This is a genomic window from Desulfovermiculus halophilus DSM 18834 (assembly GCF_000620765.1).
Classification (GTDB): domain Bacteria; phylum Desulfobacterota; class Desulfovibrionia; order Desulfovibrionales; family Desulfothermaceae; genus Desulfovermiculus; species Desulfovermiculus halophilus.
In genome coordinates this window covers 1-57,503 of the sequence record NZ_JIAK01000013.1, presented here as the reverse complement: position 1 = coordinate 57,503, position 57,503 = coordinate 1, and the positions used below count along the sequence as shown (strand labels likewise).

Here is a 57,503-nt window from a genome sequence, read left to right as displayed (position 1 = left end):
AGTGGTCACCGGTATGGCCTTCAGCCCGAAGCGGCTCATCTTGATCGCCGCCTGGCTGATGCTCTGGTTCTGGTCAATGACCACGGCCGGGCTGGACATCAGGGACCGGACCGTGATCTGGGGATTGATATGCGAATAGAGCAGGCCGAAGATCTCGTCCTGGACCTGGGCCAAGGTCTTCTCCTTGATAGTAGCCGAAGCCGCGTAGCTGTGCCCCCCTCCGCCCAGGGATGAGCAAATGGTCCCGGCATTGACCTCGGTCACCCGGCTTCGGGCCACGACCTGGATCCGGTCGTGCATCCGGGCCAGGGCAAACAGGACCTTGATGTTTTCGATCTCCATCATCTTGTGGACCAGAAGGGCGAAGTCCCGGACATACCGGTCCATGCTGATGCTGGTGATGCAGACCTCGATCCCGTTGATGGTGTGCCTGGTGGCGGCCTCCAGGAGGGTGTTCAGGATGCCCACCTGTTCGGCGCTGAGCTCCCGGTTCAGAAAATCGGCGATGAAGCCGATGTCCATTCCCTGGGTCTTCAGCCACCACAGGGCAAAAAGATCATGCTCCGTGGTCGAGGTGAAGGTGAAGCAGCCGGTATCTTCGTACAGGCCAAGGCCCATGATGGTGGCTTCATCCCTGCTCAATGCGATGCCCCGCTCCTTGATGGTCTGGACCAGAATGGCCACAGTCGAGCCCCAGAGCCGGACGTCTTCGAAATCGGCCGTGAGGTCTTCGGCCGTGTCCGGATGATGATCAAAGGCGTGGACCACGATGCCTTCCCTCTGGAGCAGGGAGCGCAGGTGCCCCAGCCTGGACGGCTGCCTGGTGTCGCAGACCACCAGGGTGTGCACGCTGTCCGGGTCGATATCCTTCATGGAATAGAAGTTGAAAAGATATGTCGCGCTCTGAATAAAGAAGTCGCGAAGGCTCTGCTCCTGGGACCCGGGAAAGACCAGGACTCCATCAGGATAGAGCTTCTGGGCCGCGACCATGGAGGACAGGCAGTCGAAATCAGCGTTGGTGTGGGCGGTGATAACGACAGGAGCATTGATCTTGGTGCTCATGACTGCTTGGACCTGGATCTGGGGTGATAGCGTTGATGGATCTCCCTGAGCCGGGAGATGTCCACATGGGTGTAGATCTGGGTGGTGCCGATGTCGGCGTGACCCAGAAGGAGCTGGACGCTGCGCAGGTCAGCCCCTCCGGCCAGGAGGTGGGTGGCGTAGGTGTGCCGGATGGTGTGGGGGGAAATATGGCCCTGGATTCTGGCTTGAGCGGCCCGTTTGGCGATCATCTTCCACAGTCCCTGTCTGGACAGACCGGTGCCGGAGCGGTTCAGGAACATGGCCTCGGTTTTGGGGGAGAACAGGGGGCGCCAGGAGGCCAGATACGTGCTCAGCTGGGTTTGGGCCGCGGCGTGGACCGGGAGGATGCGTTCCTTGTGCCCTTTGCCCATGACCCGCAGATACCCGGCCTGGGAATCGAAGTCCAGGGGGCGGAGGGTGCACACCTCGGAGACCCGAAGGCCGGCGGCGTACATGAGCTCCAGAATGGTCCGGTCCCGGGCTCCGAGCTTGGTGTTCGGGTCCGGGCGGGCCAGCAGTGCGGCGGCCTCGGGCTCGGTCAGGACCCGGGGCAGGAGCTGGGGAAGCTTGGGGCTGTCCAGGAGACGGGCCGGGTTGTCCTGGATCTGCCCCTCCTGGCGCAAAAAGTCGTAAAAGCTGCGCAGGCTGGAGAGCCGTCTGGCCACGGATCGGTTCCCGAGGCCCTGCCGGCGGAGAAAGATGAGATAGAGGACAAGGGAGTCTTCCGACACCTGATCCAGGCCGGCGCTGTGCTGGGTCAAAAAGGAGGCGAAATCCCGCAAGTCGTGGGCATAGGCCGCAACGGTGTTTTCGGACAGGCCGCTGATGCTGACCAGGTGGTGCAGATATTTTTCGGTCCAGGGGTGCTCTTCATGTGGGGGGGTGGGGGATGATGCCGGGTGAAAGTCCACTGCCGCCTCGCCTTGCCTTTTAAAAAAAGATGTGCTTCATTCCCTCAGGTAACCCGCGCAGCTGAAGATCAAAGGGGTGAAACGTGAACGAAGTGCCGAAAATACCGGTATATATCGGTCTGGGATCCAATCAGGGCCGGCCGGAGGAGAACCTGGCCAAGGCCAGAAAGCATATCCAATCCATTACCGGGGTCTTTTCCCCTCTGTCCTCGCAAGTCTACTACACTGAACCGCAGGGGGTCAAAGAGCAGCCGTGGTTCGCCAATCAAGTCATCCGGGTTCTGTGCCATCCGGCCTGGACCCCCGAGCTGCTGATGCGCCACCTGCTCAATATCGAACAGATGCTGGGCCGAAAGCGGACCGCTCACTGGGGGCCAAGGCGCATCGACTGTGATCTGCTCCTTTTTGGCCGGCAGGTTGTGGATACCCCTGAGCTGACCCTGCCTCATCCCGGAATTTTGCACCGGGCCTTTGTCTTGGTCCCTCTTGTGGAGCTGACCCCTGACTTGTGCCTGCCGGATGGGACGCAGGTCGCCGACCGTCTGCACTGTCTGGCCTATCGAAGACAAGGGCTGCGGATATGGCAGGATGATACCCACGGTGAAGAGCCGGGGGCAGACCCGGATGCAGGGCCCCGGACCGTCGGATCTGCTGTGTCCGCCACCTCCGGAGGAACCTATGTTTAAGCTGCTGATCTTTGCGGCCGCCGGATTCATTCTCTACAAGCTGATCATGGGGGATCAGAAAAAAAAGAACCTGAACCGGGAGAAAAAGAAACAGGACCTGATTGATTCCGGGGAGATGGTCAAGGATCCGGTTTGCGGAACCTATGTGAGCACTGAGACCGGAATCCGGGTCAAGGACGACGATCAGGTGCATTATTTCTGCAGCTACCAATGCCGGGACGCCTTTCTGAAAAACAAAGAGGAAGAAACCGAGAACTAGCTCTGGTGGATACCTGCCCTCTCCCGGCACTCGTTTACCGGAGAAAGTCAGGAGCCGGAGAATGTGATCCCGCCCTCGCGTTCATCTTGCCTTTGCGTACAAACAGAGTATGATGGAACCTGAAAGTCTCAAATACCTGCTCTCTCCAGTCATATGCGCCTTTATCGGGTGGATGACCAATTATCTGGCCATCCGCATGCTGTTTCATCCCCGGCAGCCGGTGCACATCCTGGGCTGGACCTGGCAGGGGCTTTTCCCCAAACGCCAGGCCGAGCTGGCCTGGCGGCTTGGAGAGCTGGTTGAGACCGAGCTTCTCAATCATCAGGATATTCGGGAAATCATCGACCGGCCCGAGTTTCAGACCCGCTTGCGGTCCATGGTCCAGGACTCGGTGCACCGTTTTGTGCAGAGGAAGCTGACCTCCCTGCATCCTCTGCTGAATACCCTGCTTCGGGGAGCTGTGGCCCATAGGGCTGCGGAAATGATCGTCGATGAGGTGGAGCGCTTTCTTCCGGGTCTCGTGGAGCAGGCTGCATCCGAGCTGGAATCCCAGGTCCAGGTGCAGCGAATTGTCCGGGAAAAGATCGAGGCCTTTTCCCCGGCTCGTCTGGAAGGCCTGCTCTTCTCCATGTTGCGCAAAGAGTTCTGGTTCATTGAAATCATCGGCGGGGTTTTGGGACTTGTGGTTGGTTCAGCTCAGGCCCTGATTTTTGTCCTCTGGTAACCCCTCAGCCGGGGCTTGATATCAGGCACTGCAGCAAGGGATGTATTTGCTCAGGGGGCCTTATCCCGCGAGGGGCTGAAGGGCTTCTGATTCCGGCTGGTTGATTGTTTTTCGTATCAGTCCCAACACGGGGCTCAACGCCAACTGTGAGCTACATGGCTGGTCACCGCCTCACTGGGCAAGGACCCCCTGAACTTTGGGAAGGGAGTCTGAACGATTACCAAAAGATCCGGGCAGGCAGCTGACGGTAACCAGCGAATCGCCTTGGAACAGGAGGTGGGTATGTCTGATCTGCAATCCTGCCTGGGGACAACCTATCTGCACCAGACAGAGTACGATCGGGAGCAGATAGCCACCATGTCCCGGCCGCACATTCGACCGGCCCCGTTGTATAAGGTCTACCCCCAAGCCCCAACCGTGTCTTTGCCCCAGCCCGTTGATCCAGGGGGCCAGCTGTGGGAGGCCCTGTCCTCGCGGCGATCCCGGCGGCGGTACGCACATCACGATGTGAGTCTGGAGGCCCTGTCCGCTCTGCTGTGGGCCTCTCAGGGCATCAGCGGACAGGCCGGACGGCTGTCCCTGCGCACAGCCCCCTCTGCCGGAGCCCTGTACCCGGTGGAGACCTATGTGCAGGTGAACAAAGTCCAGGGGCTGGAGCCAGGGCTGTATCATCTGAACATCAAGGATTGGTGCCTGGAAACCCTGGACAGCGGATCATTCGGGCCGCAGCTGGCCCAGATCTGCCTGGACCAGCGGTTCATGGCCCAGGCGGCTGTGAATGTCTGCTGGTCTGCTGTGCTCCGCCGGAATATGGCCAAGTACGGCCATCGGGGGATGCGTTATATCTTCATGGATCTGGGGCATATCTGCCAGAACCTCCTGTTGGCCGCCGAAGGCTTCGGGCTGTCCGCCTGCCCGGTGGGGGCCTATTTCGACGGGGAGGCCAACGAGCTCTTTGGACTGGACGGCAAGGAAGAGAGCATGCTCTATTTTGCCAGTGTGGGCCATCCGGACGATGGAGGAAGGGGCTGCGAAGCCGCGAAGCGGTGAAAACAGGCGCAAAGAGGCGCCAATCTGGCAAGATCTGAATCCGATCAAGCGGGGAGATGGGATGGATTTGCGAAACTCGCTGGTCGCACGCAGGTATTTTTCCCTGCTGGACCGATCGGTTGTGGCCTGGATGCAGAAGAGGGAGGTGCGGCCGAATACCGTCACCTCCTGGGGCCTGGCGGCAGCCTGTCTGGTTCCGGTGGGCTTTGGGTTTTCTCCTTGGGCCGGTTTTGTGTTTCTGGTGCTCTCCGGGGTGGCCGACACATTGGACGGTTTTTTGGCCCGGGCCACCAAACAGCAGTCCAGGTTCGGCTCCTTCTGGGACTCAACCCTGGATCGGGCTGCTGACTGCGCCTATCTCCTGGGGTTTCTGATCATGTTCTGGTCCTTTCCCCACTGGCGTCTGGAAGCGGCCGTGGTCATGTTCGTGGCCCTTTTGGCTACCATGCTGATCAGCTACATCAAGGCCAAGGTCGAGAGTCTGGGCCAAACCTGCAAAACCGGGGTTATGAGCCGCCCGGTGCGGGTCATCTATCTCCTGGTCTGGGCCTTGCTGCTGGCTTTGTTCTCCGGGGTGCGGCTGGAGGTGCTCTGGGTGGGGCTCGGGGTGTATCTGGCCCTGACAGCGGTTACTGTGGGCCAGAGGATCAATGAAGCCAGGCGGGTTCTGGCCTGAGCATGGCCTGCATCCTTCCCGGAGGCCCCTGTGGATTCCGGAGCATGGACAGGCCTGTTCCCTTGGATGCGAACAGCAAAGCCCGGGAGAATTTCTCCCGGGCTTTGTCCTTTAGTCCCAGCTGCGCTTGTCTTCGATGGCCTTGACCTGTGGCGGCAGGGTGCCCGGGGCCAGGACCTGCAATACGGGGCGGATCTTGATCTTTTCTCTGAAGGTGTGCAGGAGCTCTTCAGAGCGTTTGAAGTTGGTGGCCTCGACGTACAGGGTGGCCTCGTCGATTCCTCCGGGGTTGGTCACTTCCAGCTGCCAGCGCTTGATTTCCTCGTATCTGGAGATGACCTGCTCGATCTGATGGGGGTAGACGAAGAGCCCTTTGATCCTGGCAGTGGTGTCCACCCGGCCGATGATGCCGCCCAGCCTGGGGGATGTCCGTCCGCAGGGGCAGGGAGCGCGCTCGATGTAGGACAGGTCGCCGGTGGCCAGACGGATCAGGGGATAGGTCTTGTTGAAGGCCGTGACCACCACTTCCCCCACCTCGCCGTCCTTGAGGGGAATCCCGGTGTCCGGATGGCAGATCTCGACAAAGGCCCGGTTGGCCAGGTGCAGCCCGTTCTTGTGGTAGCATTCGTATCCGATGCAGCCGACGTCCGCGGTCCCGTACCCTTGGCGCATGACCAGATCAAACTTCTTTTCCAGGGTGTTGCGCACCTTTTCCGGGACCTTTTCCGCAGTCACAAAGGCTACTTCCAAAAAAAGGTCCTTGCGCAGATTGAGCCCGGCGTCCTCGGCCTTCTGCCCCAGGTGCATAAGGTAGCTGGCTGTGCCCACATATCCGGTGATGCGCAGCTTCTGCATGATCTCCAGCTGGGTGTTGGTGTTGCCCGGTCCGGAGGGAACCACGGCGCACTCCAGGTTGCGCAGGGGCTCCTCAAACATCAGCCCGGCCGGATTGAGGTGGTAGTTGAAGCAGTTCTGAACCACGTCTCCAGACCTGAAGCCGGCGGCATAGAATCCCTCGGTCCATCCCCAGTAATCCGTGATCCTGTCCTCGGGATCGAAGATGGGGCCGGGGGAGAGGAAGATGCGGCGCATCTTGCCCATGTCCTTGGTCAGCAGCCCGCCCAGGCGGGGCCCCATGGACTGGAGAAAGATGAGCTCCTTCTTCTTCAGGATGGGGATGTGCTTGATGTCGGTTATGTCCTTGAACTTGTTGACGTCAAATTGGGCCCGATCGAACCGCTTTTTGACTTCTTCGGAATAGCGGTAGGCGTATTTGAGCATGTCTTTGAGCTGGATGCGGTAGAACTGTTCCCGTTCTGAGGCATCCAACACTTCCAGCCGGTTGTAGATTCCTTCTGTACGGTCTTTTCGGGTCATATTCCGTGTTTACCTCGTGGTCTGGGGTCCGTTCCGGGATAAGCATACATTATAAAAGCAAAATTCCAGGTGTCAAGTTTTATTGAAAAAATAACTGTAAAATCAAGGCGTTAATGGGAGGATTTTGGCTCTCAGCACACAGACAGAATAGACGGCGAACTCCATAGCTCCACAGGCTAGGACGCAGAACCAATGTGCCTTCAGGCCTCCACCGGGCCGGATGCAGTGGTTGGGGCCGGCTTGTAGACCTTGGCGAATATCAAGTACCCGGTATGGGCCACCATCCGGTCCTGGGGCCTGAATCTGTCCGGGACCGGCTTGTAGTGGCGGACCAGGATCTCCACCACCTCGGTTTCGGTAAAGGCCGTATCCTGCATGGCCTGCAGGAGGGCGGTGACCTGGTTCATGGTGGGCAGCAAAAATCCGACCGGGTGGCCGTTTTTGACTCCGGCGGCGATTTGGTCCAGGTAGTCCCAGGGGGTGCGGAGATCAATAAAAACGGCATCGGCTTCAGGCTGGCCGAATCCTTGCTCCACGTCCTGTTCCCTGATGTCCACCCGGTCCAGGAGCCCGACCTTGGACAGGTTCTTGGCGCACAGGCCGGCGAACTCGGGCCGGCGTTCCAGGGAGACGACCTTTCCCTGGAAACCGACGAACCAGGCCAGGGCCAAGGTCAGGCTCCCCGAACCGCACCCGGCCTCGACGACCCGCGCCCCGGGGCCAATGCTCAGCTTGAACAGGATGTATCCGATATCCTTGGGGTAGATTATCTGGGTCTGGCGCTCGATCTTTTTGACCAGCTCGTACAGGGTGGGTTTGAACAGCCGGTACTCCCGGTCCAGATGGGTGCGAATGCATTGACCATAGTCAAGATCGCAGATACTCTTCAAATCCAGTTTTCCGTCATGGGTGTGCAGTTCGTCTTCCGCCCCGGCCACCCGCAGGTAGCGTTTGCCTTTGGGGCTGACCAGCTGAACAAGGTCCCCGGGTTGAATCATGTGCTCTCCTTGCCCCAGGGGGGCGAATGTATTGTCTGTGCCTCCGACAGCGGCTCCAACCATGATGTGCACGTCGACGAATGACGCCTCGGCCTTTTTTGTGCCGAATTCCCGCTGTCTCAGGCCTTGTGGCCCATCCGGCTGCCGGATGTCAAGCTGAGGTGCGCCCCGCGGACATCCGCCGTGCGCAAGCGGTGGGCAAAAACATTTTGAACCAGAATAGAGTGCTATGGCTGAAAAAAAGCGAAGAAAGATGTTCATCAGTGTCCTGCCCGGTGAACAGATCGAGGTCGTGTTGACCAAAGACGGCACGGTGCAGGAATACTACGTGGAGATGTTGCAGCAAGCCAAGACCAAGCGAAACATCTATAAGGCCCAGATTCACAATATTGACCCGGCCCTGCAGGCCGCATTCGTCAATTACGGAAGTCAACGCAACGGCTTTCTGCAGATCGACGAGGTCCATCCGGAGTACTACCAGGCTGACATCAAGCCCGGGAAAGGGCAGCGGTTCCCGCCCATTCAGCGGGTCCTCAAGCCGGGGCAGCAGCTTTTGGTCCAGGTGGTCAAGGAGCCAACCGGGAACAAAGGTGCATTTTTGACCACCTACCTCAGCCTGCCCGGCCGCTATTTTGTCCTTACTCCCGGCCGGGAACAGCTCGGGGTGTCCAGGAAGATCGAGGACGAAAAAGAACGGACCAGGCTGAAATCCCTCATGGAGGAGCTGAACCTGGATCCGGGCATCGGGGTTATCCTGCGGACGGTGAGTTCGGACCAGAACAAGACCAACCTGTCCCGGGACCTGCAATTTTTGAAGAGGCTGTGGAAAGAGGTGCGCAAGAAAGGTGTGGGGGAGACCTCGCCGGCCCTGATTTATGAGGAGAAGGACCTGGCCTTTCGAGCGGTCCGGGACTATTTGACCGCTGACGTCAGCGAGATCTGGGTGGACGACGCAGAAACGGCCAATCAGGTCCAGGAAGTGGCCGCCCTGGTCTTTCCCCGCCGGAAGCGGATGGTCAAGCGGCACCTGGATTCGGATAAGTACCTCTTTGACCGCTTCAATCTGAGCAAGCAGCTGGAAACCGTGTACAGCCGCAAGGTGACCCTGCCCAGCGGGGGGGAGCTGGTCTTTGACCAGACTGAGGCCCTGATGGCTGTGGACATCAACTCCGGAAAGATCGGCGGGGAGAACAACTTCAAGGAGATGGCCCTGAAGACCAATCTGGAGGCGGCCCAGGAGATTGCCCAGCAGCTGCGCCTGCGGGATGTGGGCGGACAGGTGGTCATCGATTTCATCGAGATGAAAGAGCACAAGCACTGCCGGGAGGTGGAAAAGTCCCTGCGCAATGCACTCAAGGAGGACAAGGCCAGGACCACGGTGGGCAAGATATCCAGGTTCGGCCTCTTGGAGATGGTTCGCCAGCGCATGGGGTCCTCCGCCTTGTCCACGACCTGGCAGGACTGCCCGGCATGCCAGGGCTCAGGCTATGTTCGCAGCCTGGAGTGGCAGGCCCTGCAGGCCCTGAAGGATATCGCCCGCCAGATGCAGAGCAAAAAAGGCCCCAACCCGGTAGAGTACACGGTGGACCGTGAGCTGGGGGCGTATCTGCTCAACTGCAAGCGGAGGAAGATCTGCGAAATGGAAGACAGCTACGCAACCCAGGTTCTGATCAAGAGCGAATAATGGCCTTTCCCCGGGTGCTTCTGCATATCTGCTGCGGTCCATGCGCCCTGTATCCGGTGCAGGATCTTCGTGCTGCTGGCTATGAGGTGGTCGGACTCTTCTACAACCCCAATATCCACCCCCTGCAGGAATACCTGCGCCGCAGGGAAGGAGCGGCCCAAGCCGCTGAGCATTTGGACCTGAAGATGATCTGGAAGGACGATGAGTACGATCCGGGCCGCTTTATGCGCCAGGTGGTCTTTCGGGAGTTAAGGCGCTGCTTTTTCTGCTACCAGATGCGGCTGGAACGGACCATGTCCATAGCCGAACGGGGCAAGTTCGATGCCTTCAGCTCCACCCTGCTGTACAGCATCCATCAACAGCATGAGCAGATAGCCGGGCTGGGCCGGGATATGGCCGGAAACAAAAGTCTCCGGTTTGTGGACCGTGATTTTCGTCCGGGGTGGAAAGCAGGGATCGAACAAAGCCAGGCTCTGGGCATGTACAGACAGAACTACTGCGGGTGCCTGTACAGCGAGGCGGAGCGCTTCTCTTCTCAGCTCGCGGCCTTGATTTCCTGACCAGTCTGAACGCAGGGAGGCGCTCACCCCCTGAACGAATCCGAACCCAGGGGTCCGCGGGCAGACGTCATGCACCTCTATCTCCACGTTCCCTTCTGCCGGTCAAAATGTGCGTATTGCGCTTTTGCCTCGGCTCCGCCGGGTCCGGGTGAGATAAAGGCCTATGTCCGGGCCGTGATCCGGGAGATGCAAACGAGGGCTCCGCAGGCTGCTGCATGCAAGGTGCAGACCCTGTACCTGGGCGGGGGAACCCCCAGTCTTCTCCCCTGTGCCGATCTGGAGCGCCTGCTCCGCGCAGCAGGGGAGACATTCTCCTGGAGAGATGAACCGGAGATCACCCTGGAGGCCAACCCGGATTCGGTGCACAGTCTGGGGCAGGTCCAAAGCTGGCAAGAGCTGGGGGTGACCAGAGTCAGCCTGGGGATCCAAAGCCTGGATCCGGCGATTCTGGAGTTTTTGGGCCGCACCCACACTTTGAAGCAGTCCGAAGCGGCTGTGGACCGCCTGCGGCGGGCTGGAATGGACAACTTCGGCCTGGACCTGATCTGGGGCATTCCGGGACAGGGGGTCAGAGGGTGGAGGGACAGCGTATCCAGGGCGGCAGCCTGGGGGCCCGCACATCTGTCCCTGTACAGCTTAAGCGTCGAGCCTAACACCCAACTTGCTGACATGATCGAGGCGCGGGGCGAGGGAGGATCCCAGGGGGAGCGGAAGCCAGAATGGCCGGAGGAAGAGGTCTGGACCGAGATGTTTCTGCAGGGTCGCGAGATTTTGCTCCGGTCCGGATTTGAGCACTACGAGATCTCCAATTTCGCCCTCCCGGGCAGACGCTGCCAGCACAACAGCGGTATCTGGCGGGGAGAGGCATATCTTGGATTCGGCCCGGCGGCGGTGTCTTCTCTGCATTGCGTGCGGCGGAAGAATCCAGAGCGCTTGGGAGACTACCTGCAAATGATCGCCCATGGCCGGCCGGGGCCCGAGGAGGAGATCCTGGACCCAGGTATTGTGCACTGGGAGAAGGCCATGCTTTCCCTGCGCACATCCCAGGGGATGGAGTGGACGGCTATCCAGGGCTGGGGGAAAGAGGCCCTTGCGGCTCAGCTGGAACAGGCCGGTCTGCTTAAGATCAAAGGCGGGCGTGTGTCTCTGACCCCGCAGGGGATGCTGGTCAGCAACGAGATCCTGGCCAGGCTGCTGGAGTGATGCGCACATTCATTCCCGCGAAAGAAGGTCATTTCGGACCCCGGATCCAAGTCCGGGGCAGACCACGATCCGGGACCAGGATCCAGGATTTTTTGGGCTCTTCGACACAGGAAGTGGAGTTGCACGCATAAGAGATGGCAAACTCCAAAAATCCACAGGCTACGTCGAAGAACCATTTTTTGTCTCCCAAAGGAAGTGAGGCTTTGACCTGGACTGGCAGCACCCCGGCAAACCATCTTGGAGGGCATGCGTGCAGACTTATCGGCTCCTGCTCGACGTGGGGAATACGAATACCAAGCTGGGCGTATCCAAGGGCCACGTCATCCTCAATTCCTTTGTACTGCCCACCCATGCCAGAGACACCGCGGATACCTTCGGTCTGCGGGTGATGCAGATCTTCGATCACCTGCGCATTTCCCCCCGGCAGGTCCAGGCCTGGGTGGTTTCCTCCGTGGTCCCGGAACACAACACCATGATCCGCAAGGCCGGAGAAAAATACTCCACCTGTCCGGTGCTCTTTGTGCCCGACGATCTGCCCCTTCCCCTGCATAACCGCTACGCAAACCCCCAGGAGGTGGGGGCCGACCGGCTGGTGACTGCATTTGCAGCCCGCAGACTTTTGTCCACTTCAGGGCTGATCGTTATTGATTTCGGAACGGCAACCACAGTAGAGTGCATTCAGGGTCACGATTATCTGGGGGGCCTTATCTGTCCGGGCGTGTTTTCTTCCCTGGGGGCTCTGGCCGGACATACGGCCAAGCTGCCCAGGATCAGCCTGGAGCACAGTTCGTCCGGGCTGGAGATCGGCAGGAGCACGGCCGAGAGCATGAATCAAGGCTTTCTGTACGGGTTTGCCAGCATGATCCAGGGGCTGTGCCAACAGCTGCGCGGTTTTTTGACCCCGGAGGTCACGGTGGTGGCCACCGGGGGATTCGCCGGGGCAATCACCCCCCTGTGTTCATGTCTGGATACTGTTCGCGAGGATCTCTTGCTGCAGGGGCTGCTCATGGCTCATCAGAAGACAGAGGACAGATGACAGGAGACAGAAGACAGAGGACAGAGGGCAAACTCCAAAAATCCACAGGCTACGTTGAAGAACCAGGATTTTTTGCCTGTCTTGTGGCAAAAGAAGCAGAGTTGCCGGAGGCGAAGCTGAAACAGGAGGTAGAGAGATATGAGCGTTATTGCCCAGTTAGGAGCCAGAGAGATATTGGATTCCCGGGGAAATCCAACTGTGGAGGTTGAGGTGGAGCTGGAATCCGGGGTCTGGGAGCGGGCGGCCGTGCCCTCGGGTGCTTCCACCGGGTCCAGAGAGGCCTTGGAGCTCAGGGACAAGGACGCCAACCGTTATGGGGGCAAGGGGGTGCAGACTGCGGTGAGCAATGTGCTGCACACCATCGCCCCCACCCTGGTGGGTATGGACGCCCTGCGGCAGTTGGAAGTGGACAGCGTGCTCCTGGAGCTGGACGGAACAGAGAACAAGAGCAGCCTGGGAGCCAATGCCCTTCTCGGGGTGTCCATGGCTGTGGCCAGGGCGGCCGCCGCCTATCTCAATCTGCCGCTCTATCAATACCTGGGAGGGGTGGGGGCCCGCGTTCTTCCCGTCCCTCAGATGAACATCCTGAACGGCGGGGCTCATGCCCCGAACAATCTGGATATCCAGGAGTTCATGATTCTGCCCCTGGGAGCCTCGAGCTTTGCCCAGGCCCTGCGCATGGGATCGGAGACCTTTCAGGCCTTGAAGGCCATTCTGGCCGAAGGGGGGCACATCACCTCGGTGGGGGACGAAGGGGGATTTGCTCCCAACCTGGACAGCCATGAGCAGGCCCTGGAACGCATTGTCCAGGCCATCGAGAAGGCCGGCTACACCCCTGGCGCGGACATCGCCCTGGGGCTGGATGCGGCGGCCTCCGAGTTCTTTTCCCAAGGTGCCTACAACCTGCGGGGGGAGAACAAAGTCCTGGATGCCTCCGGAATGGTGGACTACTACCTGGATCTGTGCCGGCGCTTTCCCATAGTATCCATTGAAGACGGCCTGGCTGAGCAGGACTGGGACGGCTGGAAGATCCTGACCGAGCGCATGGGACATATGATTCAGCTGGTGGGCGACGATATCTTTGTCACCAACCCGGCCATCCTGGCCGAAGGGATTTCCAAAGGCGTGGCCAACTCCATATTGATTAAGCTGAATCAGATCGGCACCCTGAGCGAGACCCTGGAGACCATCGAGCTGGCCAGGAAAAACGGCTATACTTCGGTGGTTTCGCATCGTTCCGGGGAAACCGAGGATCATTTCATTGCCGATCTGGCGGTCGCGGTCAACGGAGGACAGATCAAGGCCGGTTCATTGAGCCGCAGCGACCGGCTGGCCAAATACAACCAGCTCCTGCGCATCGAGGATGATCTGGGCGGACAGGCCCGCTTTGCCGGGCCGGACCTGGTGCAGGAATGGGGGCAAAAACACAAACCGGCTTGACAAGCACGGAAGACATACCTTAGCAAGGATAGCAAACCGTTGAGAATGATAGGTTTGTGAACTTGAGGGGGCTGGAGCAGGGCATTTCCGCTCCGGTTGATTGGATCCAACTATTGCAAAGGAGACGGGGTATGAGTGCACAATTGATCAAGGGCACGGACATCCGGGAAGAGATTTTGGAGGAGCTGGCCAAAGAAGTGCAGGACATCAAGGACAAGCACGGAAAGGTCCCGGGACTGGTGACCATCCTGGTCGGGGAAAATCCCGCCTCCCAGTCCTACGTCTCCCTGAAGATCAAGACCGCCCATCGGTTGGGCTTTAATGAGGTTCAGGACACTCAGCCGGACACCATCTCTGAGGAAGAGCTTTTGGGTCTGATCGACAAGTACAACAAGGACGAGTCGATACACGGGATACTTGTCCAGCTTCCCCTGCCCAAGCATATTGACGAGAAAAAGGTGCTCAACGCCATCGATCCGGACAAGGATGTGGACGGCTTTCATCCGGTCAATGTGGGCCGGCTGATGATCGGCGGGAACGAGGTCAAGTTCCCTCCCTGCACCCCGGCCGGAATTCAGGAGATGATCATCCGGGCAGGAGTGGAAACCGAAGGTGCGGAGGTCGTGGTCGTCGGCCGGTCCAACATCGTGGGCAAGCCCATTGCGAACATGATGGTTCAGAAAGGCAAAGGGGCCAATTCCACTGTGACCGTTGTGCATACCCGGACCAAGGATATGGAGTCCCACTGCAAGCGGGCGGACATCCTGATCGTAGCCGCCGGGGTGCCCGGACTGGTCAAGCCGGAATGGATCAAGCCCGGGGCCTGTGTCATTGATGTGGGCGTAAACCGCGTGGGCGAGAAGCCGAGCAAAAAGGACCCGAACAAGATGGTCCCCATCCTGCGCGGGGATGTGGATTTTGATACGGCCAAGGACATCGCCGGGTACATCACGCCGGTGCCCGGGGGGGTGGGACCGATGACCATCACCATGCTCATGCGCAACACCGTCCGCTCCCTGAAGTACCATCTGGGCATCGCCTAGCCCGGGACCGTCAATAAGCGGACGTCGTCGTGTGCCCCGGCAGGCCTTGTGGAGGCCGGCCGGGGCTTTTTCATGTTCACACATACATCGTCAGGCGGGGGAGATACGATATGTGTCTTATGGTCATGGCCGTGCGGGTGCATCCCGACTTTCCGCTTATCCTGGCCGCCAACCGGGATGAGTTCGACAGCCGCGGATCCAGGCCGGCCCAGTTCTGGCCCGAGGCTCCCCAAGTCTTGGCCGGCCGGGATCACAACGGAGGCGGGACCTGGCTGGGAGTGAATACCAGGGGGCGGCTGGCCATGGTCACGAACGTCCGGGATCCAAAGACCTTTCGCCCCCATCGTCCGTCCAGGGGCAAGCTGCCTGTGGACTACCTGCTGCACACACAGGACGAGACCCGGTTTTGGTCCCGGCTGTCCAGAACGGGCTCGGAGTACAACGGGTTCAACCTTGTCTTTGGCTCCGGATCCGAGCTGCACTGGTTCAGCAACGCCGGGGGCGGGGCGCGGCCCATTCCCTCCGGAATTCACGGCTTGAGCAACGCCGGGCTGAATACGCCCTGGCCCAAGGTGATCCGGGCCAGGGCCGGCCTGTGGGCCTTACTGCACAGCGGGCGCAGGCCAGGCCCGGAAGAGCTGTTTGCCCTGCTGGCCGACACTACCCGGGTGCCGGACAGGGATCTTCCGGATACCGGGGTGGGGCTGGACATGGAGCGTATCCTGGCCCCGATCTGTGTGCACAGCCCGGGCTACGGGACCCAGGTGTCCACCCTGGTCTTTGTCCACCGCAGTGGGCGGATCGATTTCTGGGAGAAGGATGTCCGGACCGGAAATGAGGTGGGGGGTAATGCTGTGCGGCGGTTTAGGATTAAAGGCAAGCAGTGAATGCAGACCGAACGTGTTGCTGGGATATAATGAGGGCAAAAAGTTGCCAACTTTTTGCGGTTCTTCGACGTAGCCTGTGGATTTTTGGAGTTTGCCATCTCTTCTGTGTGCCCACTTTCGGCCCGGTATTTTCTAAGCCCCGCCAAAGGGGGATCCCTGCCCCCTCCCGGCTACTCACGTTCAGGTCACTGCTTTCTGTGTGCCTGAGCGTATCATACACGTGAGTGCCGGGTGGCGGGACCAAGAAAATGTGCGGGCCTGCCGCTCACGGCACACAGAAGAGACGGCAAACTCTTATGCAGGCAATTCCACTTTCTGTGTCGAAGAGCTCTTTTTGTCCTCATTGGTATGAAGCTCCTCTTCCCGAAGGCCAAGAGGCAGCAGACTTCAGCCCTGCTCCTCCACTGGGGCAAAGACCTTCCGGTCCTTGTACTCGGCCCGCTTGCCCTTGTTCCATAAGGTCACCGGCCGGTAGTAGCCCACCACCCTGGTGTAGACCTCGGTTTCCGCTCCGCAGTGGGGGCAGGAGAAGTGCTCTCCGTTGATATACCCGTGGGCCTTGCAGACGGAGAAGGTGGGGGTGATGGAGATGTAGGGCAGCTTGGTCTTGGACATAGCCTTGATCATGAATGCCTTCAAGGCCTGGGTGTCGGCCACGGCCTCGCCCAGGAAGGTGTGAAAGACAGTGCCCCCGGTGTACTTGGGCTGGAGCATGTTCTGATGCTCCAAGGCGGCAAAGACGTCGCTGGTCGCATCCACGGGCAGGGCGGTGGAGTTGGTGTAGTAGGGGACATCGTCTCCCGAGGTCTCAATGTCCTGGTACAGGTTCTTGTCGATCTTGGCCAGACGGTAGCTGGTGCCTTCGGCCGGGGTGGCCTCCAGGTTGTACAGATGCCCGGTTTCTTCCTGAAAGGCGGAGGTCAGCTCCCGCAGGTGCTCCAGGGTGCGCTGCATGAGCCGGATGCCGGCCGGGGACTCGATGCCTTTGCCCAAAAGGTTCTGGCAGGCCTCGTGCCCTCCGATGAGCCCAATGGTGCTGAAGTGGTTGATCAGTCCGTTCTTCAGGTAGCGGGCGGAAAAGGGGTACATCCCCCGGTCCATGTTGTCGCTGACCCATTTCCGCTTGAACTCCAGAGAGTCCTTGGCCAGGGTTGCGTACTCAGCCACCAGGTCCAGGAAGTCCTCCTCGTCCTGAGCCAGATAGCCCAGCTTGGGCAGGTTCAAGGTGACCACGCCGATGGAGCCGGTCAGGTCCCCGGCGCCGAAGAGCCCGCCGGTGCGCTTCTTCAGCTCCCGGATGTCCATCTGCAGCCGGCAGCACATGGAGCGGACGTCCTCAGGCTTCAAATCCGAATTGATGAAGTTCTGGAAATAGGGCACGCCGTATTTCGCAGTCAGTCTGAGCAGGAGCTCTCCGACCTCTGAATCCCAGGGGAAGTCTTCGCCGACATTGTAGGTGGGGATGGGAAAGCTGAAGATTCGTCCGTGGTAATCGCCTTCAAGCATGACCTCCAGAAATGCCCGGTTGATGAGCTCCATCTCCGGGGCGTAGTCATCATAGCATTCATCCTGGAGCTCACCGCCGATGATTACCGCTTCCTGCCCGATGTGCTTGGGCGGGACCAGGTCGAAGGTCAGGTTGGTGAATGGGCTCTGTCCCCCCCAGCGGGAGGTGGTGTTCACATTGAACACAAACTTCTGGATGCTCTGCTTGACCCGGGGAAAATCGAACCCATCGGCCCGCACAAAAGGGGCCAGGTAGGTGTCCACGTTGTTGAAGGCCTGGGCTCCGGCCCACTCGTTCTGCAGGGTCCCCAGGAAGTTGACCATCTGGCCCAGGGCCGAGTCCAGATGCTTGGCCGGGCCGGAGGAGCATCTGCCTTCCAGGTTAAAGCCTTCCAAAAGCAGGTCCCGCAGGCTCCATCCGGCGCAGTAGCCGGCCAGACCGAAGGAAAGATCGTGGATGTGGAAATATCCGTGCTCGTGGGCCATGCGGACCTCTTCCGGGTATTTCTCCAAGGCGTATCTGGCCTGCACGGATCCGGAAAGATGAAGCATAAGCCCTTGAAAGGAGTGGGACATGTTCGCGTTTTCCGCCACCCGCCAGTCTTGCTTGTGCACGTAGTTGTCGATGGTCTTGCCGATGTCCAGAAAGGCCTCCTGCTGGCTGCGCAGCTGCCTGCGCTGCTCGCGGTACAGGATGTAGCGCTTGGCCACCGGAAACAGGCGGCTCTCCATGAGCACCTGCTCCACCATGTCCTGGACCTGTTCCTGCTCCGGGATCTGGACCCCGGACAGCTTTTTTTCCACCTTGCCGGCCAGGCGCCGGGCGAGCAGGGGGTCGCGGATTCCGCTGGCCTGGAGGGCCTTGAGGATGGCCTGGGCAATATGATCAACGGCCCAGGTCTCCAGGCGGCCGTCGCGCTTGCGGATATGCTCTGGCGCGGTGTGCGGGGACTTGCTCCCCATGATCCGTTCTTCAACTTCAGTCATGAACATGTACACGCTCCTCCTCATGGGCACAGGCCCGGGTGCAACCCGTGGCCCAGGCCTTATACGCCGGGCTTCTCCGGCGGAATATAGGTTTGGATGGACAGGGTAGATCCGGATGGCACGAGCCTTTTGGTTTCCTCCAGGTCCTCGGGGCTCAGCTCCGGGACAGCGGTACAGCGGAAGAAAAAGAGTTCCGGGGCCTTTTGGGCCAAGCCAAAGATGGATTCCAGTGCGCGCTGGGCCCGGGCCGGGGAGCACCGGTCGCCGGTGAGTCGGGGATACTTGGCCCATGGTCCCTTGACGTCGACGGCAACGGCCTGAACCAGGTCCTGCTCCAGAAGTTCGCGGACCGTCTCCGGGTGCAGCCCGTTGGTATCCAGCTTGATCGAGAGTCCGAGGGCGGAGAGCTCCCGCAGCAGGATATCGATGCCCGGTACGCAGGTTGGTTCACCGCCGGAGACAACCAATCCGTCCAGCCACCCAGCCCTGGTCCGGACAAACCGGTGCACGGCGGCTTTGGAAACCGGGGGGCATTGGGCAGGGGTCCAGGCCAGACGGGCGTTGTGACAGGTCGGACAGCGCAGGTTGCACCCGCCCAGAAAAAGGACTGCACTGACTCGTCCCGGCCAGTCGCATAGGCTGCCCGGCTGGAGCCCGCGGACAGCTCCCCATGGATCGGGTGTCTTTGCGGAGGCATGCCGTACAGAGTCCTTGCATTCTTTCCCGGGGGCCGCGGATTGGATGTTTGTCATGGCGGTTTGGGGCTGTCGCGGATCAAGCCGCGGTTGAAAGTTCGGGGTCCTGTTTTAGGTAAAAAATGTAAAAAACAGGGTGTTATATGTATGTTTCGGGGGTTGGATGCCGGCTCAAGCAGACAATTGAAACGTAGCAACAAGTTGGAAACGGAGCAATCCTTGACAAGGAAAGAAGAGGGTCCAAAGCATATATTTTATGCTTAACATTTTTTATTTTTTGGACAAAGCGGAGCTGGAGCGCAAAGAGGTCTTGTGTTCTCTGCCCACCCAAGGAAGGGAATTGAAATGGAAAGAATGTTTCGGGTTCTTCGATGTAGCCTGTGGAATTTTGGAGTTTGCCATCTCTTCTGTGTGCCTTGAGCGGCAGACCCGCACATTTTCTTGGTCCCGCCCAAAGGGAGCACACAGAAGAGATGGCAAACTCTTATCACGACAGCGACACTTTGATATGGCCTTGCCGGAGATTGGTCCGTGGCCACGATTTTGGTCGACGTATCCACGACTCGTTCCGGGCGGTCGGCCCTCACTGCATTATGACCGCGGCTGACTGTTTGTTTGGGGGCTCTTGAAATTGTGAGGACCGACCGCTTATCCTCCACTTCGCCAGGAAACGTTACCGGCCGGAAATCGAAAAGCCACGGACCAATCCCCGGCTTCGACCAAGGACACTGTGAGTTCAGTAAAATGTCGCTGTAGAGTTATGCATGCAAATCCACTTCCTGTGTCGAAGAGCCATATTTCGCTTCCCTTGGTAAGCCCGGACAGGGCCTGTACCTGCGGGATGCCCCGGTCTTGGGTCAGTGGTGATAGGGATGGTTGTGCATAATGGCCGTCGCCCGGTAGAGCTGCTCCAAAAGAACTATCCTGGCCAGTTCATGGGGCAGGGTCATGGGGCCGAAGCTCAGGAGCATAGTGCTCCGGGCGGTCAACTCCTTAGCCAGCCCGTAGGCCCCGCCCAGAATAAAGCATGGAATCCGTCCCGGTTCCTCCAGCCAGGACTGAAGCTTTGAGGCCAGGCTGGGGGAGGACAGGGGCTTGCCTGCGCTATCCAAGCAGATGAGCATGTCCTGTGCCGATGTCTTGGCCAGGATGGACCGGGCCTCTGCCTGCATACGGTCCTGGGGGGACAGATGCCCGGGACCGTCCTTGAGCTCAAAAAGAGTCAGGGAAAAGAACGAGTCCAGACGGCGAATGTATGCAGCTGCGGCATCCTGCCAGTACGACTTCTTGAGTTTTCCGATGCAAATGATCTTGATCTGCATGACTGCTTGCGGGTGTCCAAGGTCAAGGTTGGGGACGATCAGCACCTGATTCCAGGGCCCAAGCTTGACGGGAGTTGATGAAATTTGCAACTCTTATCCGGTATTTCGGCCGGGAATGAACCTATGCCACTGAGCTGGCTCCGTCATCAGAGAATCTCCACGTGCATATGCTGTCATGTGAATATATTGCGGGCTGTATCCTGGGGCTTGCCCTTGTCCTGCTCTGGACCGTATCCGCGGGAGCACAGCAGCTGGCCTTGGAAGGTCTGGTCCTGGATAATGTTGGAGAGCGCATACAGCTCAGATTCGGGGTCCAGGCCAAAGACGTCGATGCCTTGGAACAGATCCTGGAAAAAGGAGGACAGCTGCAGATGCAGTGCGACATACGGCTTCGGCGCAGGCGGGGCTGGTGGCCGGACAGCACCGTGGTCGAGAAGCGGAGACGCTATCATCTAAAAACACACCCCTTGACCCAGACCTACAGATTGATCAATCAGCACACAAACAGTACTGCCCGGGACGACAGCCTGCAGGATCTGATGCACAGGCAATGGAAAGAGATTATTTTGGATCTGGGGGCATGGAAGATGCTGGATGCCGGAGCAGACTACATCCTGGAGCTCACCCTGCAGTTCACCCGTCCAAATGTTCCCCAATGGCTGAAGACAACTCTGTTTTTCTGGTCCTGGGACGTGGTGACCTCCCAGACCTTCCGCATGCATTTCACCTATTAGCCCCTTATGAACACTGAGTTCATCACGGCCCACGCCTCCCGGGACGCAAAGCGCAGAAGACGCCGAGAGCTCCTGCTTGCTCTGGGCGCATTCGGGCTGATAATCCTGTTCAGCTGGATTGAGCTCCATTTTTTCGGGGTCAACTCCTACCTCTTCCTCATCGTTTTCAACCTCAATCTCATCCTGCTCCTGCTTATCCTTTTCCTGGTCCTGCGCAACATGGTCAAGCTTTTCCTGGAGCGCAGGCGAAAGGCTCCAGGGGCCCTGTTGAGAACCAAGCTGGTCATCGTCTTCATCCTTCTTTCACTTATTCCGACTGTGCTCATGTTTCTGGTCTCGGTCAAGTTTGTCCAGACCTCGGTGGACTACTGGTTCCGGAGCCAAGTGGACCGCTCCCTGCAGCAGGCGGTGGAAGCGGGGAAGAACTTTTACGACCAGGTCCAGAAACGCCTGCAGGTCAGAGGGGAATTCATTGTCGAGCATATTAGAGAGCAGGAGTTTTTGTGGGGCGGGCCTGGAATGGATGACTATCTGGAGCAGAAGGCCGCTGAATATGGATTGAACCTGATTGGGGTTGTGGCTCCCAATCTGCAGGAGCAGAACTGGCATGCTCAGGACCCGTGGCCGGAGAAATGGCCGCAGGTGCAGGAGGAGATCGGGTGGGACAAGCTGCGCCGGAAACCGGAGGTCTGGTCCACCCTGCTTACTGCCGAAGATCAGGACCTGGTCCTGACCGTCATCCCGGTGGATGAAGGGACAACCGGGTTTCTGGTCCTGGGCGCCGGAGTGGGCAAGGGAGTCGTAGACAAGCTGGATCAAGTGGTGGAGGGCATTGAAGAGTACAAGAAGCTGGAGGTATTAAAAGGGCCGCTGAAGATCGCCTTTTACCTCCTGCTCGGGGTGATGGCCCTGCTCATCCTGTTCGGGGCGATCTGGTTCGGCTTTCGACTGGCCAAGGAGATTTCGGCCCCGATCCAGGCCTTGTCTGAAGGGACCCAGCGCATTGCCCACGGCGACCTGTCGGTCCGGCTTGAGGACCAGTCCACTGATGAACTGGGGCAGCTGGTGCAGTCGTTTAATGTCATGGCTGAGGATTTGGAGCGCAGTCAGGAGCGGCTGAACCAGGCCAACCAGGACCTCGGAACTCAGAATATCGAGCTTGAACAGCGGCGCAGGTACATGGAGGTGGTCCTGAATACGATCACTTCCGGGGTCATTTCCCTGGACCCCGAAGGCCGGGTCACGACCGTGAATCAGGCGGCTCTGACCATTCTGGACATGGAGCAGGATCAGCTCCTGGGCAGGTTTCCGATGCAGATGATCGCAGAGAGGCATCAGGAGCTCCTGGCGGAGGCCATGGACCAGGTGGCCAGGACTCCAAGCAGCACATGGCAGCGGCAGCTGGACATTCAACTGGGAAAGTCCGAGCGCAAGCTTCTGGTCAATGCCGTTGGGCTGCGGCCCAGCCAGGGCGAGGATATGGGCACGGTTCTGGTCTTCGAGGACATCACTGAGCTGGACAAGATGCAGCGGATGGCCGCATGGCGGGAGGTGGCCAGGCGCATTGCCCACGAAATAAAAAATCCCCTGACCCCGATCAAGCTGTCGGCCCAGCGTCTGGAACGCAAATACGCCTCCATTGCTCCGGATGAGAGCTTTGAGGAATGCACCCGGTTGATAGTCCGTCAGGTGGAGCATCTGCAGCAGATGGTCAAGGAGTTCTCAGCCTTTGCCAAGTTGCCCGATGTCCAGCCCGAACGGGACGACCTGCAGGCCCTGCTGACGGAAGTGGTCAGTCTGTTTCAGAACAGCCATTCTTTTATTCATTGGTCCCTGAATGTCCAGTCCGATCTTGTCTTCCGGTTTGACCGCTCGGCCATGAAGCAGGTGATGATCAATCTGCTGACCAATGGGGCGGAGGCCCTCAAGGACTGCCCGGATCCAAGGGTTGAGGTCTCGGCCGGCATGGACACACAGCAGCGCTGGGTGCGCCTGGAGATCAGGGACAATGGTCCGGGGATTGACGACCAGGAGCTGAACCGGCTTTTCGAGCCCTATTTTTCCCGGAAAAAAGGGAACACCGGTCTGGGCTTGACTATCGTCAAGTCCATAGTCAATGATCACCATGGGTATATCCGGGTCGCGCCGAACAGTCCGCAGGGGACAGTGTTCATTATTGAGCTGCCCGCGGCGTGATATTTGCGTCTTTATTTTGACCGAAAAAGAGCCGGCATGAGCAAAGGAAAAGTCTTAATCGTGGATGATGAACAGGATATCCTGCTCTCCCTGAGCGGCATCCTTGAAGATGAAGGGTATGAGGTCCGGACCTCGGAAAGCGGGGAAGAGGCCTGGACCATCCTGCAGAACGAGGATGTGGATCTCCTGTTTTTGGATATCTGGCTCCCCGGAGAGGACGGGATCTCGATTCTGGGAAAGGTCAGCCGGGACTATGCCAATCTTCCGGTGATCATGATCTCCGGACATGGAAACATCGAGACCGCTGTGGACAGCATAAAGAAAGGGGCATTCGACTTCATTGAAAAGCCCCTGTCCCTGGAGAAGGTCATGGTCACCGCGGCCAAGGCCCTGGAGTTCCGGGACCTGCAGCAGGAGAATCAGAATCTGCGGGCCAGGGTCAAGGCAGACTATGTCCAGGACCTCTCCGGACAGAGCCGCAAGATTCAGGAGCTGCGCACTCAGATAGACAGGGTGGCCCCCACCGACGCTTGGGTCCTGATAACCGGAGACAACGGGACGGGGAAAGAGATTGTGGCCCGCAGCATTCACAAAAAAAGCAGACGGGCCAAGAAATCGATGATCGCAGTGAACTGTGCAGCCATTCCTGAAGAGCTGATAGAAAGCGAGCTCTTCGGCCACGAAAAGGGGGCATTCACCGGCGCCGGGTCGACCCATGCAGGCAAGTTCGAGCTGGCCCACAAGGGGACCCTGTTTTTGGATGAGATCGGAGACATGAGTTTGAAGACCCAGGCCAAGATCCTGCGCATTCTGCAGGAACAGCGCTTTGAACGGGTCGGCGGTGGACGGAGCATCAGCGTGGATGTGCGGGTGATCGTGGCCACCAACAAGGATCTGGCCCAGGAGATTGCCGCCGGCCGCTTCAGGGAGGACCTGTTTTATCGCCTGAACGTCTTCCCCCTCCACGTCCCGGCCCTGAAAGAGCGCAGGGAGGACATCCCGGTCTTGATCCAGGAGTTCACTCAGGCCTTCTGTCAGGAAAACGGATTTCGGCCCCTGGACTTTGCAGACGAGGTATACGCCATACTCAAGGCCTATCCCTGGCCGGGAAATGTCCGGGAGCTGAAGAACTTCATCGAACGGATGCTGATTATGTACGCCGGACAGAAAATCACAGCCGATGATCTTCCTCCGGAGTTCCGGGGCCGGCCCAGGCAAGCGGAGCCCCTATCCACAAACGATTCGGACGATGATATGGATTTTAAGAATGCCCGGGCCGAATTCGAACGCAGATTCCTGCTCCAGAAGTTCAATGAATGCGAGGGCAATGTCTCCAGGCTGGCGGAGACGGTGGGGCTGGAGCGCAGCTATTTGCACCGCAAGCTTAGATCCTACGGGATTCATTGAGGCTCAATGGACACAAGGGAGGATCCGGCCCCAGGAGGCAGCCTGCGGATTCCGGAAAGGGCTGCCGGCAGGCGGCTTGACGATGCCCTCAGCCTGCTCTTGCCCCGGGCCGGCCGGCGCTCAAGGCAGCGGCTGATACAAGCCGGGGCAGTCACGGTGGACGGAAAGCGGCAGCCGAAAGGGTACCGGGTGGCACCGGGCCAGGAACTTCGGGTTGTGGAGCTGGAAGACAAGGACATCCAAACGCTGGGAGACGACTGGAAGCGGATTGCAGTTGTCCAGGAGACAGAGGCCTATGCAGCTGTGTGCAAACCTGGAGGGATGCATACCCAGCTCCAGGCGGCCAGCTCCCATACTGCTCTGGAAGCGGCCCTGCCCCGGCTGTTCCCGGGCCGGGATCCTGTCTTGGTGAACAGGCTGGACAGGGATACGTCAGGCCTGGTCCTGGCAGCCTTCTCCCCTGAGGCGGCCGCTGCCTACGCCCGGATGCAGGAGGCAGGCGAAACGGCCAAGACCTATCTGGCCCTGGTGCACGGCCGGGTGGAAACCGAAATATGTCTTGGCTGGGCCCTGGACAGCGCCAAACGAAAAAAGGTGCGGATTCTGACCCATATCGATTCCGATCCGCTGCGGTGGACCACGGTCCGGCCCCTGGCCTGCTCTGGGCAGCATCAGGTGAGCCTGGTCCAGGCCGAGATCAGCAAGGGAAGACGGCACCAGATTAGAGCCCATGCCGCGGCCATGGGACATCCGGTGGTGGGGGACACACTGTACGGAAGCGATTTTCAGGGCCCTATGTATCTGCATCACTGGCGGGTCAGTTTCCCCGGCTTCGAGGCCCGGGCTGTTCCGGATTGGGATACAGGGGGGTGGGGGATGGATCTGAGCACGTATATGCACTTTTAGCTTGGGCCAGATTTTCCGGCCAGGCCCGGGAGAGACTATGAAGATTCAGATTCGCTGCTATGCAACACTGGCTCGGTATCAGCCCAGCTCTGGGGAGGAGCTGCAGGTGCAGCCGGGGGTGACCGGGACTGATGTGGCTGCCCGGCTGGGGATTGGCCTTGAGGAGATCAAGGTCGCCTTTGTCAACGGCAGGCATGCGCCCCTGGAGACCGAGCTTCAGGATGGGGACCGGGTGGCCCTGTTCCCGGCTGTGGGCGGGGGGTGACCTTGACTTTTGGCGGTATTTGAGCCAAGTGGACAGTATGGCGGTACACACGAAGTCTGATCCCCTCCGGCGCATTCGGCTCAAGCGGCCCAGGCGAATGCGCATCTTCCTTCCCCTGCTCCTGGGGTTTATAGTTCTGGTCTTGGCCGCTGTCTCTGCCGGCAGGCACTGGATCGATCATCCCGAAGTAACGCAGACCGTGGGTGCGGACCAGGAGGTCCAGGCCCCGCCTGCTCCGGATCAGGCATCCGCAGAAGGGCGGGACGGTGATCCGGCTAACCAGGGGACGGGGCCAGAAGCGCCGGAAGCGGAAAGAGGGTCTGATGCCCCCGCCCAGGAACAGATCCATGTGGTGGAGAAGAAGGTCCAGCCCGGAGAGACCATTACATCCATGCTGTCCGACTTTCTGCAGCCGGTGGATGTCTATGCCCTGAACCGACAGGCCAAGGACGTCTTTCCCCTGCGCAGGATCAAGGCCGGGCAACCTTACAGGCTCAAGCTTGATTCCCAGGACTGTCTGCAGGGCTTTGAATACGAAATCAATGATCAGAAAAAGCTCTGTGTCTCCACAGCCGGGGGCGGATTTGATATCCGGACCGAACCAATCGAATACGATGTGCAGACCGCGGTTGTTGATGGGCAGATAGAGACCAGCCTGTTTGAGGCAGTCACCTCTGAAGGGGAGTCCGCCGTCCTGGCAGTCAAGCTGGCGGATATCTTTGCCTGGGACGTGGACTTCATCCGGGATATCCGCAAGGGAGACTCCTTTCGCCTGGTGGTGGAAAAGCGGTACCGGAAAGGTGAATTCAGCGGATACGGTCCCATCGTGGGAGCAAAGTTTACAAATCAGGGCCAGACCTATCAGGCCTTTCTGTTCACCACCAAGGACGGGCGGAGCGAGTACTTCAATCCCCAGGGCCAGGCCATGCGCAAGACCTTTCTCAAGGCCCCCCTGAACTTTACCCGGATCTCCTCCGGCTACACCCATCGGCGCAAGCATCCGATCCTGAATGTGGTCCGGCCCCATCTGGGGATCGACTACGCAGCACCCAGGGGGACGCCGGTCAAGAGCGTCGCGGACGGGGTGGTTATAGCCCGGGCCTATGAGCGGGGCGGGGGAAACTACCTGAAGATTCGACATACCAACGGATATATGACCCTGTACATGCACCTGTCCAAGTTTGCTTCCGGGGTGCGGAAAGGGGTCAGGGTGGAGCAGGGCCAGACCGTGGCCTACGTGGGCAGCACCGGCCTGTCCACCGGCCCTCATCTGGACTTCCGGGTCAAAAAGAACGGGTCCTACATCAATCCTTTGAAGATCGATTCCGAACCGGCCAGACCGGTGCCGGAGAGCGAGATGGCCAGGTTTCGGCGGGCCATCTCTCCCCTGCAGGCCTTACTGGAAGGGAAGAACCCCCTCTATGCCCAGACCGAGAACTCCTCCGAGTCCGATCCATCCGGTAGTTTCTGATTGGAGCCCAAACCTCCCCGCATGGTTGTAACCCTGATTTTTGAAAGGAATTCGTGTGGCTGAGATCACCTTGATACTCGGCGGCTGCCGCAGCGGCAAAAGCCGGTACGCCCTGGAGCATGCAGAAGCCCGGGGGGAAAGACGCAAAATATTCCTGGCCACCTGCCAGGCCTTTGACCCGGAGATGGAAAACCGGATTGCCGCCCATCAGCGGGAACGGGGCCCGGGGTGGGTCACTGTGGAAGAGCCCGTTGACCTGCCCGGCGCCCTTCAGCGGGAAAGCCGGGACTCTTCCCTGATCGTCCTCGACTGTCTGACCTTGTGGGTGTCCAATCTCCTGCAGGAGGGCAGGAGCGAGGAGCGGATCATGGAGGGGTTTCAGGAGCTGGCTGAAGCCCTGCGGGATGCAGCTGGAAACATCCTGGTGGTCTCCAATGAAGTGGGGCAGGGGATTGTCCCGGACAATCCTATGTCCAGACAGTTTCGGGACCTTGTGGGCTGGCTCAACCAGCGGATAGCGGCCACGGCTGATCGGGTGGTGTGGACCGTGGCCGGCATTCCGGTCACAGTCAAAGGATAAGGAGCCGGCAGTGGGCGGATGGTGGAACGACTTTCGGGGCGCACTGGGGTTTTTGACTGTCGTCCCGGTGGGAGCCGGTTGCGCCTTTCGTCCGGAGCGGATGGCCGGGTTCTTCCCTCTGGTCGGGCTGTTTGTGGGCCTGATCGTGGCCGGCGTGGACTGGATGGCCCGTCTTTTGTGGCCTGATCCGCTGGCCGCGGCGATTGTGGTCCTGACCCTTGTTGCGATCACCGGGGCCCTGCATGTTGATGGGCTGGCCGATGCTGGCGACGGACTCTTTTCCCACCGTTCCCGGGAACAGGTCCTGGCCATCATGAAGGATAGCCGGGTGGGGGTCATGGGCGTGGTCTGCCTGATCGGGGTCTTTGCTTTGAAGTGGGGGGCTGTGCAGGCCCTGTCCGCAGATAGGTTTCTGGCTCTGGCCCTGGTTCCAGCCTATTCCCGCCTGGGCATGCTGGCCGGGATGCGCTGGCTGCCCTACGGGCGCCCTGAAGGCGGGACGGGAGCCGCCTTTTGCGGCTCTGCCGCATCGCTCCGCATGTTCTGGTCCGCCGGGCTTTTGCTCCCAGTGTCTATGCTTCTCGGCTGGCAGGGGCTGGTCTTGAATCTGGTCTTTGTATCCGCCTGCGCCGGGATCCTTTTTTTCTACTCCCGGATCATCGGCTGTATTACCGGGGACACGCTGGGGGCCATGAACGAGGTCCTGGAGGCTGTGCTGTGGCTCTTTCTGGCGGTCCAGGTCCTGTAGCCGGCCGCCCCGGGCCGTGAGGCCGATCATGCAGAAGGGTATTCGTTCAGGGGGTCTTTCCCGGCCAGGAGGTCAAGGCCTAAGCTCGGCTGTTTGGTTATTTTTCGTATCAGTCCCAATACCGGTCTTATCGCCAACTGCATGAGCTGACCACCGCCTAGCTGGCAAAGGCCATGAATCCTGGCAAGGAGGTCTGAACGTTAGGCGGAAGGCCTTTTATTCAGCCGTTTCCCGCCGGCGCCGGTGCCACCAGATATAGACACCGATCATGATCAGGCAGGCCGGGATGAGGATGAACATGATCTGGTGCAGCTTGTCCATGAGCAGGTCCTGGTTGCGGCCGAAAAAATAGCCTAACAGGGCCAGGATCACCACCCATATCCCCGCTCCAAGACTGGTGAACAGGCAGAAAAGCCCTAGGTGCATGCGGGCCAAGCCAGCGGGCAGGGAGATGTACTGCCTGATCCCCGGGACCAGACGGCCGATAAAGGTGCTGATGTGTCCGTGGCGGGCAAAGAAGGTCTCTGCCTTGGTCAAGGTTTTTTCGGAGATGAAAAAGTAGCGGCCATAGGTGAGCAGAAAGGACCTGCCCACGGTCAGGGCCAGCCAGTAGTTGAAAATGCCGCCGAGGAGGCTGCCCAGGGTGCCGCAGGCGATGACCACTCCCAGGCGCATGGACCCCTGAGAGGCCAGGTAGCCGGCCGGTGGGACCACTACCTCGCTGGGAAAGGGGAAAAAGGAGGATTCCAGGAACATGAGGATGGTGATTCCCGGGTAGCCCCACTGGCCGATGGTGGATACCAGCCAGGTGACAAAGGATTCGAACATGGGCGCTCCTGATTGCAAAAAATATACAGCTCGGATCAAGCCCCGCCGGCTGGAGGAGAATTCCATACAATGCCTGAAATGGCAAGGTTTCCTCCCAGCCAGGGCAACGAGGTGAGGTTCCAGTGGTCAGGCTGGGAAAACCCCGCTTTCGGTTTGACTCACCGAAGCGGGCCTGAACAGGATATACGAGGTTCTTGCTATGGGTACCAGGTGTTTTGTCGCCCTGCCCCTGCCGGAGGAGTACCAGCAGGCTCTGCCCAAGATCGCCGCAGAATGGAAACCCCGACTACGCTCCAAAGTGTCCTGGACCAAGGAAGGGAACTGGCATCTGACCCTCAAGTTTCTGGGGGAGCTGGAGCCCGGCATCTTGGACCAGGTGCACAAGGCCCTGCGCAGGGTCACTGTGCACCAGTTCGAGGTTCAGGCCTCGGGGGGAGGCTTTTTTCCTCCCGGGAGAAATCCAAAGGTGGTTTGGGTCGGGCTGAGCCGGGGGGCGGATGCCTGTACCCGCCTGGCCGCGGATATCGATCAGGCCCTGCAGCCTTTGGGGATTCCCTCCGACACGCGCCCCTTCCGGCCCCATCTGACCGTCGCCAGGATCAAGAGATCCGGGCCCGACGATTGGTCCCAGTTGCTCTCGGGTCTGCATGCCTGGACCTGGCCGAGCTTTTGGGCGCAAAGGTTTGTCCTCTACGCCAGCCGACTCACCCCGCAGGGACCGGTGTACACTGAGCTGGAGTCCTGCCCGCTCGGCGAGACACAGTCATGATCAGGGGACATGACGGGTTTGGGTCGGAGGTGCACGCCGTTGTTCAGGGCGAGGTGTTCATTTATCCTACAGAGACCCTGTACGCCCTGGGGTGCAGTGCCCTGGACCCGGATGCAGCCGAGGAGGTTGTGCGCATCAAGGGGAGGGAGAGGCACAAGCCTCTGCCCCTGATAGTTGGATGCGTAGACCAGCTGGATATCGCCGTTTGCGGCCTTTCCCCGGATGTTCACGCCTTGGCCCGGGGCTTCTGGCCCGGACCCCTGTCCATTGTCCTCCCGGGACGGGAGGCGCTGAGTCCCCGGGTCAAGGACCCTCTGGGGCATACCAGTGTGCGTTTGACCTCCCATCCCCTGGCCCGTGAACTCTGCATGCACCTGGGTGCGCCCCTGGTCAGCACAAGCGCCAATCCGGCCGGAGAGGACCCGGCCTCTGATCCCGCACATCTCCATCCCGGCTTGATCCGATCGGTGCACCGGGTCATAACCGGTCCCCCGCATCCCCGTGGAGGGCTGCCCTCCACAGTGGTCCGGATCGTGGACCGGGGAACGCTCTGTGTTTTGCGCTGCGGCGCGGTTACAAGAAAGGAGCTGCAGGCCGCTGGATGGCGGGTGATCGAGACGGAGTAAAAAAGTTCTTCGAGGTAGCCTGTGGATTTTTGGAGTTTGCCGTTTCTTCTGTGTGCCCACTTTCGGCCCGGTATTTTCTAAGTCCCGCCAAAGGGGGATCCCTGCCCCCTCCCGGCTACTCACGTGCAGGTCACTGCTTTCTGTTCGACTGAGCTTATCATACACGTGAGTGCCGGGTGGCGGGACCAAGAAAATGTGCGGGCCTGCCGCTCAAGGCACACAGAAGAGACGGCAAACCCTTATGTGTGAAATTCCATTTCCCGTGTCTCACTCATATTGGCACAGAGGGAAGAGCCAGTAAAAAAAGTTGAATCCATGGTTCGCAGTTGGCGGGGGGGCGGCGAACAGGGATTCAATATTTTAAACCCGGATCCAGGGCCAACGGCAGGCTTGCGCACCAATACATTGATTTTACAGTGTTCTTAGCCGAGGATCCGTTTTTCAGGTTTTGGCATGCTGGATGCAAGAAAATAAATACCTTCCTCCTTTTGCCATAGCTGGCCTCCTTGGAAAATGGTTCCTTGGAGGCCAGTTGTGTTTGGGACCCCTGTTATCTCCTGCGGGCCGCCGAATCCTGGCCCAGCTTCCACAGCTCCTCTTTGACCCGGGATACGGATATCCTGGTCATGCACTCCGCCTGCCGGCAATTGATCCGCCCGAGCTGGGTACACGGAGAACAGGGGAGATCCGTCCGCAGGCAGGTAAGGCCCGGAGGGCCCCATTGCCGGGGCGAGGCCGGGCCGAAGAGGACGATTCCGGTGCGATCCAGCAGACCCGCAAGATGCATCGGTCCACAATCATTGCCCAAGATAATATCCGCGCCGCACAGGGCCTTCTGGAGCTGCCCCAGCTCTTGGGGGTGGAGGCGTTGAAAATTTTGAACCTCCAGTCCGCGCTCCCTTTCCGCCGGACCGAGTACAAAGACCGGTTCCCATCCCTTGCGTTCAAGCCAGGAAGCTGTCTGCAAATAGTTGGACATGGGCCAGCATTTGGCCGGATGGCCGGCCCCGGGAAACACCAGGGCTTGGGGCCTACGAGGCCCCGGCTTGAGGTGCGGGGATAGATCCCGCCAGATCTGGTGCCAGTCGGGACAGGGCGGGACCCCCATTCGTTGCAGGCCCGCGGCATAGACTCGGCGAGGAGGAGTGTATCGGCCCGGAATGATTCCGGGAAGAAAATGCAGATCCGGAAAGGGGACCTCTGTCGGCGGGGTGTGCAGGCCGAACCAGACCACCCGGCAGTTTTCCAGCTCCCGGGGCCAGGACGCAGCAGCATACAGCCGGTCAACCGCCCGGCGCATCTGTTCCGGACAGGGACGGAGACCAAGGGGGTCGGTCCACAGCCGGTATGCGTCCCTGCCGGCCCAGTACAGGGGAGTAGGGGCGAAGTGACGGCGAAGCGCCAGCAGGGAAGGCCAGATCTGCAGAAAGTCCCCCAAGGCCCCTTTGTGGACGATGATCACGGCTTTTGGTATGCACATGAGGATATGGGTGACTGCTTGAGCATGCTGTCTGGCCTGGAGCGAACAAGGCTCCTCGGCACGAATCATATGCGGCAAGCTTTAAACAGCTGCAGGTAACCTGGACCAAGCCGAACAACCCGGCAAGGAGGCTCTACATGAGTAGTCATGTCCAATGCCCGGCCTGCGGAGGCCAGGTCCCGGTCTATCGCAATCCCCTGCCCACGGTGGATGTGGTCATTTCCTTCCCCGATCAAGGGGTGGTGCTCATCAAGCGCCGCAATCCGCCGTACGGCTGGGCCCTTCCCGGCGGATTCGTGGACTACGGAGAGAGTGTGGAGCAGGCCGCAGTCCGGGAGGCCAAGGAAGAGACCGGGCTGGATGTTAGGCTGCACGGACTGCTCGGGGTCTATTCCAGCCCGGATCGGGATCCGCGCCAGCATACAATGAGCGTGGTTTTTATGGGGACAGCCAAGAAAGAGAGCCGACTCCAGGCAGGGGACGATGCCGGCCAGACCCGGGTGGCTCCCCTGGATGATCTGCCCGAGTTGGCTTTTGATCATGCCCGGATCCTGGCTGATTTTCAACAGGCCCTGGAACAGGGGCGGAGCAGGAGCACAGTGTGTTTCGGCCGCAGCCTGGGCTTTTAAGGGCACACAAACATAGAGGGCAAACTTCACAATTCCACGAAAATTCGGGGAACTTCAATTTTGAGGTGCACATGTATATAAGCATCGATCTCGGCGGGACGAATATCCGCGGTACCTGGGTCAGTGCCGGAGGGGACTATGGCCCGGTCCGGCCGCAGTCCAGGCCCCGGACTTTGGAAGGCACCAAGCAAAGCCTGGAGGCTCTGATCCAAGACGTGCAGGCCCGGGCCCCTGAACCGGTCCGGGGCATCGGCCTGGCCACGGCCGGGCCCCTGGATCACCGCAGACGGATGTATCTGACCACCACCAATATGCCGGAGCTGAATCAGTTCCGGGTCGGAGAGTTCCTGGAGCATCGCTTCTCCCTGCCTGTGCGCATGGAAAACGATGCCCAGGCTGCTGCCCTGGGCGAGGTCTGGGCCGGCGGCCTGGCCGGAACAGCCGATGCGGTGGTGATTACCCTGGGCACTGGGGTCGGCTCAGGGGTGATCATGAATCACGAGATATGGCGGGCCGGGCATTTTACCGGACCGGAGCTGGGGCATGTCTATCTGGGGCCGGGCCCCAAGCGAAGCTGTGCAATCGGGACCTCCACCCTGCCCTCCTGCGGATGCGGGCAGGTGGGATGCGCTGAGGCATGGCTGCAGAAAGCGGCCCTGATGGAGATGGTTGTCCGCTGCGGTTTTGCTGCCCAGGACCCCAAAGATATCTTTGGCGATCTGGAACAGGGCTCTCGAGATGCCATGCGGATCATGGATATCTACGGGCGCAGACTGGGGCTGTACCTCTCTGTTTTGCAGGTTGTCTTCGGGTTTGCCGACATAGGGATCAGCGGGGGGTTGAGCACGTTTTTCCCGTACTTTCAAGACGGGATGTGGAGTACCCTAAGGCACCGGTTCGTGAACCGGGAGTGGTGGCTTCCCAGGCGGATCGCGCCCAGCCCGGAGCCGGAGATGAGCGCTTTGCTGGGCATGGCCCGGGTCTTTGTCCTGGAAAGCAGGGGCAGCACGGACTGGAAGCCCGAGGACGCGCAGTGATGGTCATATTAACCGACATGCCTGAAGCGGGCACGCTTTCGTTACCGAAGCATAGAAACGATTTCCATACCGACTGGGAGTGGTTACCCATTGTTGTGATTTTCTTTCTTCGGGTTCCTAATCGATATCGGGATCGGGATCGATATCCATAAACTGAGGGTTCCTGCTGCACCGAATAACATAGTAATTATAGCTCCCACGCTCTGGGTGGGAGCTTTCCTGACCGCTCCCGCAGTCTCTTTCTGGACGCCGGAGGGGTCCAAAAGAGTTCCCACGCAGAGCGTGGGAACGATAAAGAAACGATTTCGATACCGATATCGATTTCGATTTGAATTATCCCAACCATTAACTCATAACAGTTTGTAAGTGCCGGGTAGGTCTATGTCCCATTGTGCATCTCCCCTTGTGCTGACTCTTGGTGATCCCAACGGGATAGGTCCGGAGCTGGTCTGCGGGCTGGCCGGCAGCGGACGGCTGGTCCGCCGGGATCGGGCACTGGTCCTCATCGGACCGGAGCAGGCCCTTGTCCACCACTGCCGGACTATGGGTCTGCACCGCTTCTGGCGGGCAGCAGACAGAATGGATGAAGTCGGCGGGCAGGGCATATACTGTCTGCGCCTGCCGGAGCTGGCTGAATGGGAGCCTCGTCCGGGGCGGGCGGACATTCGGGGGGGATTGGCTGCTGGACATGCCCTGCATGCGGCCTGCGGCCTGCTTCTTTCCGGCCGGGCCAGGGGCGTGGTGACCTGTCCGCTGAACAAAGCCATGCTCCAGGAAGCGGGGTTCGATTTCCCCGGCCACACCGAGTTTCTGGCGGTCGAGAGCGGGCTGGGGCCGGATCAGGTCTGCATGCTCTTGGCCGGAGACAGGCTGCGGGTCGCTCTGGTCACCACCCATCCCCGACTGAAGGACGTCCCGGACCTTATAACCCAAGACAAGGTTGAGCGCTGTCTGAGGCAGACCTGGGAGTTCGTTCGGGCCGTGAACGGCGGACAGGAGACGGGGTGCAGGCCGGTCGGGGTCTGCGGGCTCAATCCCCATGCCGGGGAAGGCGGGCATATCGGGGACGAGGAAGAAACGATCATCCTCCCGGCCATACAGGCCGCAGCAGCCAAGGGGGTTGCGGCCACCGGACCCTGGCCTGCGGATTCAGTGTTCTACCGGGCCTACCACGGCGAGTTTTCCGCTGTGCTGGCCATGTACCACGATCAGGGCCTGGGGCCGCTGAAGCTGGTTCATTTCCAGCATGCGGTGAACGTGACCCTGGGCCTGCCCTTTGTGCGGACCTCTGTGGACCACGGCACGGCCTATGAACTGGTGGGCAGGGGACGAGCCGGCACGCAGAGCCTGCAGCGGGCCCTGGATACGGCGGAGATGCTGATTCAGGCCCGAGCCCGGTCCGCAGGGCCGGAGCCGGCTGTGTAGACCTTACGCGGCCTCCTTGACCATGGTTCTTCGACGTAGCCTGTGGATTTTTGGAGTTTGCCATCTCTTCTGTGTGCCCACTTTCGGCCCGGTATTTTCTAAGTCCCGCCAAAGGGGGATCCCTGCCCCCTCCAGGCACTCACATGTTGGTCATTGCTTTCAGATGGACTGAGCATATCATGCATGTGAGTGCCTGGTTTCCCCCTTTTGGCGGGACCAAGAAAATGTGCGGGCCTGCCGCTCACGGCACACAGAAGAGACGGCAAACTCTTATGCAGACAATTCCACTTTCTGTGTCCAAGAGCCCTTAACCATCCGGGCGAAGGCCTGGAAAAAGGAGTTTGCGTCGTGGGGGCCGGGGGCGGCCTCCGGATGGTGCTGAACGGCCATGATCGGCTTTGTGCTGTGCACAAACCCTTCCAGGGTGTTGTCGTTGAGGTTGACATGGGTCTGCTTCAGGGTGTCCACATTGGACACATCCACGCAGAAACCGTGATTCTGGGAAGAGATGTCGATCTGGCCGGTGCGCAGGCATTTGACCGGATGATTGACCCCGTGGTGCCCGAACTTCAGCTTGAAGCTGGTTCCGCCCAGGGCCAGCCCCAGGAGCTGGTGGCCAAGACAGATCCCGGCGATGGGATACTCCTCGGCCAGCAGAGCGGTGGTGTGGATGCAATCGGGCACGGCCGCCGGGTCGCCCGGTCCGTTGCTCAAGAACACGGCATCCGGGTGAAGGGCCTTTATGTCCTGGGCGGTGGTGGAGGACGGGACCGCCAGGACCTGAAAGCCGTTGGCCCGGAGCAGGCGGAGGATATTCCACTTGGCCCCGTAGTCTATGACCACCACCCGCGGCCCTGTCTCGGGCCAGATGTCCGGTCCCGGGTCCATATCCAGGTAGTGCGGCCCTTGGCCGGTCCAGAGGTAGGGCCGGGGGGCGGTCACCTCGTGCACCAGGTTCAGGCCCTGCATGGGCGGCAGCTCCCTGGCCTTGGCCACGACGTCAGTCGGCTCCTCGCCCCGGGTGGAGACGTACCCGCGCATGGCCCCGTGAATGCGGATGTGTCTGGTCAGGGCCCGGGTATCGATGCCTTCCAGGCCCACGATCCCGTTGTCCCGGAGGTATTCGGGCAGGGACGCGGTGCTCCGGAAGTTGGAGGGCACCGGACAGCACTCCTTGACGATAAATCCGGCCACCTGCACCCGGCTGGACTCGATGTCCTCCGGATTCACCCCGTAGTTGCCCATATGCGGATAGGTCATGCATACCATCTGCCGGCGGTAGGAAGGGTCGGTCAAAATTTCCTGATACCCGCACATCCCGGTATTGAAAATGACCTCTCCGCCGGATTCTCCGGGTCCGGTGAAGGATCTGCCCTGAAACCACGTCCCGTCTTCCAAGCCTAATATTGCGCGCATTCACCCTGCTCCTTGCGTAAGATGGCTTCCACCCTGGCCACATCCTCCGGGCGGTCCACGCCATAGCATTGATGATCGGTCAGGACAACATGGATGGGGATGCCGGCCTCCAGCAGGCGGAGCTGCTCCAGTTTTTCCTTTTTTTCCAGTGGACTGGGTCCGAGCTGATGGAAACGGCGCAGGGTTGGAAGCCGGAAGGCGTACATCCCGATGTGCAGCAGGACGTCTTCCGGCTGGCCGTCCCGGGTATGGGGAATCGGGGCGCGGGAAAAATAGAGGGCCTGTCCAGTCCAGGCCCGGACGACCTTGACGAGATTGGGATCTTCAGCGTACTCAGGGCCCAATATGCGGGCGGCCGTGCTGACCTGGACCTCCGGCTGCAAAAACGGCTCCACCAGCCGGTCCACCAGATGCGGGTCCAGGCCGGGCTCGTCACCCTGAATATTGACCACGACCGTGTCCTGGTGCAAGTCCAGGCTGCAGGCCGCTTCCAGAATCCGGTCCGTACCGCTGGAGTGTTTAGGGCTGGTCATGATTGCAGGGATATCCAGGAGTTCTGCTTCCCGCGCAATGCGTTCATCGTCCGTGGCCAGGTAGACGGCCTGAATGGATGGACTGGCCTGGGCCCGGCGGGCAACATGCCAGAACATGGGCCGGCCCAGAATGGGGGTCAAGGGCTTGCCCGGAAAGCGGGTGGAGCCGTATCTGGCCGGGATGATGGCGATGCAGGGGAAGGGCAGAGGCATAAAGCGGCCTTGGCTGCGGTTTGGGTGACTGTTCGTCCTGTTCTGCCTTGTCGGACGGCAAGCAGGCCGGGTCCAAGGCACGAACGCAACCTGCACAGAGGATGGCAATGGACAGCACACGCATGGGGCAGAGACTGCAGCAGGAATTCGGCCTGGGCCGGGAGCAGATGGCCAGGATCAAGCAGCTGCAGCGGACCAGGGGCATCGGCCTGCTTCGAGCGGCCTTCGAGCTTGAATGCATCTCCCCCGAGGACTACGCACAGTTTGCGGCCGCTGAATACCGGCTGCCTGTGGTCCGGTCCAAGGAGCTGCACCTTCCGGAGGAGGTGATGCAGATCCTGCCTGTGAGCGTCTGCCGCAAGTATGAGTGTATCCCTTTTCAGCGCCGAGGACAATATTTGGATCTGGCCATTGCAGAGCCGGACAACATCCTGGCCCAGGACGACATCCGGTTCATGACCGGCCTGGAGATCGTCGCCCATGTGGCGGCTCCCAGCTGGATCAAACCGGTTCTGGACGGCCTGGACAGCGATGATCAGCAGCACCTCCGCGGGGTATCCGAATCCCTGGCTCAGTTCGCCGAGCCGGAGCCGGGCCAGGCTGCGGGCGGCAGCGATTCCCATGAGGCTTCCATCCTGGAGGAGGCCAACCAGGGGCCGGTGGTCAAGATGGTCAATGTTTTGATCATGGACGCCATACGCAAGAAGGCATCGGACATCCACATCGAATCCTATGAGGAGCTGTTCCGGGTCAGGTACCGCCTGGACGGAGTTTTGCGGGAGATCATGCGTCCTCCGGCCGGAATGCGGGCGGCTCTTATCTCCAGGATCAAGATCATGGCCAATCTGAATATTGCTGAAAAGCGCCTGCCCCAGGACGGGCGGATCAAGGTCCGGACCCCTGGGGGGAGCGAAGCCGAGTTCCGGGTCTCCATCCTGCCCACCCTGTTCGGCGAAAAAGTGGTCCTTCGCTACCTGGACACCTCGGCCCTGCAGGTGGACATGGCCAAACTTGGCCTTGAACCCCAGACTCTGCAGCTGCTGCAGAAGATCGTGCACAGCCCGCACGGGATTTTTCTGGTGACCGGTCCCACCGGAAGCGGCAAGACGACCACCCTGTACTCGGTTCTCAAGGAGCTGAATACCGAGGAAGTGAACATCGCCACCGTGGAAGATCCGGTAGAGCTCACCCTGAGCGGGGTGAACCAGGTCCAGGTCAAGGAGGACATCGGGCTGAGCTTTTCCGCTGCCCTGCGCTCCTTTTTGCGTCAGGATCCGGATATCATCCTGGTCGGGGAGATACGGGACCAGGAAACGGCTCAGATAGCGATCAAGGCCGCGTTGACCGGTCATCTGGTCCTGTCCACCCTGCACACCAACGATGCGCCGAGTACGATCAACAGGCTGGTGAACATGGAGGTGGAGGGATTCATGCTGGCTTCCGCCCTGCGCGGGATATTGGCCCAGCGCCTGGTCCGCACTCTGTGCCCGGAATGCAGGCAGCCCAGGGTGGTGCACGGCCCGGAGGCTGAACAGCTGGGTCTGTCCAATCAGGATCCGGCCCAGGTCTTTGATCCCGGCGGGTGCGCCCAGTGCCATCACAGCGGATACAAGGGTCGTACCGGGGTCTACGAGTGTCTGGAAGTGACTCCGGAGATGCAGCGGTTGATAGAACGTCAGGCATCCTTGCCCGAGATGCGCGGGCTGGCCTTGGAGCAAGGCATGCAGACCCTGCGCCAGAGCGCGGTGAACAAACTGATCCAGGGCCGCACCTCGGTACAGGAGGTGATGCGCCTAACCGTGGATGCATAGCATAAGGAGTGAGCATGCCCCTTTTTCTGTACAGGGCCATGAACCGATCCGGGCGGAAGGTCAAAGGCGACCTGGATGCTCCCAGCCTGGACATGGCCCACAACGCCCTGCAGCGCCGAGGATACTCCCGGATCAAGGTCAAACCGAAGCCCAAGGATCTGCTGGAAGGGACCTTTCTGGAGAAAAAGCCTTCATCCCGGGATATGGTGGTCTTTTCCCGGCAGTTTGCGACCATGATCAACTCCGGGGTGCCCATTCTGCAGTGCCTGCAGGTCATGTGCGAGCAGACGGAAAACAACAAGCTCAGGCGGACCCTGTACGAAGTGCGCAACGACGTGGAAGGCGGCAGCTCCTTGTCCGAGGCCTTAAGCAGGCACAAGGACGTCTTCGACGCCCTGTACACCAATATGGTGCACGCCGGAGAGACCGGGGGGGTCCTGGATCTGGTCCTGGACAGGCTTTCGGAATATATCGAGAAGGCGGCCAACCTGAAATCCAAGGTCAAAGGGGCCATGGTCTATCCGGCCGTGGTCACGGTGGTGGCCATCGCCGTGATCGCCATCATCCTTATCTTCGTCATTCCCACCTTTGAAAGCATGTTCGCGGATTTCGGAGGCGCCCTTCCGCTGCCGACCCGCATAGTCATTGATCTCAGCCGCTGGGTCAAAGGCAATATTTTGCTTATTCTCGGTGCGGCAGCGGCTGCGGCCATATCTCTGCGCCTGTTCTACTCCTGGGAAAAGGGGAAGACACTGATTGACCGCTGGATCCTGTTCCTCCCTGTGTTCGGGCCCCTGCTGCGCAAGGTGGCCGTGGCCAGGTTCAGCCGAACCCTGAGCACAATGGTTTCCAGCGGGGTGCCCATATTGCATGCCCTGGACATCGTGGCCAGAACATCCGGAAACAAGACCGTGGAGCAGGGGGTGCACAGGGCCATGCGCTCCATATCCGAGGGGCAGACCCTGGCTGAGCCGTTGGACGCAACCGGGGTCTTCCCCCCCATGGTCATCCACATGATATCCATCGGGGAGACAACCGGGGCTCTGGATTCAATGCTGGCCAAGATTGCCGACTTCTATGACGACGAAGTGGATGTGGCCGTGGCTACCTTGACTTCTCTGATTGAACCCATCATGATCGTTTTTTTGGGGATTGTGGTCGGGGGATTGGTCATCAGCATGTATCTGCCCATATTCAAGATTGCCGGGACAGTGGCCGGCTGATGCCGATGGTAATGATTGGAGGTCAGTGTTGCTGTATGCCGACCATTATTGGTTGAAATGAAGACATGTTATCAGGGAACAGTTATCTGATCCGGACATTCTTTGCCGATAACTGTTCCCTGATAACCGATTACTTACTTTGTATGCAAGGAGTTTGGTTATGAGCAGGGATGGTCTGGTAGTAGCTGTAGCCGGTGCGACGGGGGCCGTCGGCCGGGAGATGCTGAAAATCCTGCAGGAGCGTCAGTTTCCGGCCCGGGAAGTCCGGGCTCTGGCTTCGTCCAGATCGGCTGGAGCCAGGGTGCCTTTCGGGGATGATGAGCTGATGGTGCAGGAGCTGACCGAGGACTCCTTTGCCGATGTGGACCTGGCCCTGTTTTCAGCCGGAGGGGATACCTCCAAGACCTTCGCCCCCATTGCGGCTGAAGCGGGCTGCGTGGTGGTGGACAACTCCAGCGCCTGGCGCATGGATCCGGAGGTGCCCCTGGTTGTTCCGGAAGTCAATCCCCAGGCCCTGAAGGAGCACAAGAATATCATCGCCAATCCGAACTGCTCCACCATTCAGATGGTGGTGGTTCTCAAGCCCATCCACGATACTGTGGGCATCACCCGGGTGGTTGTCTCCACCTATCAGGCGGTCTCCGGCAGCGGACAAAAGGCCGTTGAGGAGCTGCAGAACCAGGTCCGGGCCCTGTTCAACATGCAGGATCCGGCCTGCGAGGTCTATCCGCACCAGATCGCGTTCAACTGCCTGCCGCACATCGACGCCTTCTTGGACAATGAGTACACCAAGGAGGAAATGAAGATGATCAATGAAACGGCTAAGATCTTGGGGGATGAGCGGGTCAGGGTGACTGCAACCACGGTCCGGGTTCCCGTCTTTTACGGACACAGCGAGTCGGTGAACATTGAGACCGCCAAGAAGCTGAGCTCCAAAGAGGCCCGGGGGCTTTTGAGCCAGGCTCCGGGAATCCGGGTCCTGGACAACCCCAGAGAGAACATCTACCCCTTGCCGGTGGACGCGGCCGGGACGGATGAGACCTTTGTGGGCCGAATCCGGGAGGACCCCACTGTGGCCAATGGACTGAACCTGTGGATTGTGGCCGACAATATCCGCAAGGGGGCGGCCCTGAACACAGTGCAGATCGGCGAGGAGCTGATCCGCCAGGATCTTCTGGCCCGGTAGTCGGGCCAGCGTCTTGAGCCAACCGCACAACACACATAGGATATGAGAGTGCCGGAACTGGTCAGCACAGAAGACTACATCCAGCGTCTGCTCACCACTTCGAGGCCCGGGCTGGAAGATATCCTGGCCTTTTACGATCACCGGGTCGGCGTCCTGGCCCCGGATCCCCGGCTGATGCTCATCCCTTTGGATGATCATCTGGTTCATCGCGGGGACGGGGTCTTTGAGACCCTGAAGTTCGAACATGGACGCATGTATCAGCTGGACGCCCATCTGCAGCGGATGCAGGGCTCCAGCCGCTCCATCTATGTCCAGCCCCCCTGCTCCTGGAAGCGGGTCCGGGAGTTGACTCTGGAGGTGGCCGCGTCCGCGGGAACCGCCTCCGGCCTGGTCAGCCTGTTCATCGGCCGCGGACCCGGTGGGCTGGGGATAGATTTCCGGGAGTGCCTGGAGCCGAGCCTGTATATCGTGGTCCGCAGACTGAATCCCAAGCCGAAGCAGTTCTGGGAGCAGGGGGCCACTGCCGTCAGGGTGACCACCCCGGCCAAACAGGGGTATCTTTCCCAGATCAAGAGCGTGGACTATCTGCCCAATGTCCTCATGAAGCGTGAAGCCGTGCTCCAGGGGGCTGATTTCCCCTTGTGCTTCGACCAGCACGGCTATCTGGCCGAGGGAGCCACGGAAAACGTCTGTCTGGTCTCCCGCTCCGGGGACATCGTGGTTCCCGAGTTTCGACAGGCCCTGCGGGGCACGACCCTGATGCGGGCCCTTGAGCTGACAGAGGACACAATGCCCGTCGTCTTCCGGCCGGTCCACGAGCAGGATATCCTGGACGCCCGGGAAGTGATCGTCCTGGGGACCAGCTTTGATGCCGCGAGCATAGTTCGCTACAATGGCCAGCCCATTCACGATGTCCGGCCAGGGCCGGTGGCCGAAAGAATGCGCCAGACCCTGCAGAAGGACCTGCTGGAGAACGGATGCCCCCTGGCGGCCGGCAAACAGACATGTCTTTCATGATCATGTGCTTTTGGTCTGGATTTTCCCTGCCCTAGAGCTGCGCCTACCCCGGATCACCACTACAAGCGCGATGGGACTGAGACGACCTTTTTTAGAGCGTGAGGCCCGGACCGGGGACGGGGGGCGGGTTGGAATGCGCAAGCTGCGCTGGGTCGTGTTGATCCTGGCGGTGCAGGCCTTTCTTTTCGCCTCAGTTGGCGGATATTTGGTTTATCATTCCCTGCGCCAGGCCGCGTTCCGGGAGGCGGAGCGGCAGTGCGTGACCAATGTGGAAATGGTCAAGCGTTCCCTGGATTCCATGCTCTCGGAGTATCGCAAGCCGGTCCAGGCCTTGGCCCAAATGGAAGAGCTTCGAAGCGCGCTGGTCGGCGGGGACAGAGCCTCCCTGCAGGCGGCCAACGCAATCCTGGATACATTTCAGACCTCCATGCAGGCCGATGTCTGTTACCTGTTGGATGCAACTGGGACAACCATTGCCTCCAGCAACCGCTTTGCTCCCAACAGCTTTGTGGGTCAGGACTTTGGCTTCCGGCCCTATTTCCAAAAGGCAATAGCCGGGAACTCCACATCCTATATGGCCTTGGGGGTAATCTCTGAGGAGCGGGGGGTGTACTACAGCGCCCCTGTCCTGGGCCAAGATGGAGACATCCCGGTGGGCGCAGCGGTGATTAAGATATCCATTGAGCCCATTGAATCCAGGCTGCTCACCGGGTCCAATCAGTACTTTCTGGTCCATTCCCCCCAGGGCATCGTATTTATCACCAATTATGACCCCTGGCTGTTTACCTCCCTGAGCCATCTCGGTGCTGAAACCAGGCAGCGGCTGACCCAGAGCAAGCAGTTCGGGACCGGTCCATGGCAATGGTCCGGACTGGAGATTCAGGATGCAAACGCAGTCGGCCCACAAGGGACTTCTTACCTGGTCTACAGGCGATCTCTGCGTGATTTTCCAGGCTGGGGACTGGTGTATCTCCATAATCAGCAGGCTGTGGCCCATACGGTCCAGGATTCCGTGATCCGGGTCGCCGGGCCCTTTGTGTTCGGGATATGCCTGATCATCGGTGTCTCGATCTTCCTCCTGTATCGAACCGCCAGCAAGGAGATTCTGCATCGCAACCAGCTGGAGGAGGAACTGCGGGAGAGCGAGAGCAAATACCGCTCCATATATCACCAGACGCCGGCCATGCTGCACTCCATTGACGACCAGTACCGCCTGGTCAGTGTCAGCGACTACTGGCTGGAGGTGACCGGCTACACGCGGCAGGAGGTCATCGGACGCAGGCTGACCGACTTTTTTACCCCGGAGTCCAAGCAGCTGGCGGAAGAGATTATCCTTCCCCGCTTCTTTCAGCGCGGGGTGAGCAAGGAAGTCCCGTACAGGTTCGTGAAAAAGAACGGGCAGGTGATGGATATTCTCCTGTCCTGTCTGGGGATACGGGACGATCAGGGGAATATTCAGCGGACCCTGGCCATATCCGTGGATGTTACGGCCAGAAACCGGGCCCAGGAGGAGCTCAAGCGGGCCAAAGAAAAGCTGAGCGCATATTCCCGCAACCTGGAAAAGCTGGTCCACCAGCGGTCCCAGGAGATGTCCGGGATTTTAAAGTATACCCCTGCGGTCATTTATATCAAGAACCGGAAGGGCGAGTATCAGCTGATCAACGACCGGTTCGAGAAGCTTTTTCATGTCACCAAGGCGGATATTGTGGGCCGGAAGGATGAGGACCGACTGCCCGCTGCTGTGGCCAGCCAGCTGCGCTCCAACGATCTGCAGGTCCTGAAGACCGAGTCCGAGTGTCAGTTCACGGAATGGGTGCGCCAGGCAGACGGCCTGCACACCTACCTTTCGGTCAAGTTTCCCATTTACGGGGAAGACCGGTCCGTGGTCGGGGTCTGCGGCATATCCACAGATATTACCGAGCTGCAGAAAACCCAGGACAAGCTGCGGCGGTTGTCGGCCAGTGTGATTGAAAACCAGGAAAAGGAACGGGCCGCCTTGTCCAGGGAGCTGCACGACGAGCTGGGACAGATGCTCACCGCCTTGCGTATGGATTCGGTATGGCTGGAAAAGCGTCTTCCGGGCACGGACCAGAAGGCGGCCGAACGGGCGGGGATCATGCGCCAGCTGGTGGACAAGACCATTGATGACGTCCGGAATATGGCCTATCAGCTTCGGCCGGGGGTCCTGGACGATCTGGGGCTCCGGGACGCTTTGGAGTCCCTGGTTCAGGATTTCAGGAATCGGAGCACATGGCAGTGCACCTTCCAGGCCGACCAGATTCCGGAGCTGGATGGGCCGACCGCTACGGCGGTGTACAGGATCGTGCAGGAGGCCCTGACCAATGCCCTGCGTCACTCCCGGGCCGGGGAGGTTGCTGTTTCCGTGTCTGCTGAGGGACAAAGCGTTCTGGTGGTTCAGGTGGCGGACGACGGAGTGGGATTTGATCTTGGCCAGGACGACAACGGGCAGGGATTCGGGCTGACCGGGATGCAGGAGCGGGCGAATCTGGTGGGGGGATCGATTGCCTTTTCCTCCGTCCGGGGAGAGGGGACCAGGGTGGTCTGCCGGGTGCCCCTGGACGGGGAGGTGCAGCCCGGATCGGATCCCGGGTCGATGACGGATGGGGAAATGACCGGAGCATGAAAAATTGCCCGGGACGGGATGCAGATAGAGGGGAAGCTGGAGATGGAGATGACCGCCAAAACCATTCGTATTCTGCTGGCTGACGACCACAGCATCGTCTTGGACGGCTTAAAGCGCATCCTGGAGGAGCACAGGGATCTGGAGGTGGTGGCCGAGGCCCACAACGGAGAGCAGGCCGTGCGCATGGCCCTGGACAAAAAGCCGGACGTGGCGGTGATCGACATATCCATGCCCGGCGTTGACGGGTTGGAGGTCTTGTCCCGGCTCAGGGCCCAGGCGGGGGAGATCCCGGTGATCATGCTGACCATGTATGAAGAGAAGCAGTACATGTTCCGGGCCCTGGAGACCGGGGCCATGGGCTATATCACCAAACGGTCCGCCCCGGATCAGCTGGTGCATGCCGTGCGTCGCGTGGTGGGCGGGAAGCGGTATGTGCCGGAAGAAATGGCCGAGGTCATGGCCGGCCGGCTGGCCAGCAAAAGCGAGAGCGGGTCTCTGCTCGACTCGCTGACCACCCGGGAGCTGCAAGTGCTGCGAGGACTGGCCCTGGGCTCGACCAACAAGGAGATCGCCGAATCTTACGATATCAGCGTGAAGACAGTTGATACCTATCGGCTGCGGCTGCTGAAGAAGCTCAGTCTGCGGAATAACGCGGATCTTTCCAGATTCGCCATGCAGCACAACCTGTTGTGAGGTCAAGGCGGGGCAGCAGAAGGATCCGGCTGTGCCGGGGTGTTCGGGCAGCAGAGGCCGGAGATCAGAAAAATTCTGACCAGGAGTTCAGATTTCTTCCGATGTTCACGCCGGTCGGTATGGGGTAGTGAGTGCAAAATGTGCATGAACTGACAGCATAGGTCCAAACTGGGACAGGGAGAAGCCATGAGTGCTGAAAACGCGCGGGCCGAGTTGAGAAAGCGCCGCCGGGAAGCGGAAAAGGGTGGCGGACAGGAACAGATCGACAAGCAGCATGAAAAGGGAAAGTACACCGCCCGCGAGCGGTTGAACAAGCTTTTTGATCCGGGGACGTTCCAAGAAATAGATATCTTTGTCACTCATCGAAGTCCTGAAAAAGGCATGGCCGGTGCAGAAACTCCGGGAGACGGGGTGGTCACCGGCTACGGGAGCATAGAAGGCCGGCTGGTCTATGCCTTTGCCCAGGATTTTACGGTCATGGGAGGATCTCTGGGCGAGATGCATGCCTCCAAGATCTGCAGGGTTCAGGACATGGCCATGCAGATGGGTGCCCCCATTATCGGGATCAACGATTCCGGAGGGGCCAGGATTCAGGAAGGGGTGGCCGCGCTGAGCGGATATGGGAACATTTTCTACCGCAACACCAGGGCCTCAGGAGTCATTCCCCAGATCTCGATCATAATGGGGCCTTGCGCCGGCGGGGCAGTCTACTCCCCGGCCCTGACAGACTTTGTGTTCATGGTGGAGAAGACCAGCAAGATGTTCATAACCGGCCCGCAGGTGATCAAGGCGGTGACCGGTGAAGAGGTCAGCGCTGAAGAGCTCGGCGGGGCCAAGACCCAGAACGAGGTCAGCGGTGTGGCCCACTTTCTGGCTCACAACGAGGAGGAGTGCTTCCAGCAGGTCCGGTCCCTCCTTTCCTATCTCCCGGCCAACAATGTGGACGATCCCCCGGAGGTGGAGCTTGCAGACGATCCGGACCGGATATGCCCCGGGCTGGACCAGATCATGCCCGATCATCCCAACAAGGCCTATGACATGGAGGAGCTGGTCTCGGATATTGTGGACCAGGGCAGCCTGTTTCAGGTCCAGGCCAGGTATGCGCCCAATATCCTGACCATGTTCGCCAGGCTCGGGGGCAGAAGCGTGGGCATAATTGCCAACCAGCCCAACTCATTGGCCGGCTGTCTGGATATCAACGCCTCGGACAAGGGTGCCAGGTTTATCCGGTTCTGCGATGCGTTCAACATACCCATCCTGACGGTCATGGACATCCCCGGATTCCTCCCGGGAACCAACCAGGAGTTCGGAGGCATTATCCGTCACGGGGCCAAGATGCTTTATGCCTACTCCGAGGCCACGGTCCCCAAGGTGACCCTGGTGGTCCGCAAGGGCTACGGCGGGGGATACATCGCCATGTGCAGCAAAGAGCTGGGCGCGGATCTCGTGTTCGCCTGGCCTACGGCCGAAATTGCGGTCATGGGTCCGGAAGGAGCGGCCAATATCATTTACGCCAAGGAAATCAAGGCGGCCGAGGATCCGGAAAAGGTCCGGCAGACCAAGATAGCCGAATACAGGCAGGAGTTTGCCAATCCCTATCGAGCGGGAAGCTTCGGTTATGTCCAGGATGTCATAGAGCCGTCCCTGTCCCGGCAGGTGCTGATTTCCGGGTTTGAGATGCTGGCCACCAAGCAGGACCAGGGTCCAGCCAAAAAGCATGGGAACATTCCTCTCTAACCCGCATGCCTGCTGGTTTGATGTGCCTGCAAACAGGCAGGTTTGCAGGCACAGAAGACAGAGCACAGAAGACAGAGGACAGAAGACAGAGGACAGAGGACAGAGGCCAGAAGATAGATAAGGACCTGACACAAAATAACGATATCAGAAAAGGGGCAGCCCCTGAGGGCAGGGGCGCCCTACGGGTGCCGTCATTAGAAGACTGGGGTAAAACTTTGGGAATCCGGCAACCGTAGGCCCCCCTCACCGAGCGGGAGGCCATTTATGATGAAGCGACGGTTATTCTGTGACAATCCCTAAGGGATGAACGAAGAATCAATGGGTTAGAGACTCTAATTTGGCTGCTCATTGACACCAATCGCCTTTTTGCAGTTCCGTCTGGTTTGAGAATCCGCTGGAAAGCGGGTATGGGCAGTCGCGGTTTCCTCCGGGATTGGGTTAGGCTTTTTCATAGAAAACATGGTGTTGCAACCAGGAGAAGAGGCGTGGAAAGATTTTTGGTCGGCACCCAAGTCACTCTCTTGGGCATGGTGACGGTTATCGGGATTTTGCTTCTGCTGTACCTGGCCATGGTCATTCTGCGGCATCTGGCAGGTCCAAAAAAGGAAGAAGCGTCGGGAGAACCTGAACCAGATACGGGTGAGACCTCTCCGGAGGAAGTTCCGGCCCAGGGAAGCGGCAAACAGCATGACCCCAAGGTCATAGCGGCGATAACAGCCGCCGTTCTGGCCACCTGCGATGCGGATGCCCGCAGGCCGAGGGCGTTTCAGCTGTCCCGGCCTGCGCGGCAGTGGAAGACTTTGGGCCGGGCGAAGGCCGTGGCCGGCATGAACCGATAATCACGGGGCTGTCGGATGGATGGCGGTCACGCCCCCTTCGAGCATGAAGCGCAGGAGATACAGGCCCCGATGAACGGACGGATAACAGCCCTGCATGTCCATGTCGGAAAGTCGGTGCGCGAAGGAGAGATCATGATAAGCATTGAGGCGATGAAGATGGAGACCCATCTGCATGCTCCCCGGCCGGGAGTGGTGATTGAAGTTCGAACCACTGAGGATTCATTTGTCCATTCCGGAGAGGTGCTCGCAGTCATCGATTGATTCTGCAGCCGGATGGATTGAGGCCAGGACCTTGGTTTGTAACCGTGTGCGTATGCACCTACCAACGAGATTGTGATGCTGGAAAAAACTCTTCTTTTTCTCAATTCCATGGGCATTTTGCATATGACCTTCGGCCATCTGGTCATGGTCTGTATTGCCCTGACTCTATTGTATCTGGGTATTGCCAAGAAGTACGAGCCGCTGCTTCTGGTCCCCATCGGGTTCGGCATGCTGCTCATCAATCTGCCCTTGACCGGGCTGATGGAACCTCCGGTCCTGGAAATCGGCCAGCACAGCATCCATACGGACAAGATCGGGGGGTTGCTGTACTACCTGTTCCAAGGGGATGAACTGGGGATCTTTCCCCCGCTCATCTTCATGGGCGTGGGCACAATGACCGATTTCGGACCGTTGCTCGCCGACCCGCGGAGCATCCTTCTGGGGGCGGCAGCCCAGTTCGGTATCTTTACCACATTCTTCGGGGCCATCTTTTTGGGCTACACCTTTCCGGAGGCGGCCAGCATCGGGATAATCGGGGGAGCGGACGGACCGACCACGATATATCTGACCTCCATGCTGGCTCCGCACATGCTGGCGGCCACGGCTGTAGCCGCATACTCCTATATGGCCCTGGTGCCCATCATTCAGCCCCCGATCATGAAGCTTCTGACCACCAAGCAGGAGCGGCAGATCGTCATGGAGCAGATGCGCGAGGTCTCCAGGCGGGAGCGGATCATCTTCCCAATAATGTCCACAATTGTGGTCCTTCTGCTCTTGCCGGCCGCAGCCCCCCTTGTGAGCATGCTCATGCTGGGCAATCTGTTCCGGGAATGCGGCGTGACCGGCCGTTTGGCCGATACCTCCCAGAACGCACTGATCAATATCGTGACCATCTTTCTGGGGATTACCGTCGGGGCCTCCGCTTCAGCTGAGGCTTTTTTGAACTTCAAGACCCTGGGGATCATGATCCTGGGCATTTTGGCCTTTGCCGTGGGCACCGGGAGCGGGGTCCTGCTGGCCAAGCTGATGAATGCCCTGTCCAAACGCAAGATCAATCCCCTGATAGGTTCGGCCGGGGTCTCGGCTGTGCCCATGGCCGCCCGGGTTTCCCAGGTGGTGGGGGCCAAGGAACGGCCGGACAACTTCCTGCTCATGCATGCCATGGGCCCCAACGTGGCCGGAGTCATAGGCTCTGCTGTGGCCGCTGGGATCATGCTTTCGGTCTTCGGCTCATAACCCGAAATGCTGGTTATCCCATGATGCCGAGAGCTGTGGCCGCTCGCGGGCCAGGGGATTTTTGTGCTCAGGTGAGGGGCTGAATGGTTACCAACGGGCAATATAAAGAAGGTGGTGAAGGTATGCCGGGAAATTTCATGCAGCGATTGGACTGGGCGATCAACGCCTTTAGTACCACGGTCATGACTGTCTGCATGACCGTGGCCACTGTAACGGCGTTCATGAACGTGGTTTTGCGTTACCTCTTCGGAATGTCGGTTCCCTGGGCTGCGGTGCTCACCGCGTACCTGTTTATCTGGTCCGCCCTGTTTGGAGCGGCCTACGGGTTCAAGATCGGCATGCACATCGGGGTGACCGTGGTCATTCAGAACCTACCGGCCAAGCTGGCCAAATGGATGCTGACCATCAATCTGATCATCATGATCGTCTTCTTGTCTGTCCTCACCTGGTGGGGAATGCAGTTTATTCATTTCAGCATCAATCTGCAGCAGATCGATATCGACTTGCGCATACCGTTTTGGACCATCTATCTCTGCGTGCCCATATCAATGGCCATAGCCGTGTATCAGCTGTTGCGCAAGCTGTATATTGTATTGACCATTCCAACCAGTGACTTCACCTACGATGCCGTGATGAAGGAGGCTGCCTGATGACAGCCATAACCCTGTTCGGACTCTTGTTCTTGTTGTTGGTGGCCGGGGTGCCGATCGCCGTGGCCCTGGGTCTGTCCACATCGGTGGCCATTCTTCTGTTCACCCATGAACCAACCCTGCTCATAGCCCAGAAGCTCTTCATCTCCCTGGACAAGTTTGCTCTGATGGCCATCCCATTGTTTGTGCTGATGGGCAACTTCCTCTCTCAGGGCGGGGCAGCGCAGCGCATCATCCGTTTCGCCCGGGCCCTGGTCGGGCATCTGCCCGGCGGGCTGCCCATGTCTGCTATTTTCGCCTGCGTCATATTCGCCGCGGTAAGCGGGTCTTCTCCGGCGACAGTGGCAGCAATCGGCTCGATCATGATGGGGGCGATAAAGGAGGACGGCTACAGCTCGGCGTTTTCCGTGGGCTCCATCGTCTCCTCCGGCTCCTTGGGCATCATCATGCCGCCGTCCATCATCCTCATCGTCTACGGGGTAACCGTGGACCAGTCCATCGGCAAGCTGTTCATGGCCGGGGTCATCCCCGCCTTCTTCCTGGGCGGCCTGCTCATGCTGGTGACCTATATCGCGGCCAGGCGGGGCGGGCACAAGCGACAGCCCATGGCTTCATGGAAGGAGATCTGGGATTCTTTCAAAGACGCCTCCTGGGGGCTTTTCGTCATTGTCATCGTTATCGGCGGCATATACGGCGGGATTTTTACCCCCACGGAAGCAGCGGCTGTTTCGGCTGTCTACGCCTTTTTCGCCGTTAAGTTCATCTACCGCGATCTGTCCTGGTCCCAGATACCGGAAGTAATCAAAACCTCGGCGGCGACGGCGGCCATGATCATGTTCATTATCGCCAACGCCATGATCTTCGCCCATCTGCTGACCACTGAGCAGATGCCCCAGGACCTGGCGAACTGGATCATCAGCCTCAACCTCAACGTGTACATGTTCCTCATTCTGCTCAATCTGCTTCTGCTTCTGGCCGGAAACTTCATGGAGCCCTCCAGCCTGATCATGATCCTGGCTCCATTGATCTTTCCCATTGCTGTCCAGCTGGGGGTGGATCCCATTCATCTGGGAGTGATCATTACCGTGAACATGGAAATCGGGATGCTCACCCCGCCGGTGGGCCTGAACCTCTTTGTGGCCAGCGGGATATCCGGACTGACCCTACAGGAGACCATCCGGGCCTCAATGCCCTGGTTCTTCGCCCTGCTGGCCGGATTGGCGATCATTACATATATTCCTCAGATATCGCTTTTTATTCCGAATATGATCTATGGTGGATAAGACGGTTGCTTCAAATGATGTCTTTGGCTAGTATGCAAAAGTAAATCATTAGACGGAAAATGGCGTGTCTCGTATGTTCATAAAGTTGACACAACACCAACGAGGAGGTCAGTATGGGACGCAAAGTAGCATTGTGTGCTTTGTTGGCGGTATTTTGCATTGCCGGTACAGGCTGGGCACAGACCTACACCATCAAGTTTTCCCATGTGGTGGCTGAGGACACCCCCAAAGGGCAGGGTGCAAAGTATTTCAAAAAGATTGTCGAGGAAAGGACAGACGGCAAGGTTGAGGTCCAGGTCTACCCCAATGCCGCCTTGTACAATGACCGGGAAGCCATCGAGGCCCTGAAGATGAACGCCATTCAAATGGCGGCCCCCAGTTTCTCCAAGTTCACTGGTTTTGTCCCTGAGCTGCAGATCTTTGATCTTCCCTTTCTGTTCAACGGCAGGGAGCATCTGTACAAGTTCATGGAAAGCGATGTGGGCCAGGAGCTTTTGGAGCTGGTCAAGGCCCGCGGTCTGGTCGGATTGGATTACTGGGACAACGGTTTCAAGCAGTTGACCCTGGACAGCCATCCCCTGATCATGCCCGAGGATGCCAAGGGGCAGAAATTTCGGATCATGTCCTCCAAGGTGCTCGAGGAGCAGTTCAAGGCAGTCGGGGCCAGCCCGCAGGTATTGCCCTTCTCCGAAGTGTACAGCGCTTTGCAGCAGGGGGTTGTTGACGGCCAGGAAAATACCCTGTCCAACACCTATACCAAGAAGTTCCACGAAGTGCAGAACTATATGACCCTGAGCAATCATGGCTATCTGGGGTACATGCTGGTCACCAACCAGATCTTCTGGAACAAGCTGCCCGAAGACCTGAAGGCAACCCTGCAGAAGTGCGTTCAGGATGCCACTGAGTACACCAATGAAAAGGCCGCGGCCATGAACATGGAATACCTGGAAAAGATCAAGGCCTCCGGAAGCGTTGAGGTCCATGAAATGACCCAGGAAGAACGCAAGGCATGGAAAGAAAAGATGATGGAGATCTATCCGGAGTTCTATGATGTGATCGGCGAGCAGCGCATCCAGACGGCCCTGGATCTGGCTGAATAAGACGATCCACACCCTATGTATGGGACTGCTTGAAAGCCCCCGGCGAACCCCGCCGGGGGCTTTCCTGTTGGGGCCCGGGTACGGCCTTGGGTCTTGGCAGTTGATTGGTTGTCTGCCCAGGCCATGACGGCAGAGGAATGCGCCTTGTCCAACGTGTGCCAGCTTGGCTTGCCGGATACCGGATTTGTTGGTACGAGTTCGGGCAATGGTCCTTTCTTACCACCCCTATTTTTACGGGCACAGATTCCGGCTGTGTGCGTCCCGGGAGCTGGACGACACGGACCGTAGGCTCATGACCCGGGCCTGGGCAGTGCTCTTGCCTCCGGGGCGGATGCCAGGGCTGCATGGCTTGGCGGTTACGACCTGCGGGCGGGTTTTCCCCAACTATGCCTGCCGCTACGCGTATCCGGGCAAAATTGGAGATATCCATCTGTTCCAGGAGTTGGACCTGCCCCATCCCGGCTCGGCGTGTTTTGCGTCCCTGGCCGAGTGCCCGGATCAGTACTGGCAAACGATTGATTACCCGGTGATCGTCAAGCATTCCGCAGGAGGAGAGGGCCGGCTGGTCTATGTTGTGCACAGTCCGGATCAGGTCAGCAGCATACTCTCGGTCTTTGAAGGCATGGAAAGCAGCGGGATCTCCGGGTTTGTGGTCCAGGACCTGGTGCCCACCGACCAGCGCACACTGCGGGTGGTGGTTATGCACACCCGGCTGTACAGCTACTGGCGGGTACAGGGGGACAAGGACAAGGTGGTTCATAACCTGGCCCAGGGGGGACGGGTGGATCACACTTCTGACCCGAAACTCAAGGCCCGGGGGGAGGAGCTGGTCCGTGAACTCTGCGCGGGGACCGGGATCAACCTTGCCGGTGTGGACGTCCTCTTCTCCCGGAGCCCCGGGAAAAGACCACAGCCTCTGCTTCTGGAGATCAATTACTTTTTTGCCGTGCATGGACTGGGCGGGTTGGAGGCCTATCATCACAAGCTGAAGAAGTCGGTCCGGGACTGGCTGCTGGAGCACGACATCCCGCTTCCTCCCAGGGACTTTGGGAGCTAAGGCCAATTTGCAATCCAGGGTACCCTTTTTTGGTTCTTCGACCTAGCCTGTGGATTTTTGGAGTTTGCCATCTCTTCTGTGTGCCCACTTTCGGCCCGGTATTTTCTAAGCCCCGCCAAAGGGGGGATCCCTGCCCCCTCCAGGCACTCACATGATGGACATTGCCTTCAGATGGACTGAGCATATCATGCATGTGAGTGCCTGGTTTCCCCCTTTTGGCGGAACCAAGAAAATGTGCGGGCCTGCCGCTCACGGCACACAGAAGAGACGGCAAACTCTTATGTATGCAATTCCACTTTCTGTGTCGAAGAGCCCCTTCTTTCTTGGGGAGGCAAAGAACTGGATCCTGGATCAGGTCCGGGATGACGGCAAGAGGGCTGAACGTAAACAATCAAAGTTAGGTTGTAGTGATCAGAACTGCACCCAGTATTTTCCAAAAAAGGATGTGAACCATGCGTTATCGAGGTTTCGGCCAGACCGGAGAGCGGGTCTCAGCTCTCGGATTCGGATGCATGCGTCTGCCCGTGGTCAACGGACAGGAGGATCGAATCGACGAGAACCAGGCCACCCGCATGCTCAGGCGGGCCGTTGATCTGGGCGTGAACTATGTGGATACGGCCTATCCTTATCACCGGGGTCAGAGCGAGCCGTTTGTGGGCCGGGCCCTTCAGGATGGATACCGGGAACGTGTGTTTCTGGCCACCAAGCTCCCTTCATGGCTGATCCAGGAGCCCGGAGATTGCGAGCGCTATCTGCAGGAGCAGCTCGAGCGGTTGCAGACGGACCGGATCGACTGCTACCTGCTGCACAACATCAAAAAAGAGTGGTGGGAGCGGCTGTTGGACTGTGGAGTGCTGGAGTTCCTGGACCGGGCTGTGCAGCAGGGGCAGATCAGATATGCCGGGTTTTCCTTCCACGACGAATACGATCATTTTGTCCGGGTGGTAGATGCATATGACTGGGACTTTTGCCAGATCCAGTACAACTTTATGGATCAGGAGGTCCAGGCCGGCAAAGCCGGCCTGGAGTATGCCGGGGAGAAAAAGCTCGGTGTGGTGATTATGGAGCCTCTGCGGGGCGGAAGCCTGGCCGGAGAACTGCCGGAGGATATTCAGGCTGCATGGGAACAGAGCGGAATCCAGCGTTCAGCAGCGGAGTGGGCCTTGCGCTGGGTCTGGGATCATCCGCAGGTCTCTGTGCTGTTAAGCGGGATGAGCAGCCTGGAGCAGGTGGAGGAGAACTGCCGGACGGCGAATGACGCCCGCCCTCATTCCCTGAGTCGGGATGAGCTGGAGACCGTGGACCGGGTCCGTCAGATGTACCAGGAACGAATGCACGTGGACTGCACCGGCTGCGGCTACTGCCTGCCATGTCCCAATGGGGTGAACATCCCGCGCATCTTTTCCATCTACAATGCCCGCTCTATGTTCCAGGACACGCGTTGGAGCCATTTGATGTACACCATGTCCACCAACGATGCCGAACGGGCGGACAACTGCATCCAGTGCGGGGAATGCGAAGAGAAGTGTCCTCAGGACATCCCCATTGCCGCCAAGCTGGCTGAGGCGCACCAGGTTCTGAGCGAGCCGCTGGAGTAGCCCCAGCGTTCATGGCTCTTGGTCACAAGAAGTGGAGTTTTCTTATACTTACAAACCCACATGCCTGCCAAGGCTTAGGCACGCTAACGGAGCGTACAAACGATTTCGATACCGATTGAAAGTGGTTACCCATTGTTGTGCTTTCCTTTCTTCGGGTTCGTAATCGCTATCGGGATCGGGATCGATATCCATAAACTGAGGGTTCCTGCTGCACCGAATGACATATTGTTTCGATTTCGATGGCGATCCCGATTTCGATTTGGATTCTCACAACTATTAACTAATAACAGTTTTTTATGCTAAAAAGGTAGCTGTCTATTCTGTGCACTGAGGACCAAGGGCCCGCTTGCGTTCAGGCAGGTCTATGCGTTGGCCGTCGCAGGCGGCGAGGGTCTGCGGGTGATGCCGGCCGGCCTGTTCGGCAAAGGGGCCCAAGGATCGGTAGCGCTGGGAGTAGTGAGCCAGGACCAGGTGCCGAACACCAGACCGGGCTGCCAGCTCTCCGGCCTGGGCAGCGGTCATATGCCTGTAGGTGGCCGCCTGCTGAAATTCCGTGTCCAGGTACGTGGACTCGCACACCACCAGATCAGCTCCTTGGGCCAGGGTCCCGGCGTTTGCACATGGTCGGGTATCCATGACCAAGGCGAACTTTTGACCCGGCTTGAGCACGCTGACGTCTTCCAGGAATACCCGTCCGCGCAGGGAGTCAACAAAGCCCTGCTGTTTGAGAAGCCCCAGCGCGGAACCGGTCACATCCTGAGGGATTTTGTTTGGGAGCAGGGTCCTGGAGTCCGGCTCCTGCAGCCTGTACCCCCAGGTATCGACCCCGTGCTCCAGAGGCAGGGCACTGATCTCGAATCCGGGGCGGGAGATGATGGTCCCGGATTGGCTGACCGGGTACTCGTGGACGGTTATCCTGTTGTGGAATATGGCCGCTTTTAACAGGCGATGCAAAAAGTGCCGGCCGGAGGCCGGGTAGACCAAGGCTACCGGGTGCTGAACCCTTTCCAGGGACAGGCGCTGGATGACGCCGGGCAGGCCAAGGCAGTGATCGCCGTGAAAGTGGGTGAGGCATATGACGCTGATATCCCGGGCCTTGACCCCGTACAGGGTCATTTGCCGCTGAGTGCCCTCGCCGGGATCAAAGAGCAGACCCTCCTTGTCCCAACGCAGGAAAAAACCAACATGATTTCTAAGTGAAGTGGGGACCTGACTGGATGTCCCCAGCACTGTGAGCTGTCGTTCGGCCATGCCGGATTCTGGCCCATGTCCTTTCCCCTGTCCAGTCCAGCCCGAAAATATGGTGCAGGCTGCGGCTCAGGGCGGCTGAGATAGCCGCAGTTTGGCCCGCTTGCATCCTTCATCGGATCAGCCTGCCAACACCAAACAGGTTCTTCGACGTAGCCTGTGGATTTTTGGAGTTTGCCATCTCTTCTGTGTGCCCACTTTCGGCCCGGTATTTTCTAAGCCCCGCCAAAGGGGGATCCCTGCCCCCTCCAGGCACTCACATGCAGCTCACTGCTTTCTGTGTCGAAGAGCCTTTTCTTTCTTCGGTTTCGTAATCGCTATCGGGATCGGGATCGATATCCATAAACTGAGGGTTCCTGCTGCACGGAATGACATATTCTTTCGATTTCGATAGCGATCCCGATTTCGATTTGGATTCTCATAAATATTAACTCATAACCCACGTTTATGGGGGCGGCGACAAGACTGTCAGTCAAAACGGTGAGTTGTCTTAAAATCACTTAATTTTATGGTCACTACATTTATTGCGT

At 59.2% G+C, this 57,503-nt stretch carries 52 protein-coding genes (1 of these 52 running past the window's edge); 40 read left to right on the top strand and 12 right to left on the bottom strand.

The features are described from left to right. Positions 1–1,062, bottom strand: partial view of a CBS domain-containing protein gene (locus tag N902_RS0107840; RefSeq protein WP_027370489.1) — the beginning only. 1,605 nt of this gene lie to the left of the window's left edge; 1,062 of the gene's 2,667 nt are visible here — the first part of the coding sequence; its start codon is at positions 1,060–1,062; its stop codon lies beyond the left edge, outside the window. Further along, positions 1,059–1,994, bottom strand: a complete 936-nt coding sequence (gene xerD / locus N902_RS0107835) for a site-specific tyrosine recombinase XerD (RefSeq protein WP_051564431.1) — start codon at positions 1,992–1,994, stop codon at positions 1,059–1,061. Before xerD ends, N902_RS0107840 begins: the two co-directional genes overlap by 4 nt. Positions 1,995–2,077: 83 nt before the next feature. Here xerD and folK point away from each other — a divergent pair, with 83 nt between their 5' ends. The 5 genes from folK (at position 2,078) to N902_RS16980 (ending at position 5,389) form a co-directional block, all read left to right on the top strand. Next, positions 2,078–2,680, top strand: a complete 603-nt coding sequence (gene folK / locus N902_RS16990) for a 2-amino-4-hydroxy-6-hydroxymethyldihydropteridine diphosphokinase (RefSeq protein ID WP_244147390.1) — start codon at positions 2,078–2,080, stop codon at positions 2,678–2,680. After that, positions 2,673–2,939, top strand: a complete 267-nt coding sequence (locus tag N902_RS0107825) for a YHS domain-containing protein (protein ID WP_027370487.1) — start codon at positions 2,673–2,675, stop codon at positions 2,937–2,939. Before folK ends, N902_RS0107825 begins: the two co-directional genes overlap by 8 nt. 109 nt (positions 2,940–3,048) lie before the next feature. After that, positions 3,049–3,663 carry a DUF445 domain-containing protein gene (locus N902_RS0107820; RefSeq protein ID WP_027370486.1) on the top strand — a complete coding sequence of 205 codons (615 nt, stop codon included), beginning with the start codon at positions 3,049–3,051 and terminating at the stop codon, positions 3,661–3,663. A gap of 282 nt (positions 3,664–3,945) precedes the next feature. After that, a complete protein-coding gene (locus N902_RS16985; RefSeq protein WP_034622217.1) occupies positions 3,946–4,713 on the top strand; it encodes a SagB/ThcOx family dehydrogenase in 768 nt (255 codons plus the stop codon). A 61-nt stretch (positions 4,714–4,774) separates the two neighbouring features. After that, positions 4,775–5,389: a CDP-alcohol phosphatidyltransferase family protein gene (locus tag N902_RS16980; RefSeq protein WP_161635165.1), complete on the top strand. Its 615-nt coding sequence runs from the start codon at positions 4,775–4,777 to the stop codon at positions 5,387–5,389. A gap of 111 nt (positions 5,390–5,500) precedes the next feature. Here the strand turns inward: N902_RS16980 and N902_RS0107800 are convergent, their stop codons facing one another. Then, a complete protein-coding gene (locus tag N902_RS0107800) occupies positions 5,501–6,766 on the bottom strand; it encodes a phenylacetate--CoA ligase family protein (RefSeq protein ID WP_027370485.1) in 1,266 nt (421 codons plus the stop codon). A gap of 200 nt (positions 6,767–6,966) precedes the next feature. Then, on the bottom strand, positions 6,967–7,764 hold the full coding sequence (locus tag N902_RS16975; protein WP_051564429.1) for a tRNA (adenine-N1)-methyltransferase: 798 nt from the start codon (positions 7,762–7,764) through the stop codon (positions 6,967–6,969). Positions 7,765–7,993: 229 nt separating this feature from the next. On the opposite strand from N902_RS16975, the gene N902_RS0107790 reads away from it, so the two are divergent. The 7 genes from N902_RS0107790 to N902_RS16970 all read left to right on the top strand — a co-directional run bounded on the left by N902_RS0107790 (position 7,994) and on the right by N902_RS16970 (position 15,617). After that, entirely contained in the window at positions 7,994–9,448 is a 1,455-nt protein-coding gene (locus N902_RS0107790) for an Rne/Rng family ribonuclease (RefSeq protein ID WP_027370484.1), read from the top strand. Beyond that, on the top strand, positions 9,448–10,008 hold the full coding sequence (locus N902_RS0107785; RefSeq protein ID WP_027370483.1) for an epoxyqueuosine reductase QueH: 561 nt from the start codon (positions 9,448–9,450) through the stop codon (positions 10,006–10,008). Before N902_RS0107790 ends, N902_RS0107785 begins: the two co-directional genes overlap by 1 nt. A 69-nt stretch (positions 10,009–10,077) precedes the next feature. Beyond that, positions 10,078–11,211, top strand: coding sequence for a radical SAM family heme chaperone HemW (hemW, locus tag N902_RS0107780; RefSeq protein WP_027370482.1), 1,134 nt, complete (start codon positions 10,078–10,080; stop codon positions 11,209–11,211). 250 nt (positions 11,212–11,461) lie between these two features. Beyond that, entirely contained in the window at positions 11,462–12,247 is a 786-nt protein-coding gene (locus N902_RS0107775; RefSeq protein WP_027370481.1) for a type III pantothenate kinase, read from the top strand. Positions 12,248–12,385: 138 nt separating this feature from the next. Next, positions 12,386–13,687 carry a phosphopyruvate hydratase gene (eno, locus tag N902_RS0107770; RefSeq protein WP_027370480.1) on the top strand — a complete coding sequence of 434 codons (1,302 nt, stop codon included), beginning with the start codon at positions 12,386–12,388 and terminating at the stop codon, positions 13,685–13,687. Between the two features lie 131 nt (positions 13,688–13,818). Further along, the gene (gene folD / locus N902_RS0107765; protein ID WP_027370479.1) at positions 13,819–14,730 is read left to right on the top strand and encodes a bifunctional methylenetetrahydrofolate dehydrogenase/methenyltetrahydrofolate cyclohydrolase FolD; all 912 of its coding nucleotides are present in this window, start codon (positions 13,819–13,821) and stop codon (positions 14,728–14,730) included. A 110-nt stretch (positions 14,731–14,840) separates the two neighbouring features. After that, positions 14,841–15,617: an NRDE family protein gene (locus N902_RS16970; protein ID WP_051564428.1), complete on the top strand. Its 777-nt coding sequence runs from the start codon at positions 14,841–14,843 to the stop codon at positions 15,615–15,617. 387 nt (positions 15,618–16,004) lie between these two features. Here N902_RS16970 and N902_RS0107755 read toward each other — a convergent pair whose 3' ends face one another. The 3 genes from N902_RS0107755 to N902_RS0107745 all read right to left on the bottom strand — a co-directional run bounded on the left by N902_RS0107755 (position 16,005) and on the right by N902_RS0107745 (position 20,127). Next, positions 16,005–18,116, bottom strand: coding sequence for a ribonucleoside triphosphate reductase (locus N902_RS0107755; protein ID WP_425246607.1), 2,112 nt, complete (start codon positions 18,114–18,116; stop codon positions 16,005–16,007). 53 nt (positions 18,117–18,169) lie between these two features. After that, positions 18,170–18,862 (bottom strand): anaerobic ribonucleoside-triphosphate reductase activating protein, encoded by a 693-nt coding sequence (locus tag N902_RS16965; protein ID WP_084288034.1) that lies wholly within the window; start codon positions 18,860–18,862, stop codon positions 18,170–18,172. 800 nt (positions 18,863–19,662) lie between these two features. Continuing rightward, the gene (locus N902_RS0107745; RefSeq protein ID WP_034622213.1) at positions 19,663–20,127 is read right to left on the bottom strand and encodes a 23S rRNA (pseudouridine(1915)-N(3))-methyltransferase RlmH; all 465 of its coding nucleotides are present in this window, start codon (positions 20,125–20,127) and stop codon (positions 19,663–19,665) included. Between the two features lie 167 nt (positions 20,128–20,294). On the opposite strand from N902_RS0107745, the gene N902_RS0107740 reads away from it, so the two are divergent. Genes N902_RS0107740 through cobS form a run of 8 tightly spaced genes read left to right on the top strand, consistent with a single transcriptional unit; the run spans position 20,295 to position 28,434 of the window. Next, on the top strand, positions 20,295–20,861 hold the full coding sequence (locus N902_RS0107740) for a DUF4390 domain-containing protein (RefSeq protein WP_027370476.1): 567 nt from the start codon (positions 20,295–20,297) through the stop codon (positions 20,859–20,861). A 6-nt stretch (positions 20,862–20,867) separates the two neighbouring features. Further along, entirely contained in the window at positions 20,868–23,057 is a 2,190-nt protein-coding gene (locus N902_RS0107735) for a sensor histidine kinase (protein ID WP_051564427.1), read from the top strand. 36 nt (positions 23,058–23,093) lie between these two features. Beyond that, the gene (locus N902_RS0107730; RefSeq protein ID WP_027370474.1) at positions 23,094–24,464 is read left to right on the top strand and encodes a sigma-54-dependent transcriptional regulator; all 1,371 of its coding nucleotides are present in this window, start codon (positions 23,094–23,096) and stop codon (positions 24,462–24,464) included. 6 nt (positions 24,465–24,470) lie between these two features. Beyond that, positions 24,471–25,370 (top strand): RluA family pseudouridine synthase, encoded by a 900-nt coding sequence (locus N902_RS16960; protein WP_051564426.1) that lies wholly within the window; start codon positions 24,471–24,473, stop codon positions 25,368–25,370. Between the two features lie 37 nt (positions 25,371–25,407). Next, positions 25,408–25,635, top strand: a complete 228-nt coding sequence (locus N902_RS0107720; protein ID WP_027370473.1) for a MoaD/ThiS family protein — start codon at positions 25,408–25,410, stop codon at positions 25,633–25,635. A gap of 37 nt (positions 25,636–25,672) precedes the next feature. Further along, the gene (locus tag N902_RS16955) at positions 25,673–27,106 is read left to right on the top strand and encodes a M23 family metallopeptidase (RefSeq protein WP_161635164.1); all 1,434 of its coding nucleotides are present in this window, start codon (positions 25,673–25,675) and stop codon (positions 27,104–27,106) included. A 55-nt stretch (positions 27,107–27,161) separates the two neighbouring features. Continuing rightward, positions 27,162–27,686, top strand: coding sequence for a bifunctional adenosylcobinamide kinase/adenosylcobinamide-phosphate guanylyltransferase (gene cobU / locus N902_RS0107710; protein ID WP_034622211.1), 525 nt, complete (start codon positions 27,162–27,164; stop codon positions 27,684–27,686). A gap of 10 nt (positions 27,687–27,696) precedes the next feature. Beyond that, entirely contained in the window at positions 27,697–28,434 is a 738-nt protein-coding gene (cobS, locus tag N902_RS0107705; RefSeq protein ID WP_027370471.1) for an adenosylcobinamide-GDP ribazoletransferase, read from the top strand. Positions 28,435–28,650: 216 nt separating this feature from the next. On the opposite strand, the gene N902_RS0107700 is transcribed toward cobS, so the two are convergent. Then, on the bottom strand, positions 28,651–29,262 hold the full coding sequence (locus tag N902_RS0107700) for a DedA family protein (protein WP_034622208.1): 612 nt from the start codon (positions 29,260–29,262) through the stop codon (positions 28,651–28,653). Positions 29,263–29,461: 199 nt separating this feature from the next. Between N902_RS0107700 and thpR the strand changes: the two genes are divergently transcribed. Both thpR and N902_RS0107690 read left to right on the top strand, forming a co-directional pair. Next, entirely contained in the window at positions 29,462–30,031 is a 570-nt protein-coding gene (thpR, locus tag N902_RS16950; RefSeq protein ID WP_034622204.1) for an RNA 2',3'-cyclic phosphodiesterase, read from the top strand. Continuing rightward, positions 30,028–30,657 (top strand): L-threonylcarbamoyladenylate synthase, encoded by a 630-nt coding sequence (locus tag N902_RS0107690; RefSeq protein WP_027370469.1) that lies wholly within the window; start codon positions 30,028–30,030, stop codon positions 30,655–30,657. The genes thpR and N902_RS0107690 overlap by 4 nt, the downstream gene beginning before the upstream one ends. 550 nt (positions 30,658–31,207) lie before the next feature. Here the strand turns inward: N902_RS0107690 and N902_RS16945 are convergent. Then, on the bottom strand, positions 31,208–32,206 hold the full coding sequence (locus tag N902_RS16945) for a glycosyltransferase family 9 protein (protein ID WP_084288025.1): 999 nt from the start codon (positions 32,204–32,206) through the stop codon (positions 31,208–31,210). Between the two features lie 68 nt (positions 32,207–32,274). Here N902_RS16945 and N902_RS0107680 point away from each other — a divergent pair, with 68 nt between their 5' ends. From N902_RS0107680 to pdxA, 3 genes are all read left to right on the top strand, one after another. Beyond that, positions 32,275–32,766, top strand: coding sequence for an NUDIX domain-containing protein (locus tag N902_RS0107680; protein WP_027370468.1), 492 nt, complete (start codon positions 32,275–32,277; stop codon positions 32,764–32,766). A gap of 71 nt (positions 32,767–32,837) precedes the next feature. Further along, entirely contained in the window at positions 32,838–33,803 is a 966-nt protein-coding gene (locus N902_RS0107675; RefSeq protein WP_027370467.1) for an ROK family protein, read from the top strand. 381 nt (positions 33,804–34,184) lie between these two features. Continuing rightward, the gene (gene pdxA / locus N902_RS0107670; protein ID WP_027370466.1) at positions 34,185–35,228 is read left to right on the top strand and encodes a 4-hydroxythreonine-4-phosphate dehydrogenase PdxA; all 1,044 of its coding nucleotides are present in this window, start codon (positions 34,185–34,187) and stop codon (positions 35,226–35,228) included. Between the two features lie 270 nt (positions 35,229–35,498). On the opposite strand, the gene carA is transcribed toward pdxA, so the two are convergent. Both carA and kdsB read right to left on the bottom strand, forming a co-directional pair. Continuing rightward, complete coding sequence (gene carA, locus N902_RS0107665) at positions 35,499–36,644, bottom strand: glutamine-hydrolyzing carbamoyl-phosphate synthase small subunit (protein WP_027370465.1); 1,146 nt, start codon at positions 36,642–36,644, stop codon at positions 35,499–35,501. Then, positions 36,629–37,390 (bottom strand): 3-deoxy-manno-octulosonate cytidylyltransferase, encoded by a 762-nt coding sequence (kdsB, locus tag N902_RS0107660; protein WP_027370464.1) that lies wholly within the window; start codon positions 37,388–37,390, stop codon positions 36,629–36,631. The genes carA and kdsB overlap by 16 nt, the downstream gene beginning before the upstream one ends. A gap of 107 nt (positions 37,391–37,497) precedes the next feature. Here kdsB and N902_RS0107655 point away from each other — a divergent pair, with 107 nt between their 5' ends. The 15 genes from N902_RS0107655 to N902_RS0107580 all read left to right on the top strand — a co-directional run bounded on the left by N902_RS0107655 (position 37,498) and on the right by N902_RS0107580 (position 55,725). Next, a complete protein-coding gene (locus N902_RS0107655) occupies positions 37,498–39,201 on the top strand; it encodes a GspE/PulE family protein (protein ID WP_027370463.1) in 1,704 nt (567 codons plus the stop codon). A 14-nt stretch (positions 39,202–39,215) separates the two neighbouring features. Next, positions 39,216–40,424, top strand: a complete 1,209-nt coding sequence (locus N902_RS0107650) for a type II secretion system F family protein (protein WP_027370462.1) — start codon at positions 39,216–39,218, stop codon at positions 40,422–40,424. A gap of 160 nt (positions 40,425–40,584) precedes the next feature. Beyond that, positions 40,585–41,610, top strand: coding sequence for an aspartate-semialdehyde dehydrogenase (locus N902_RS0107645; RefSeq protein ID WP_027370461.1), 1,026 nt, complete (start codon positions 40,585–40,587; stop codon positions 41,608–41,610). 48 nt (positions 41,611–41,658) lie between these two features. Further along, positions 41,659–42,627, top strand: a complete 969-nt coding sequence (locus tag N902_RS0107640; RefSeq protein WP_027370460.1) for an aminotransferase class IV — start codon at positions 41,659–41,661, stop codon at positions 42,625–42,627. A 70-nt stretch (positions 42,628–42,697) separates the two neighbouring features. Next, positions 42,698–45,271 (top strand): sensor histidine kinase, encoded by a 2,574-nt coding sequence (locus N902_RS18700; protein ID WP_161635163.1) that lies wholly within the window; start codon positions 42,698–42,700, stop codon positions 45,269–45,271. Positions 45,272–45,319: 48 nt separating this feature from the next. Further along, a complete protein-coding gene (locus N902_RS0107630; RefSeq protein ID WP_027370459.1) occupies positions 45,320–45,964 on the top strand; it encodes a response regulator transcription factor in 645 nt (214 codons plus the stop codon). 186 nt (positions 45,965–46,150) lie between these two features. After that, positions 46,151–47,701: an acyl-CoA carboxylase subunit beta gene (locus N902_RS0107625; protein ID WP_027370458.1), complete on the top strand. Its 1,551-nt coding sequence runs from the start codon at positions 46,151–46,153 to the stop codon at positions 47,699–47,701. Between the two features lie 485 nt (positions 47,702–48,186). Next, on the top strand, positions 48,187–48,540 hold the full coding sequence (locus N902_RS0107615; RefSeq protein ID WP_027370456.1) for an OadG family protein: 354 nt from the start codon (positions 48,187–48,189) through the stop codon (positions 48,538–48,540). Positions 48,541–48,555: 15 nt separating this feature from the next. Then, positions 48,556–48,801: a biotin/lipoyl-containing protein gene (locus tag N902_RS16935; protein ID WP_084288015.1), complete on the top strand. Its 246-nt coding sequence runs from the start codon at positions 48,556–48,558 to the stop codon at positions 48,799–48,801. A 75-nt stretch (positions 48,802–48,876) separates the two neighbouring features. Continuing rightward, positions 48,877–50,037: a sodium ion-translocating decarboxylase subunit beta gene (locus N902_RS0107605; RefSeq protein WP_027370455.1), complete on the top strand. Its 1,161-nt coding sequence runs from the start codon at positions 48,877–48,879 to the stop codon at positions 50,035–50,037. Between the two features lie 137 nt (positions 50,038–50,174). Beyond that, on the top strand, positions 50,175–50,687 hold the full coding sequence (locus tag N902_RS0107600) for a TRAP transporter small permease (protein WP_027370454.1): 513 nt from the start codon (positions 50,175–50,177) through the stop codon (positions 50,685–50,687). Further along, positions 50,687–51,970 (top strand): TRAP transporter large permease, encoded by a 1,284-nt coding sequence (locus N902_RS0107595; protein WP_027370453.1) that lies wholly within the window; start codon positions 50,687–50,689, stop codon positions 51,968–51,970. Before N902_RS0107600 ends, N902_RS0107595 begins: the two co-directional genes overlap by 1 nt. Positions 51,971–52,083: 113 nt before the next feature. Further along, the gene (locus N902_RS0107590; RefSeq protein ID WP_027370452.1) at positions 52,084–53,070 is read left to right on the top strand and encodes a TRAP transporter substrate-binding protein; all 987 of its coding nucleotides are present in this window, start codon (positions 52,084–52,086) and stop codon (positions 53,068–53,070) included. A 205-nt stretch (positions 53,071–53,275) separates the two neighbouring features. Beyond that, entirely contained in the window at positions 53,276–54,127 is an 852-nt protein-coding gene (locus N902_RS16930; RefSeq protein ID WP_084288012.1) for an ATP-grasp domain-containing protein, read from the top strand. Positions 54,128–54,579: 452 nt separating this feature from the next. Continuing rightward, positions 54,580–55,725, top strand: coding sequence for an aldo/keto reductase (locus N902_RS0107580; RefSeq protein ID WP_027370451.1), 1,146 nt, complete (start codon positions 54,580–54,582; stop codon positions 55,723–55,725). Positions 55,726–56,040: 315 nt separating this feature from the next. Here N902_RS0107580 and N902_RS0107575 read toward each other — a convergent pair whose 3' ends face one another. Next, positions 56,041–56,976 (bottom strand): ribonuclease Z, encoded by a 936-nt coding sequence (locus N902_RS0107575; protein ID WP_027370450.1) that lies wholly within the window; start codon positions 56,974–56,976, stop codon positions 56,041–56,043. Positions 56,977–57,503 lie beyond the last annotated feature (527 nt).

Excerpts from the sequence above, each read along its gene's own strand:
- N902_RS0107730 (WP_027370474.1), top strand. The coding sequence starts at position 23,094 with ATGAGCAAAGGAAAAGTCTTAATCGTGGATGATGAACAGGATATCCTG.
- N902_RS0107655 (WP_027370463.1), top strand. The coding sequence starts at position 37,498 with ATGGACAGCACACGCATGGGGCAGAGACTGCAGCAGGAATTCGGCCTG.
- N902_RS0107820 (WP_027370486.1), top strand. The coding sequence starts at position 3,049 with ATGATGGAACCTGAAAGTCTCAAATACCTGCTCTCTCCAGTCATATGC.
- N902_RS16975 (WP_051564429.1), bottom strand. The coding sequence starts at position 7,764 with ATGATTCAACCCGGGGACCTTGTTCAGCTGGTCAGCCCCAAAGGCAAA.
- hemW (WP_027370482.1), top strand. The coding sequence starts at position 10,078 with ATGCACCTCTATCTCCACGTTCCCTTCTGCCGGTCAAAATGTGCGTAT.
- N902_RS16955 (WP_161635164.1), top strand. The coding sequence starts at position 25,673 with ATGGCGGTACACACGAAGTCTGATCCCCTCCGGCGCATTCGGCTCAAG.
- thpR (WP_034622204.1), top strand. The coding sequence starts at position 29,462 with ATGGGTACCAGGTGTTTTGTCGCCCTGCCCCTGCCGGAGGAGTACCAG.
- N902_RS0107785 (WP_027370483.1), top strand. The coding sequence starts at position 9,448 with ATGGCCTTTCCCCGGGTGCTTCTGCATATCTGCTGCGGTCCATGCGCC.
- N902_RS16930 (WP_084288012.1), top strand. The coding sequence starts at position 53,276 with ATGGTCCTTTCTTACCACCCCTATTTTTACGGGCACAGATTCCGGCTG.
- N902_RS0107645 (WP_027370461.1), top strand. The coding sequence starts at position 40,585 with ATGAGCAGGGATGGTCTGGTAGTAGCTGTAGCCGGTGCGACGGGGGCC.
- N902_RS0107650 (WP_027370462.1), top strand. The coding sequence starts at position 39,216 with ATGCCCCTTTTTCTGTACAGGGCCATGAACCGATCCGGGCGGAAGGTC.
- N902_RS0107825 (WP_027370487.1), top strand. The coding sequence starts at position 2,673 with ATGTTTAAGCTGCTGATCTTTGCGGCCGCCGGATTCATTCTCTACAAG.
- N902_RS0107600 (WP_027370454.1), top strand. The coding sequence starts at position 50,175 with ATGCAGCGATTGGACTGGGCGATCAACGCCTTTAGTACCACGGTCATG.
- N902_RS0107590 (WP_027370452.1), top strand. The coding sequence starts at position 52,084 with ATGGGACGCAAAGTAGCATTGTGTGCTTTGTTGGCGGTATTTTGCATT.
- N902_RS0107630 (WP_027370459.1), top strand. The coding sequence starts at position 45,320 with ATGACCGCCAAAACCATTCGTATTCTGCTGGCTGACGACCACAGCATC.
- N902_RS0107740 (WP_027370476.1), top strand. The coding sequence starts at position 20,295 with ATGCTGTCATGTGAATATATTGCGGGCTGTATCCTGGGGCTTGCCCTT.
- N902_RS0107595 (WP_027370453.1), top strand. The coding sequence starts at position 50,687 with ATGACAGCCATAACCCTGTTCGGACTCTTGTTCTTGTTGTTGGTGGCC.
- N902_RS0107755 (WP_425246607.1), bottom strand. The coding sequence starts at position 18,116 with ATGTTCATGACTGAAGTTGAAGAACGGATCATGGGGAGCAAGTCCCCG.
- N902_RS16980 (WP_161635165.1), top strand. The coding sequence starts at position 4,775 with ATGGATTTGCGAAACTCGCTGGTCGCACGCAGGTATTTTTCCCTGCTG.
- carA (WP_027370465.1), bottom strand. The coding sequence starts at position 36,644 with ATGCGCGCAATATTAGGCTTGGAAGACGGGACGTGGTTTCAGGGCAGA.
- N902_RS16945 (WP_084288025.1), bottom strand. The coding sequence starts at position 32,206 with ATGATTCGTGCCGAGGAGCCTTGTTCGCTCCAGGCCAGACAGCATGCT.
- folD (WP_027370479.1), top strand. The coding sequence starts at position 13,819 with ATGAGTGCACAATTGATCAAGGGCACGGACATCCGGGAAGAGATTTTG.
- N902_RS0107745 (WP_034622213.1), bottom strand. The coding sequence starts at position 20,127 with ATGCAGATCAAGATCATTTGCATCGGAAAACTCAAGAAGTCGTACTGG.
- N902_RS0107790 (WP_027370484.1), top strand. The coding sequence starts at position 7,994 with ATGGCTGAAAAAAAGCGAAGAAAGATGTTCATCAGTGTCCTGCCCGGT.
- N902_RS0107720 (WP_027370473.1), top strand. The coding sequence starts at position 25,408 with ATGAAGATTCAGATTCGCTGCTATGCAACACTGGCTCGGTATCAGCCC.
- N902_RS0107680 (WP_027370468.1), top strand. The coding sequence starts at position 32,275 with ATGAGTAGTCATGTCCAATGCCCGGCCTGCGGAGGCCAGGTCCCGGTC.
- N902_RS16970 (WP_051564428.1), top strand. The coding sequence starts at position 14,841 with ATGTGTCTTATGGTCATGGCCGTGCGGGTGCATCCCGACTTTCCGCTT.
- eno (WP_027370480.1), top strand. The coding sequence starts at position 12,386 with ATGAGCGTTATTGCCCAGTTAGGAGCCAGAGAGATATTGGATTCCCGG.
- N902_RS0107800 (WP_027370485.1), bottom strand. The coding sequence starts at position 6,766 with ATGACCCGAAAAGACCGTACAGAAGGAATCTACAACCGGCTGGAAGTG.
- N902_RS0107575 (WP_027370450.1), bottom strand. The coding sequence starts at position 56,976 with ATGGCCGAACGACAGCTCACAGTGCTGGGGACATCCAGTCAGGTCCCC.
- N902_RS16960 (WP_051564426.1), top strand. The coding sequence starts at position 24,471 with ATGGACACAAGGGAGGATCCGGCCCCAGGAGGCAGCCTGCGGATTCCG.
- N902_RS0107625 (WP_027370458.1), top strand. The coding sequence starts at position 46,151 with ATGAGTGCTGAAAACGCGCGGGCCGAGTTGAGAAAGCGCCGCCGGGAA.
- pdxA (WP_027370466.1), top strand. The coding sequence starts at position 34,185 with ATGTCCCATTGTGCATCTCCCCTTGTGCTGACTCTTGGTGATCCCAAC.
- N902_RS0107690 (WP_027370469.1), top strand. The coding sequence starts at position 30,028 with ATGATCAGGGGACATGACGGGTTTGGGTCGGAGGTGCACGCCGTTGTT.
- N902_RS18700 (WP_161635163.1), top strand. The coding sequence starts at position 42,698 with ATGGGACTGAGACGACCTTTTTTAGAGCGTGAGGCCCGGACCGGGGAC.
- N902_RS0107700 (WP_034622208.1), bottom strand. The coding sequence starts at position 29,262 with ATGTTCGAATCCTTTGTCACCTGGCTGGTATCCACCATCGGCCAGTGG.
- N902_RS0107580 (WP_027370451.1), top strand. The coding sequence starts at position 54,580 with ATGCGTTATCGAGGTTTCGGCCAGACCGGAGAGCGGGTCTCAGCTCTC.
- N902_RS0107735 (WP_051564427.1), top strand. The coding sequence starts at position 20,868 with ATGAACACTGAGTTCATCACGGCCCACGCCTCCCGGGACGCAAAGCGC.
- kdsB (WP_027370464.1), bottom strand. The coding sequence starts at position 37,390 with ATGCCTCTGCCCTTCCCCTGCATCGCCATCATCCCGGCCAGATACGGC.
- N902_RS16935 (WP_084288015.1), top strand. The coding sequence starts at position 48,556 with ATGGATGGCGGTCACGCCCCCTTCGAGCATGAAGCGCAGGAGATACAG.
- N902_RS16985 (WP_034622217.1), top strand. The coding sequence starts at position 3,946 with ATGTCTGATCTGCAATCCTGCCTGGGGACAACCTATCTGCACCAGACA.
- N902_RS0107675 (WP_027370467.1), top strand. The coding sequence starts at position 32,838 with ATGTATATAAGCATCGATCTCGGCGGGACGAATATCCGCGGTACCTGG.
- N902_RS16965 (WP_084288034.1), bottom strand. The coding sequence starts at position 18,862 with ATGACAAACATCCAATCCGCGGCCCCCGGGAAAGAATGCAAGGACTCT.
- N902_RS0107605 (WP_027370455.1), top strand. The coding sequence starts at position 48,877 with ATGCTGGAAAAAACTCTTCTTTTTCTCAATTCCATGGGCATTTTGCAT.